The 56,028-nt window shown below is 72.4% G+C and carries 54 protein-coding genes (1 of these 54 only partly in view); 34 read left to right on the top strand and 20 right to left on the bottom strand.

All coding sequences use genetic code 11. The annotated features are described in order from the left end of the window. The 5 genes from ABZU46_RS11070 to ABZU46_RS11050 form a co-directional block, all read left to right on the top strand. A protein-coding gene (locus tag ABZU46_RS11070) for a BTAD domain-containing putative transcriptional regulator (RefSeq protein WP_354856331.1) crosses the window boundary here: on the top strand, window positions 1–1,903 show its 3' portion. The gene continues 878 nt to the left of window position 1, outside the view; only the last 1,903 of its 2,781 coding nucleotides appear in the window; the start codon falls outside the window, past its left edge; its stop codon occupies window positions 1,901–1,903. 92 nt (window positions 1,904–1,995) lie between these two features. Further along, complete coding sequence (locus ABZU46_RS11065) at window positions 1,996–2,718, top strand: hypothetical protein (protein WP_354856307.1); 723 nt, start codon at window positions 1,996–1,998, stop codon at window positions 2,716–2,718. Window positions 2,719–2,761: 43 nt separating this feature from the next. Then, the gene (locus tag ABZU46_RS11060) at window positions 2,762–3,643 is read left to right on the top strand and encodes a hypothetical protein (protein ID WP_354856305.1); all 882 of its coding nucleotides are present in this window, start codon (window positions 2,762–2,764) and stop codon (window positions 3,641–3,643) included. Window positions 3,644–3,857: 214 nt separating this feature from the next. Continuing rightward, window positions 3,858–4,382 carry an orotate phosphoribosyltransferase gene (gene pyrE / locus ABZU46_RS11055; RefSeq protein WP_354856304.1) on the top strand — a complete coding sequence of 175 codons (525 nt, stop codon included), beginning with the start codon at window positions 3,858–3,860 and terminating at the stop codon, window positions 4,380–4,382. A gap of 125 nt (window positions 4,383–4,507) precedes the next feature. After that, window positions 4,508–5,698, top strand: a complete 1,191-nt coding sequence (locus ABZU46_RS11050; RefSeq protein WP_354856302.1) for a serine hydrolase domain-containing protein — start codon at window positions 4,508–4,510, stop codon at window positions 5,696–5,698. A 186-nt stretch (window positions 5,699–5,884) separates the two neighbouring features. Here ABZU46_RS11050 and ABZU46_RS11045 read toward each other — a convergent pair whose 3' ends face one another. The 4 genes from ABZU46_RS11045 to ABZU46_RS11030 form a co-directional block, all read right to left on the bottom strand. Further along, window positions 5,885–6,361 (bottom strand): hypothetical protein, encoded by a 477-nt coding sequence (locus ABZU46_RS11045; protein WP_354856301.1) that lies wholly within the window; start codon window positions 6,359–6,361, stop codon window positions 5,885–5,887. Window positions 6,362–6,463: 102 nt separating this feature from the next. After that, window positions 6,464–7,651, bottom strand: coding sequence for an FAD-dependent oxidoreductase (locus ABZU46_RS11040; protein ID WP_354856300.1), 1,188 nt, complete (start codon window positions 7,649–7,651; stop codon window positions 6,464–6,466). Between the two features lie 82 nt (window positions 7,652–7,733). After that, entirely contained in the window at window positions 7,734–8,678 is a 945-nt protein-coding gene (locus ABZU46_RS11035) for an RNA polymerase sigma-70 factor (RefSeq protein ID WP_354856298.1), read from the bottom strand. Between the two features lie 47 nt (window positions 8,679–8,725). Continuing rightward, the gene (locus tag ABZU46_RS11030) at window positions 8,726–9,394 is read right to left on the bottom strand and encodes a hypothetical protein (RefSeq protein WP_354856297.1); all 669 of its coding nucleotides are present in this window, start codon (window positions 9,392–9,394) and stop codon (window positions 8,726–8,728) included. Between the two features lie 74 nt (window positions 9,395–9,468). Between ABZU46_RS11030 and ABZU46_RS11025 the strand changes: the two genes are divergently transcribed. From ABZU46_RS11025 to ABZU46_RS11015, 3 genes are all read left to right on the top strand, one after another. Beyond that, window positions 9,469–10,260, top strand: coding sequence for a methyltransferase domain-containing protein (locus ABZU46_RS11025; protein WP_354856295.1), 792 nt, complete (start codon window positions 9,469–9,471; stop codon window positions 10,258–10,260). Window positions 10,261–10,795: 535 nt separating this feature from the next. Then, entirely contained in the window at window positions 10,796–11,065 is a 270-nt protein-coding gene (locus ABZU46_RS11020; protein ID WP_354856293.1) for a hypothetical protein, read from the top strand. Then, window positions 11,065–12,102 carry a hypothetical protein gene (locus tag ABZU46_RS11015; RefSeq protein ID WP_354856291.1) on the top strand — a complete coding sequence of 346 codons (1,038 nt, stop codon included), beginning with the start codon at window positions 11,065–11,067 and terminating at the stop codon, window positions 12,100–12,102. Before ABZU46_RS11020 ends, ABZU46_RS11015 begins: the two co-directional genes overlap by 1 nt. Before the next feature lie 13 nt (window positions 12,103–12,115). On the opposite strand, the gene ABZU46_RS11010 is transcribed toward ABZU46_RS11015, so the two are convergent. After that, a complete protein-coding gene (locus ABZU46_RS11010; protein ID WP_354856290.1) occupies window positions 12,116–12,646 on the bottom strand; it encodes an SRPBCC family protein in 531 nt (176 codons plus the stop codon). Continuing rightward, window positions 12,647–12,958, bottom strand: coding sequence for a metalloregulator ArsR/SmtB family transcription factor (locus ABZU46_RS11005; RefSeq protein WP_354856288.1), 312 nt, complete (start codon window positions 12,956–12,958; stop codon window positions 12,647–12,649). Window positions 12,959–13,045: 87 nt separating this feature from the next. Here ABZU46_RS11005 and ABZU46_RS11000 point away from each other — a divergent pair, with 87 nt between their 5' ends. After that, on the top strand, window positions 13,046–13,975 hold the full coding sequence (locus ABZU46_RS11000) for an LLM class F420-dependent oxidoreductase (protein ID WP_354856287.1): 930 nt from the start codon (window positions 13,046–13,048) through the stop codon (window positions 13,973–13,975). A gap of 13 nt (window positions 13,976–13,988) precedes the next feature. On the opposite strand, the gene ABZU46_RS10995 is transcribed toward ABZU46_RS11000, so the two are convergent. Further along, window positions 13,989–14,414, bottom strand: a complete 426-nt coding sequence (locus tag ABZU46_RS10995) for a hypothetical protein (RefSeq protein ID WP_354856285.1) — start codon at window positions 14,412–14,414, stop codon at window positions 13,989–13,991. Window positions 14,415–14,515: 101 nt separating this feature from the next. Between ABZU46_RS10995 and ABZU46_RS10990 the strand changes: the two genes are divergently transcribed. Continuing rightward, window positions 14,516–15,286 carry a hypothetical protein gene (locus ABZU46_RS10990; protein ID WP_354856283.1) on the top strand — a complete coding sequence of 257 codons (771 nt, stop codon included), beginning with the start codon at window positions 14,516–14,518 and terminating at the stop codon, window positions 15,284–15,286. Then, window positions 15,283–16,560: an FAD-binding protein gene (locus ABZU46_RS10985; RefSeq protein ID WP_354856281.1), complete on the top strand. Its 1,278-nt coding sequence runs from the start codon at window positions 15,283–15,285 to the stop codon at window positions 16,558–16,560. Before ABZU46_RS10990 ends, ABZU46_RS10985 begins: the two co-directional genes overlap by 4 nt. Here ABZU46_RS10985 and ABZU46_RS10980 read toward each other — a convergent pair. Next, window positions 16,545–17,690: a site-2 protease family protein gene (locus ABZU46_RS10980; protein ID WP_354856279.1), complete on the bottom strand. Its 1,146-nt coding sequence runs from the start codon at window positions 17,688–17,690 to the stop codon at window positions 16,545–16,547. The two genes, ABZU46_RS10985 and ABZU46_RS10980, sit on opposite strands and share 16 nt — an antisense overlap. Before the next feature lie 252 nt (window positions 17,691–17,942). Here ABZU46_RS10980 and pglW point away from each other — a divergent pair, with 252 nt between their 5' ends. The 10 genes from pglW (at window position 17,943) to ABZU46_RS10930 (ending at window position 31,986) form a co-directional block, all read left to right on the top strand. Continuing rightward, a complete protein-coding gene (pglW, locus tag ABZU46_RS10975) occupies window positions 17,943–22,073 on the top strand; it encodes a BREX system serine/threonine kinase PglW (protein ID WP_354856277.1) in 4,131 nt (1,376 codons plus the stop codon). Between the two features lie 93 nt (window positions 22,074–22,166). Beyond that, a complete protein-coding gene (locus tag ABZU46_RS10970; RefSeq protein WP_354856276.1) occupies window positions 22,167–25,439 on the top strand; it encodes a DEAD/DEAH box helicase in 3,273 nt (1,090 codons plus the stop codon). 64 nt (window positions 25,440–25,503) lie between these two features. Next, window positions 25,504–25,785 carry a hypothetical protein gene (locus ABZU46_RS10965; protein WP_354856274.1) on the top strand — a complete coding sequence of 94 codons (282 nt, stop codon included), beginning with the start codon at window positions 25,504–25,506 and terminating at the stop codon, window positions 25,783–25,785. Continuing rightward, window positions 25,782–26,192 (top strand): hypothetical protein, encoded by a 411-nt coding sequence (locus tag ABZU46_RS10960; protein WP_354856273.1) that lies wholly within the window; start codon window positions 25,782–25,784, stop codon window positions 26,190–26,192. The genes ABZU46_RS10965 and ABZU46_RS10960 overlap by 4 nt, the downstream gene beginning before the upstream one ends. Before the next feature lie 116 nt (window positions 26,193–26,308). Beyond that, complete coding sequence (locus ABZU46_RS10955) at window positions 26,309–28,516, top strand: prolyl oligopeptidase family serine peptidase (protein WP_354856271.1); 2,208 nt, start codon at window positions 26,309–26,311, stop codon at window positions 28,514–28,516. Next, on the top strand, window positions 28,449–28,865 hold the full coding sequence (locus tag ABZU46_RS10950; protein WP_354856269.1) for a hypothetical protein: 417 nt from the start codon (window positions 28,449–28,451) through the stop codon (window positions 28,863–28,865). Before ABZU46_RS10955 ends, ABZU46_RS10950 begins: the two co-directional genes overlap by 68 nt. A gap of 120 nt (window positions 28,866–28,985) precedes the next feature. After that, complete coding sequence (locus ABZU46_RS10945; protein WP_354856267.1) at window positions 28,986–29,324, top strand: helix-turn-helix transcriptional regulator; 339 nt, start codon at window positions 28,986–28,988, stop codon at window positions 29,322–29,324. A 15-nt stretch (window positions 29,325–29,339) separates the two neighbouring features. Further along, complete coding sequence (locus ABZU46_RS10940; RefSeq protein WP_354856266.1) at window positions 29,340–30,206, top strand: ImmA/IrrE family metallo-endopeptidase; 867 nt, start codon at window positions 29,340–29,342, stop codon at window positions 30,204–30,206. Beyond that, window positions 30,203–30,817, top strand: a complete 615-nt coding sequence (locus tag ABZU46_RS10935) for a hypothetical protein (protein WP_354856265.1) — start codon at window positions 30,203–30,205, stop codon at window positions 30,815–30,817. The genes ABZU46_RS10940 and ABZU46_RS10935 overlap by 4 nt, the downstream gene beginning before the upstream one ends. A 335-nt stretch (window positions 30,818–31,152) precedes the next feature. Beyond that, a complete protein-coding gene (locus ABZU46_RS10930; protein WP_354856263.1) occupies window positions 31,153–31,986 on the top strand; it encodes an exonuclease domain-containing protein in 834 nt (277 codons plus the stop codon). Between the two features lie 43 nt (window positions 31,987–32,029). Here ABZU46_RS10930 and ABZU46_RS10925 read toward each other — a convergent pair whose 3' ends face one another. Further along, complete coding sequence (locus tag ABZU46_RS10925) at window positions 32,030–32,488, bottom strand: hypothetical protein (protein WP_354856262.1); 459 nt, start codon at window positions 32,486–32,488, stop codon at window positions 32,030–32,032. A 321-nt stretch (window positions 32,489–32,809) separates the two neighbouring features. On the opposite strand from ABZU46_RS10925, the gene ABZU46_RS10920 reads away from it, so the two are divergent. Then, a complete protein-coding gene (locus ABZU46_RS10920) occupies window positions 32,810–32,992 on the top strand; it encodes a hypothetical protein (RefSeq protein WP_354856261.1) in 183 nt (60 codons plus the stop codon). Between the two features lie 6 nt (window positions 32,993–32,998). On the opposite strand, the gene ABZU46_RS10915 is transcribed toward ABZU46_RS10920, so the two are convergent. Further along, window positions 32,999–33,205: a DUF397 domain-containing protein gene (locus ABZU46_RS10915; protein WP_354856260.1), complete on the bottom strand. Its 207-nt coding sequence runs from the start codon at window positions 33,203–33,205 to the stop codon at window positions 32,999–33,001. 13 nt (window positions 33,206–33,218) lie between these two features. Then, window positions 33,219–34,055 carry a helix-turn-helix transcriptional regulator gene (locus ABZU46_RS10910; protein WP_354856259.1) on the bottom strand — a complete coding sequence of 279 codons (837 nt, stop codon included), beginning with the start codon at window positions 34,053–34,055 and terminating at the stop codon, window positions 33,219–33,221. 275 nt (window positions 34,056–34,330) lie between these two features. Here ABZU46_RS10910 and ABZU46_RS10905 point away from each other — a divergent pair, with 275 nt between their 5' ends. Continuing rightward, on the top strand, window positions 34,331–34,645 hold the full coding sequence (locus ABZU46_RS10905) for a DivIVA domain-containing protein (protein ID WP_354856258.1): 315 nt from the start codon (window positions 34,331–34,333) through the stop codon (window positions 34,643–34,645). Continuing rightward, entirely contained in the window at window positions 34,642–34,896 is a 255-nt protein-coding gene (locus tag ABZU46_RS10900; RefSeq protein ID WP_354856257.1) for a hypothetical protein, read from the top strand. The genes ABZU46_RS10905 and ABZU46_RS10900 overlap by 4 nt, the downstream gene beginning before the upstream one ends. 277 nt (window positions 34,897–35,173) lie before the next feature. On the opposite strand, the gene ABZU46_RS10895 is transcribed toward ABZU46_RS10900, so the two are convergent. Next, window positions 35,174–36,118: an aldo/keto reductase gene (locus tag ABZU46_RS10895; protein ID WP_354856256.1), complete on the bottom strand. Its 945-nt coding sequence runs from the start codon at window positions 36,116–36,118 to the stop codon at window positions 35,174–35,176. 284 nt (window positions 36,119–36,402) lie between these two features. Between ABZU46_RS10895 and ABZU46_RS10890 the strand changes: the two genes are divergently transcribed. Next, window positions 36,403–36,873, top strand: coding sequence for a hypothetical protein (locus tag ABZU46_RS10890; protein ID WP_354856255.1), 471 nt, complete (start codon window positions 36,403–36,405; stop codon window positions 36,871–36,873). Window positions 36,874–36,916: 43 nt separating this feature from the next. On the opposite strand, the gene ABZU46_RS10885 is transcribed toward ABZU46_RS10890, so the two are convergent. After that, window positions 36,917–37,771, bottom strand: coding sequence for an alpha/beta fold hydrolase (locus tag ABZU46_RS10885; RefSeq protein ID WP_354856254.1), 855 nt, complete (start codon window positions 37,769–37,771; stop codon window positions 36,917–36,919). A gap of 319 nt (window positions 37,772–38,090) precedes the next feature. Between ABZU46_RS10885 and ABZU46_RS10880 the strand changes: the two genes are divergently transcribed. From ABZU46_RS10880 to ABZU46_RS10865, 4 genes are read left to right on the top strand one after another with little or no spacing between them, the layout of a single operon-like run. After that, window positions 38,091–38,990 (top strand): ABC transporter ATP-binding protein, encoded by a 900-nt coding sequence (locus tag ABZU46_RS10880; RefSeq protein WP_354856253.1) that lies wholly within the window; start codon window positions 38,091–38,093, stop codon window positions 38,988–38,990. A 1-nt stretch (window position 38,991) separates the two neighbouring features. Continuing rightward, on the top strand, window positions 38,992–39,816 hold the full coding sequence (locus tag ABZU46_RS10875; protein WP_354856252.1) for an ABC transporter permease: 825 nt from the start codon (window positions 38,992–38,994) through the stop codon (window positions 39,814–39,816). Window positions 39,817–39,842: 26 nt separating this feature from the next. After that, window positions 39,843–40,982 (top strand): histidine kinase, encoded by a 1,140-nt coding sequence (locus tag ABZU46_RS10870; protein ID WP_354856250.1) that lies wholly within the window; start codon window positions 39,843–39,845, stop codon window positions 40,980–40,982. Continuing rightward, complete coding sequence (locus ABZU46_RS10865) at window positions 40,979–41,611, top strand: response regulator transcription factor (protein ID WP_354856249.1); 633 nt, start codon at window positions 40,979–40,981, stop codon at window positions 41,609–41,611. Before ABZU46_RS10870 ends, ABZU46_RS10865 begins: the two co-directional genes overlap by 4 nt. 10 nt (window positions 41,612–41,621) lie before the next feature. Here the strand turns inward: ABZU46_RS10865 and ABZU46_RS10860 are convergent, their stop codons facing one another. Continuing rightward, window positions 41,622–42,533, bottom strand: coding sequence for a L,D-transpeptidase (locus tag ABZU46_RS10860; protein WP_354856247.1), 912 nt, complete (start codon window positions 42,531–42,533; stop codon window positions 41,622–41,624). 76 nt (window positions 42,534–42,609) lie between these two features. After that, entirely contained in the window at window positions 42,610–44,055 is a 1,446-nt protein-coding gene (locus tag ABZU46_RS10855) for an alpha-amylase family protein (protein WP_354856246.1), read from the bottom strand. Window positions 44,056–44,322: 267 nt separating this feature from the next. Here ABZU46_RS10855 and ABZU46_RS10850 point away from each other — a divergent pair, with 267 nt between their 5' ends. The 4 genes from ABZU46_RS10850 to ABZU46_RS10835 are packed head-to-tail and all read left to right on the top strand — an operon-like array spanning window position 44,323 to window position 48,999. Then, window positions 44,323–45,987, top strand: a complete 1,665-nt coding sequence (locus tag ABZU46_RS10850) for a hypothetical protein (RefSeq protein ID WP_354856245.1) — start codon at window positions 44,323–44,325, stop codon at window positions 45,985–45,987. After that, window positions 45,987–47,450: an NADH-ubiquinone oxidoreductase-F iron-sulfur binding region domain-containing protein gene (locus tag ABZU46_RS10845; protein ID WP_354856244.1), complete on the top strand. Its 1,464-nt coding sequence runs from the start codon at window positions 45,987–45,989 to the stop codon at window positions 47,448–47,450. Before ABZU46_RS10850 ends, ABZU46_RS10845 begins: the two co-directional genes overlap by 1 nt. Before the next feature lie 41 nt (window positions 47,451–47,491). Further along, entirely contained in the window at window positions 47,492–48,121 is a 630-nt protein-coding gene (locus ABZU46_RS10840; RefSeq protein ID WP_354856243.1) for a thioredoxin-like domain-containing protein, read from the top strand. Beyond that, window positions 48,118–48,999: a cytochrome c biogenesis CcdA family protein gene (locus ABZU46_RS10835; RefSeq protein ID WP_354856242.1), complete on the top strand. Its 882-nt coding sequence runs from the start codon at window positions 48,118–48,120 to the stop codon at window positions 48,997–48,999. The genes ABZU46_RS10840 and ABZU46_RS10835 overlap by 4 nt, the downstream gene beginning before the upstream one ends. A 28-nt stretch (window positions 49,000–49,027) precedes the next feature. Here ABZU46_RS10835 and serS read toward each other — a convergent pair whose 3' ends face one another. From serS to ABZU46_RS10810, 5 genes are all read right to left on the bottom strand, one after another. Further along, window positions 49,028–50,311: a serine--tRNA ligase gene (serS, locus tag ABZU46_RS10830; protein ID WP_354856241.1), complete on the bottom strand. Its 1,284-nt coding sequence runs from the start codon at window positions 50,309–50,311 to the stop codon at window positions 49,028–49,030. A gap of 95 nt (window positions 50,312–50,406) precedes the next feature. Beyond that, entirely contained in the window at window positions 50,407–51,516 is a 1,110-nt protein-coding gene (locus tag ABZU46_RS10825) for a MerR family transcriptional regulator (protein WP_354856240.1), read from the bottom strand. Between the two features lie 25 nt (window positions 51,517–51,541). Next, window positions 51,542–52,762, bottom strand: a complete 1,221-nt coding sequence (locus tag ABZU46_RS10820; protein ID WP_354856239.1) for a saccharopine dehydrogenase NADP-binding domain-containing protein — start codon at window positions 52,760–52,762, stop codon at window positions 51,542–51,544. Between the two features lie 49 nt (window positions 52,763–52,811). Then, complete coding sequence (locus ABZU46_RS10815; protein ID WP_354856238.1) at window positions 52,812–53,960, bottom strand: alcohol dehydrogenase catalytic domain-containing protein; 1,149 nt, start codon at window positions 53,958–53,960, stop codon at window positions 52,812–52,814. Continuing rightward, window positions 53,957–54,406 carry a hypothetical protein gene (locus ABZU46_RS10810; RefSeq protein WP_354856237.1) on the bottom strand — a complete coding sequence of 150 codons (450 nt, stop codon included), beginning with the start codon at window positions 54,404–54,406 and terminating at the stop codon, window positions 53,957–53,959. Before ABZU46_RS10810 ends, ABZU46_RS10815 begins: the two co-directional genes overlap by 4 nt. Window positions 54,407–54,607: 201 nt before the next feature. Between ABZU46_RS10810 and ABZU46_RS10805 the strand changes: the two genes are divergently transcribed. Continuing rightward, window positions 54,608–56,028, top strand: a 1,421-nt coding sequence (locus ABZU46_RS10805) for an AAA family ATPase (protein ID WP_354856330.1), incomplete at its 3' end; no start/stop codon positions are given.

Below are 56,028 nucleotides of genomic sequence, written 5' to 3'. Positions count from 1 at the left end.
CGCCGTGGTGGTGTCCGGCACCGCGGGCGTCGGCAAGACCGCGCTCGCCGTGCACTGGGCGCACCGCGCGGCCGGGCGCTTCCCCGACGGCCAGCTCTACGTCAACCTGCGTGGCTTCGACCCGGCGGCCGCTCCGACCGAACCGGCGCGAGCGCTGCACGGATTTCTGGAGGCGCTCGGCGTTGCGGCGGCGCGGATGCCCAGCGAATCGGACCTGATGGTGAGCTTGTACCGCACGGCGGTGGCCGGCAAGCGTCTGCTGGTGGTGTTGGACAACGCGCGCGACGCGGAACAGGTCCGACCGCTGCTGCCCGGCTCACCCGACTGCTTCGCGATCATCACCAGCCGGGACCAGCTCACCCCGCTGGTCGTCACCGAGAGCGCCCAACCGGTGATCCTCGACCTGCTGAGTCCTGACGAGGCCCGCCACCTGCTGGTCCGCCGGCTCGGGGCGCACCAGGTCGCCGCCGAACCCGCCGCGGCCGACGACATCGCCGACCGCTGCGCGCGGCTGCCCCTCGCGCTGGCCATCGTCGCGGCCCGAGCCGCCACCAACCGGCGGCTCTCACTGGCCGCGGTCGCCGGTGAGCTGGGCGACCTGAACGCCTTCCACGGAGGCGACGAGGCCACCGACGTCCGGACGGTGTTCTCCTGGTCGTGCCGAACGCTCAGCCCGCCCGCGGTCTGGCTGTTCCGGCTGCTGAGCCTGCATCCCGGCCCGGACGTGTCCGCCCCGGCCGTGGCCAGCCTCGCCGGCGTCACCCCGGCGGCGACCGGTCCGCTGCTCACCGAGCTGACCCGGGCGAACCTCCTCACCGAGCACACCCACGGGCGGTACGCGTTCCACGACCTGCTGCGCGCGTACGCCGCCAGCCTCGCCGACGACGCGGAGTCACCGGCCGACCGACAGGACGCCGTGCACCGGTTGCTGGACCACTGCCTGCGCGCGGCACACGCCGCGGACCTCGCACTGCACCCGCACTTCAGCGAGATCAGCCTTCCGCCGCCCCGGCCCGGCGTGACGGCGGAGTACCCCAGGAACAAGTCGGCCGCCACGGCGTGGTTCACCGCCGAGATCCCCGTTCTGCTCGCCGCCGTACCGCTCGCCGCGCGGTCCGGGTTCGAGGGACACGCCTGGCGGCTCGCCTGGGCCATGGCCGGCTTCCTGCACCGGCAGGGGCACTGGCAGGACTGGCTCGGCACGCAGCGGATCGCTCTCGCCGCCGCGTCCCGCATCGGCGACCAGGCCGGGCAGGCCCATGCCCACCGCAGCCTCGGTCTCGCCTGCTCCCGGCTCCGGCGGTACGACGAGGCGGACGACCACCTGCGGCGCGCGCTCGACCTGTTCACCGAGGTCGGCGACGACGCCGGGCGGGCACACACCTGCCTCAACCTCGGTCAGCTGGCCGAGCGGCAGGGGCAGCACCACCAGGCGCTCAGCCACTCCCGGCGGGCGCTGACGCTGTTCCGGCGGGCTGGGAACCGGGCCGGGCAGGGGTACACCCTCAACGCGGTCGGTTGGCAGGAAGGGCTGCTCGGCAACTACCACAGTGCCCTCACGTCGTGCGGCGAGGCGCTGCGGATGTTGCAGGAGGTGGACGACGTGCAGGGACAGGCCGACACGTGGGACAGCCTCGGCCACGCCCATCACCAGCTTGGGGACGACCGACGGGCGGTCGCCTGCTACGAGCACGCCCTCGAACTCTTCGCGCAGGTCCACGACCGGTACGCGGTGGCGAGCACGTACGTCAATCTGGGCGGCAGCCACCGGGCGCTCGCCGACCTGGGTGCCGCCCGTGCCGCGTGGCGCCGCGCCCTGAGCATCCTCGACGACCTCGGCGACGCCGACGCCGACTCGCTGCGCGCCGACCTCGAACAGCTCGACGTCACCCGGCTGTCCTGACGCCCCGCGCTTTCAGCGCCGTTTCCGGGCCGTTTCAGCCCGGCCCGGCACTCTTCGGGCACCAGTTTCCCTCGCCAGGAATGGAGCATTCGATGAGTCGCTTGGCACGCAACCTCGCGGTGGTGGGGGTGGTCGGCGCGATGGTGCTGGCCACGTCCTCCGCAGCCGTGGCCCAGACCGATAAGCCGCCGACCAGAGGCACCGACTGTGTGGTCCAGTACCTCGACGACCGCGGTGGGATCGCCCGCACCGAGACCGAACCGGAGGGTCGGGAGCACGGTCAGTTCCGCTGCGTCGCCGCGCAGTGGACATTCGCCTGGGACCCGTTCGGGGCGGACGACATGATCATGGCCGACGAGATCTGGATCGATCCGTCCGGCGCTGTCACGGCCCGGCGGTTCACCGGTCCCGCGCTCGGCAACGACCTCGCACTGGGCGAGATCGCCGCCATCACCCAGGCCGTCACCGGCAGCGGGAAGGTGCTGATCGACCGCGCGATCGTGGCGGTCGACGACGGCAAGGAGCGGACCCCGGAGCAGGTCCAGGCGCTACTCGCCGGCAAGGACACCACCGGCGTACGGGTGCTGGGCACCATCGACAAGCCGGATCCCGCCAAGTCGACGAAGGACATCATCGACGAGGCCGGCGGCACGCCCGAGTCCACCGTCGTCTACTTCAGCATCTTGGGCGCGATCAAGTCCGCGCTCGCGTGGGTCGCGGACACGATCCACGACATCGGTGAGTGGATGGAAGAGCACTGCACCTGGGGGCCCTCTCCCACCGGCCTGGGTGTGGTGATCACGTGTGGCTGGTAGCCCGTACGACTCCGCCGACAGCGGTCACCGAGATGAGGACGCCATGAGAGCTCTGCGGGACATCGCCAAGCGTGCCACCGTCGTCACCGCGGCACTCGTCGTCGGGCTGGTGGCCTCGTACGCGCCGTCGCACGCCGCCGAGGACACGGCCAGGACGACGGTCACCGACCAGCCCGGTGCTCCGGGGATGATGCTGCGGCAGTTCGAGGACCTGACCGGTCAGCCCGTCGGTGATCTGGACACGGTGCTGGCCGTCGACGCCGGAGGCCGGGATCTCACCGCCGACCTGCTCGCGGCGCTCGTCGCCGGCGAGAAGGTCGACGGCGTCACGGTCGTGGGCGCGATGCCGGGCGGCCGGGAGATCCTCGGCACGACGATGGCCGACCTGGCCGACGGCGTGTACGACGGCAGGGGTGACAGCGGGACAGCGACAGCCCTGCTGTTCGCCTCGTCGGTGCCGGGGGGCCGGGAGTGGTGCCTGACCATGTGCATGGCCTCGGGCAAGTCCTACTGGGAGTGCATCCAGTCGCGCCGGGGCGACCAGACCTTCACCCTCGACCTCGGCGGCGACACCACGGTGGGCGGGATGAAGGCTGCCTTCGAGAAGGCCAACGGCGTCGCCGCCGACGGCCCGTACGCCGTGGACACGTTGACCGGCGACCGCGAGCCCTCGGCGCAGGAGATCGAGACGCTGCTCGACGGCAAGGACGTCGACTCGCTGCGCCGGTTGGCGAGCGTGCAGGGGCCGGACGCCGGGTGGGCGCTGGGCGACATCGCCGAGAAGTCGGGCGTGCCGTACCTGAAGACGAGGATCCACATCTTCACCCTTGGGCTGCCCATTCTCGGGAAGGTCGTCGTGGTCTGCGTCTCGCACAACGACGGAAAGACCTGGAAGTGCTCGGCCCGCCCGTGGAGTGGGTTCTAGCGGTCGATGAAGCCGCTCCGCGTCGACCGGGTCGGTCGACGCGGAGCGGGACCGGTCCGAGGTACGGCCGGGGCTGCGACTCAGCCTTCGCTTAGCGCGCCCGCCACGGCCTGCCGAAGGGCCGTCGGTGGACGGCCGCCCGAGCCCGCGTCGCCCTTCCTCGTCGACGGGGTCAGGTACTGATCGCGTCAGCTCGGATGCGAGGCTGAGGGGCGTGCCGTCCTCCCTCGCGCGTCGTGTGTACGAAGCCTGTCACCTGACCGGGTCGTTCCGGCTGCGATCCGGTCAGGTGAGCCCCGAGTACTTCGACAAGTATCTGTTCGAGGGGCAGCCCGATCTGTTGCGCGACGTGGCCGAGGCGATGGTCGCCCTGCTGCCGGAGTGCGACGTGCTGGCCGGGATGGAGATGGGCGGCATACCGATCGCCACCGTCATGTCACAGCTGACCGGGCTGCCGACGGTCTTCGTTCGCAAGCAGGCCAAGGAGTACGGCACCGGCAAGGCGGCGGAGGGCGGCCCGGTGGACGGCCGGCGCGTCGTGGTGATCGAGGACGTGGTCACGACGGGCGGGGCGCTACTGGCGTCGTGCCGGCAACTGCGCGCCAGCGGCGCGGTGATCGAAACCGTGGTGTGCGCGATCGACCGTGAGCAGGGCGGGCGGGAGAACCTCGCCGCCGAGGGGCTGGGGTTGCGCGCCGCCCTCAGCCGACGCGATCTGGCGCCCTCCGCGTCGGTCTGACCGCCTCCCGCTGCGCAACGGGTAGCGCAGGCGGTACCGCAGGAGGGCAGCAGGAGGGATCGTCCCGGCATCGGAATCCTTGAACCATTGATGGCGTCAAGCGAGTTCGATACCGAGGAGCCGTCATGCCCCTGCAAGAGCGCACGTCCACCCGCCGCCGCCGGACCCTGCGGGCAGCCGCCGGGACGCTGGCCGCCGTCGCCGTCCTGACCGGACCCCCGGCGTTCGCCGCCGAATCCGGTCGGCCCGCCGGCCCACGCGACGCCGTGCAGCGGCAACTGGACCGCCTGGTCAGCGAGGAGGGCTTTCCCGGCGTGCTCGCCTCGGTGCGGGGGACCGGCGGACGCGTCCGCGACTACACCGCCGGCGTCAGTGACCTCCGGTCGCACGGCCCGGTGCCCCGCGACGGACAGGTCCGCATCGGCAGCAACACCAAGACCTTCACCGCCGTGGTCGTCCTGCAGTTGGTGGGGGAGGGCCGCATCGACCTGGACGCCACGGTCGAGCACTACCTGCCCGGCGTCGTGCGGGGCAACGGCAACGACGGCGGCGCGATCACCGTACGCCAGCTGCTCCAGCAGACGAGCGGCCTGCCCGACTACGACGACGTGCTGTTCACCCAGCCGCAGGACCTCGTCGACAAGAGTCACTCGTACTACCAGCCGCGCCGGCTGGTGGACGCCGCCCTCACGAACGCCCCGCACTTCGCGCCCGGGGCGAAGTGGGAGTACAGCAACACCAACTACGTGCTCGCCGGGCTCATCGTCGAGCAGGTCACCGAACGCCCCATCGGAGAGGAGGTCACCAACCGCGTCATCAGGCCGCTCGGTCTGCGGGACACGTACTGGCCGGGCGTTGGGGAGCAGCGCCTTCGGGGGACACACCCACACGGCTACGTCGCGGTGGCCCCGGGCGCTGAGTGGGTGGACGTCACCGACCTGGACCCGTCCCTGGGCTGGGCCGCCGGCCAACTGGTCTCGACCCCGGACGAGCTGCGGACCTTCTTCGAGGCGCTCGTCGGTGGCAGGCTGCTCAAGCCCGCACAGCAGGCGGCCATGATGACGACCGTGCCCGCGCCCGGCTTCGAGCCGACCGGCGAGTACGAGTACGGGCTGGGCATCGCCCGGCACGAGCTGCCCTGCGGCGGCGACGGCTGGGGTCACGGCGGCGACATCCAGGGCTTCGAGACCCGCAACCTCGTCACCGAGGATGGCCGCAGCGCCGTCGTCGCGGTGACCGGTCTGCCGACCGGTGAGCAGATGCTCGCTGAGGTGAACGAGAGCGTCGACACGGCGCTGTGTGCCACCGTCCACTGAGGCATCGTCAGCGCGGTGACACCACGGCGCGGACCGCTGACGGCTTCGGCCGTCGCGGTCCCGTCGGCGCGGGTACCGGCTGCCAACCCTGGCATCGGAGGAGCCTCCGGTCGACGATTGTCCGGCCCCGGCGGGTCCGCGCGCCGTGATCCGAGCTGCGCGATCGGCCCGCCGGTGACCGGGTCCTCAACTGGGTGACGAGCCGATGCCCGAGGAGGGAGGCGGTTCCCAGCGGACGCCGGCGAGCCCGGCCGCCTGTCCGTGGGCCCGGTTCACAATCGCCTCCGCCTCCCGCCGCGCGGCGGTCACGATGCCCTCCGCTTCAAGCCGCGCGACGGCGCGGTGGTCGTCGGCCTGCTTCTCGGCGAGGTCGAGGATCTGCTCCACCCGGGTACCCAGGCCGCTGAGGGTCGGCGTCTGTCGCTTCCGCCGTCGTTGCGCGGCGACCGCCGCGCCGCCGGCCGCCGCCTCACTGCCAGGGTCGCGGTCGACCAGGCCGTCCTCGACGAGACTCGACTCCGTGGTGCCGACCAGGGAGAGCGCCACGCCGAGGGCGGCGATCGCGACACCGGACCAGACGGCGGCCGGCCCGAGGGACGGGCCGGCCGCGGCGCCGACGCCGAGCCCGACGAGGACGGCTGCGGTCCTGACTGGCTTGCGCACGAGCTCTCCTCGGGTGGCGCGGGACGTGTGCTCACGTTCCAGCATGACGACCGGGTCAAGCATGGACCGCAGGGTTCACCGCGAGCGGCCCGGGCTGGCCCGTCACGACACCGTCGCGGCGGCCTCCGTCCGGGTGGTGGTGACGCGGCGGCGGCGCACCGGGTACGGGATCGGGTGGGAGATGCTCCAGGCGGCGCCCCTGCACACGACCTCCTTGTAGCGGGCCGCCAACCGTCCGGTAAGCAGGGACGGCTTGGCCCGGTCGTCGGCGGTCACGTACTGGATGATGCCGTCGCGGCGGCCGAGGCTGATGCACTGGTTGAAGTAGCGCAGTGGGGCCTTGGGGATCTTCACCCGACCGGTCAGCCGGGCGGCGATGGCGTCGGCCGCCTGCCAGGCCATCGGGGTTCCCGAGGCGCAGGACATCCGCAGCGGCTTGCCGCCCGGCCCGTCGGCGAGCCCGGCGTCGCCGACGGCGTACACCTCGGGGTGCGAAACGGAGCGCATGGTGTCGTCGACGACGATCTGCCCGGTGGCCGCGACCGTCAGGGTCGTGGCGGCGGCGATGGGGTGGACGGCGAAGCCGGCCGTCCACACGGTCACCTGCGCCGGGATCGTCCGACCGTCGCCGGTGACGACGCCGGTCGCCTCCACCCGGGCGACGTCGGTGTGCTCGTGGACGGTGATGCCGAGCCGGGCCGCGACGCCCCGCAGGTGCTGTCGCGCCTTCCCGGTGAGCCAGTCGCCGAGGCCGCCGCGGGTGGCGAGTGCGACGTCGAGGTCGGGCCGGGCCTCGGCGATCTCGGTGGCCGCTTCGAGGCCGGTGAGGCCTCCGCCGACGACGAGCACGGTCGCACCGGCCGCGAGGTGGGCGAGGCGGTCACGCAGCCGCAGCGCCGACGGCCGGCCGGCGATGTCGTACGCGTGCTCGGCGACACCGGGCACGCCGTGGTCGGCGGCGGCGCTGCCGAGGGCGTAGACGAGCGTGTCGTACGCGATCTCGTCGGCGCCGCGCTCGTCGGTCAGCGCGACGGTCCTGCGGTCGACGTCGACGGCGGTGACCCGGGCCCGTCGCACCCGCACGCCGGTGCCCGCGTACACCTGGCTCAGCTCGTGGCGCTTGAGGTCCTGGCCGGTGGCCAGCTGGTGCATGCGGACCCGCTCGACGAAGTCGGCCTCGGCGTTGACGACGGTGATCTCGATGTCGTCGGGGTGCAACCGGCGGGCGAGGCGGCCGGCGGCGATCGCTCCGGCGTAGCCGGCTCCGAGGACGACGATGCGGTGCTTCATGGTGGCACTCCTGTCTCGGCGATTGTCGCTACCTGAACCGAGCAGCGACACGATTGCTGACAGGAGGCGGCTATGACCTGGGTCACCAGACGTGCAGGAGCGGCTCGGAGTGTGCGGAGACGGACCACTGGCGGGTGACGCGTTCGAGCTTGTCGGGGTTGACCTGGACGCGGATCGCCGCGACTCCCTCGGGCGTCACCTCCAGGGACATGACGCCGACGACCTGCTCGCCGGTCACGACCACCACTGCGGGGCCGCCGTTGACGACCTCGGCGTAGAGGGCGGGGCTGCCGCCCACGAGGTTCCGCTTCACGTCGCTGGGCCGGAAGAGACCGCGCAGGAACTTCGCCACCGCCAGCGCGCCGACGACCGGCGTCGTACGGGCCGGGATCTTGCCGCCGCCGTCGCCGATGCTGGTGACGTCCCCGGTCAGCAACTCCACCAGCCGCTGGATCTGGCCGCTGTTTGCCGCCGTGAGGAACTCGGTGACGATCGTGCGCGCGGCGGCGGCGTCGACCTCCGTGCGGGCCCGGTCGGCGGTGACGTGCTGCCTGGCACGCCGGTAGATCTGCTGGCAGTTCGACTCGGTGAGGTCGAGGATCTCGGCGATCTCGCTGTGCGGGTAGCCGAACGCCTCGCGCAGCACGTACACCGCGCGCTCGTTGGGCGACAGCCGCTCCATGAGGGTGAGCACCGCCATCGACACCGATTCGCGCTGCTCGACGGTGTCGACCGGCCCGAGCATCCGGTCCCCGGCGAGGACCGGCTCGGGAAGCCACGTGCCCACGTAGGTCTCCCGCCGGGCGCGCGCCGAGGTGAGCTGGTTGAGGCACAGGTTGGTGAGCACCCTCGTCAGCCACGCCTCAGGCGTCTCGACGCGCTCCCGGTCGGCGGCCTGCCAGCGCAGGAACGTGTCCTGCACCGCGTCCTCGGCGTCGCTTGCCGAGCCCAGCAGCCGGTAGGCGATCGCCTCCAGGCGGCCCCTGGAGCGCTCGAACACCTCGACCTCATCCGGACGCAGCGGCATGGCTCGACAGTAACCACGTCCGTCGCGTGGCCACGCGTGGTCCCGGGTCAGCAGGCGGAGCGCAGGTGGTTGTTCCGGTACCACGAGCAGATCCTCGTCACGCCGGGCGCCTCCGCCAGTCGGCGGCGCAACCGGTCCTGCCCGTCGGCCGACAGTCCGGGCTCGAACTCGACGAAGCTGGTCGGGCCCTCGTCGCCGTCGGTGTACCGGGTCTGCAGGCCGCGCACGCTCGAGTCTCCCGGCTCGACGAAATTGGTGAACCCGGAACCCGCATCGGTGTGGACGACGAAGCCCACCGGCGGGGACGTCAGCGAGTCGTGCACCGCTCCGGCTGACGCCACGACCGGGACGACCACCAGCGCCGCGCCGACGAGCACCGACAGCCGGGCCCGCCACGGCGACCAGCGCGGATCCGCTGTGGTCGCCAGCAGGACCAGCAGCGCCGGCAGGATCCCGTCCGGCACGGGCCCGCAGGCCAGGACGAGCAACGGGACACCCACCGCCAGGCAGGCGTACGTGAACTGCCGCCGCCGCGCGACGAACAACGGGACCACGGTCAGCGCGACCGCGACCCACCCGATCCGGAAATGCAAGGTGTCGCCCCCGGTCTGGTACGTCCAGCCGAGACTGACCACGGAGGCCACCAGCGCGGTCACCACCAGGATGCGCTGCCACGCGTGGACCCTGTGCACCGTCGACGTCCGGATCATCGTCACGGCGGCAGTGTGCCAACCCGGCGCAACGAGGCGCTTCAGACCTGCTCCACGGGCGGCTGTCGTATCGTGCGGACATGACACACCCGGTGTGGGCGGACGCCGATGCGTACGAGGCGTACGTGGGTCGGTGGAGCTGCCTGGTCGCGGGCGATTTCGTACGCGGACTGGCCGTGGCACCCGGGCGGCACTGGCTGGACGTGGGCTGCGGCACCGGCGCGTTGACCTCGACGGTCCTCGGCGAGGCCGATCCCGCCCGGATCACCGGCATCGACCCCTCGGCGGGCTTCATCGCTCAGGCGCGTGCCCGCGTCCAGGATGCGCGCGCGAGCTTCCACGTCGGTGACGCCCGCGCTCTGCCGGTGGCCGACCGTGCCGTCGACGTGGTGGTCAGCGGGCTGACGCTCAACTTCGTGCCCGAGCCGGCGCGGGCGGTGGCCGAGTTCGCCCGGGTCGTCCGGCCAGCGGGGGTGGTGTCCGCGTACGTGTGGGACTACACGGAGGGCATGGCGATGATGCGGCACTTCTGGGCCGCCGTCGCCCACCTCGACCCGGCCGCGGCGGGGCGGGACGAGGCGAGTCGCTTCAGCGTGTGCCGGCCCGGCCCCTTGCGGGAGCTGTGGGTGGACGCCGGCCTGCGGGACGTGTCGGTCCGGCCGGTGGACGTACCGACGGTGTTCGCCGACTTCGACGACTACTGGCGGCCGTTCCTCGGCGGGCAGGGCAGCGCTCCGTCGTACGTCACCTCGCTTGGCGAGCCGCAACGGGCGGCGTTGCGGGACCTGTTGGCCGCCCAGTTGCCGATCGAGCCGGACGGCTCGATCCGGCTCACCGCGCGGGCCTGGGCCGTGGCGGGCACGGCGCCGTGACGGGGACGGGTCAGGCCGGCTGCATGAGGCCGGCGCGACAGGCGAAGGACACCACCTGTCGTCGGCTCGCGGCACGCCGGTAGTCCAGCACAGCGCGCTGTCGGCGAGCTTCCGATCGGCTGTCCCGCGCCCGGCGCGGCCCGACACCAGGGCGTATGTCGCTAACCGGACAAGACGGTAAAGCCCCTGGTAGAGCACGCTTAGGGCAGGCGAGAAGGCGGACGGATGTCGGGCCACATCCCAGTCCTCCGGCCCACCGCGGACAGCATCGTCCGCGTCGGTGCCGCCCTCACCCAGCCCGGCCCCGCCCCGGCGGGCACGGCACAGCCGCCGGCCCGACCACCCGTACGGCTCGGCCCCCCACACCGCTGCGGGCGCCAGTGGCGGTGGCCATCGCCCACCGCCGGCGACGCCGCCCACCGGCCGCGCCACCGCTTCGTGCCCCACCAGCCTTCACGCATCGTGGATTCCGCCTGGTCCGGCGTCGCTCACCCGCGCGTCCGCCCCGGCGACCTCATCAGAGAGAGGCCCTGACATGGCGGCTCCTACCGCGACCGCAGCCCTGAACGCGTCCGTCTTCGCGCCGGGTGACCAGATGCTGCTGACCGTCACGTACTCCGACGCCGACACCAAACCGCTGACCGTCACCATCGTGGTCACCGACGCGCAGGGCAACAGCAGCGCGCCGGTCAAGGTCACCGCGGTCATCGATCCGCTGGCCGTGACCGTGACCGACAACTCCGGGCGTACCTGGTCCCGGGTCTCCGACAACGGCTCAGTTGCCGTGTACCGGGCGGTGGCGTGATGCCCCGGGTCACCGTCCAGGTTCGCGACGCGGCCGGCAACACCGCGACGGCCGGCGTCGACTACAGCCTGCGCCAGCCGGTCCTCGGGGGCTACTACCTGTCCGGCGGCGCCGACCCGACGGCCGACATGGCCGGTGGCAACTTCCGCTCGCTGACCCAGTACCGCAGCTTCGCCGACGGGTACATCTTTCCCGGCTACAACCGGCCGTGGCTCATCAACCTGGGCAAGGCCGGGGTGCAGATGAACATGGTCCTGGAGCTGAAGCACTACGGCGCTCCGAACGCCGGGCCGCAGACCTTCACGGTGGACGGCGTCACCTACACCGTGCCGGCGCCGTCGATGACCATCCAGCAGCGTCCCGGCACCACCTGGCCGAAGGCGTACGGGTACACCCAGGTGCTCAACGGCCAGTGCGACGGGTTGTTCGCGCGTGCCCTGTCCCAGTACCGGGCGCTCGGTTTCGGGGTGAACATCCAGCTCGCGTCCGAGTTGGACACGGACCACGAGTTCGGCACGACCGAGGCTGGCAAGGCGTACACCTGGGCCGAGTCGGACCGGCGGGCGGTGCAGGCCATGAACTACATCGTCACCTGGTTCAAGGCCCGGACGCTGCCCGCCGGGACGACCTTCTCGGTCGGGGTGGGCGGGTTTGACCGGGCGTGCTTCCAGCGCACCCACCCGGAGTCGCTGATGTCGCGGCTGGACTACCTGCAGTGGAACGCCTACGCGACAGCCGTCGGCCAGACCGCGCTGGCCCGCTTCCGCCGGACGAAGGACTGGGCGGTGGCGGACCTCGGCCCGGTGGCGCTGTCCCGGCCCGTGATCATCGCGGAGTACGGGGTGCGGGCGGCCCAGATCCCGGACCAGGCGGCCTGGATCCGCACCGTTCCGGCGGCGATCGCCCAGCTCAACGCCGAGCGTGGCCCGCGGATCGCGCGGACCAACTACTTCAACTCCGGGTGGGGCACGCTGTCGCCGAAGGCGGCCGGGTTGGCCGCGCTGCGCACCGCGTACGCCACCCGGCCGTACGTCTGAGGAGGGGCGGCGGTCACTCGGCGTCGAGCTGCTCGGCGTACGTGTCGCGCAGCGCGGGCCAGCCGAAGTCCTTGGCCTCGGCGCCCCGGATCGGGCCGACCGGGTCGCCGTCGAGCAGCCGGTCGGCCACGTCGAGGCAGAGGTGCCAGCCGGCGGCGACCATCGGCAGCATGCCCCGCTCGGCGATGGTGTGCCGCAGGGTGAGCCGGGTGCCGGCGCCCAGCGGGGTCAGCTCCCAGCACAGCAGGTCGTCGCCCCAGGTGTACTCCAGTAGGTGAGGCGGCTCGGCCCGGCGTACCGTCGCCGGTTGCTCCTGGGTGGTCTCGCCGTCGACGAGGGTGAGCACGGCGGCGCCGGGGTCACCGAGGTTCCGGTCGGCGAGGAACGGGGCCCACTGGGCGAGTTGGGTCGGGTCGGTCAGCGCCGCCCACACGGTGGCCGGCGGCTGCCGCAGGTCACGGACGAAAACCAGGATGGCGCCGCCGTCGGTGGGCTCGGCGCGCACCTCGGCGGGTGGGCTCGGGCGGAATGCGTCGCGGTTCATTCACTGCTCCTGACTGTCGAGGTGCCGTTGCAGGGCGTCCAGGTGCCGGGTCCAGAGCCGGCGGTACGGGGCGAGCCAGCCGTCCACCGCTCGCAGCGGGCCCGGCTCGAGGCGGTAGATCCGCTGCCGCGCCGCGGTCCGGCAGGAGACGAAGCCGGCCTCGCGCAGCACCCGCAGGTGTTTGGAGACGGCCGGCTGGCTGACCCCCAGCCCGTCGACCAATTCGCCCACACTGCGGTCGGCGTCGCGGAGCGCGTCGAGGATCCGGCGTCGGGTGGGCTCGGCGAGGACGGTGAAGGCGTCGGTGGACACCTACCTAATATTCCTTCTCCGTTATATGTCTGCCAAGGTATATGACGAGGACGGGCGGTGGCCGGTGCGGCTACCTATGCTCGGACCATGGAACTGCGGATCTTCACCGAGCCCCAGCAGGGCGCCACCTACGACCAGGTGCTCGCGGTGGCCCGCCGCGCCGAGGATGACGGCTTCGGCGCGTTCTTCCGGTCCGACCACTATCTCAGGATGGGCGCGGGGAGCGGCGACCCCGGCCCCACCGACGCGTGGACCACGCTCGCCGGCCTGGCCCGCGACACCAGCCGCATCCGGCTCGGCACCCTGATGACCGCCGCCACCTTCCGGCTGCCCGGCCCGCTGGCCATCACCGTGGCGCAGGTCGACCAGATGAGCGGCGGTCGGGTGGAGCTGGGCATCGGCACCGGCTGGTACGCCGAGGAGCACACCGCGTACGGCATTCCGTTCCCGGCTCTGGGCGAGCGGTTCGACCGGCTGGAGGAGCAGCTCGCGGTCATCACCGGGCTGTGGTCCACCCCGACCGGGCAGCGGTTCAGCCACGCTGGCCGGTACTACCCGGTCAGCGACTCCCCGGCCCTGCCCAAGCCGGTGCAGCAGCCCCGCCCGCCGATCCTGCTCGGCGGGATGGGCCCGAAGCGCACGCCCCGGCTGGCCGCCCGCTACGCCGACGAGTTCAACCTGCCGTTCGCCTCGCCGGCGGACTCGGCGGCGCAGTTCGAGCGGGTCCGCGCGGCGTGCGCCGAGATCGGTCGGGACCCAGGCGACCTGGTCTGGTCCAACGCCCTGGTGCTCTGCTGCGGGCGCAACGACGCCGAGGTGGCCCGCCGGGCCGCCGCCATCGGCCGCGAGCCGGACGAGCTGCGGGCCAACGGTCTCGCCGGCACGCCCGACGAGGTCCTGGACACCATCGGCCGGTACGCGAAGATCGGCAGCCAGCGGCTCTACCTCCAGGTGCTCGACCTGACCGACCTGGACCACCTCGACCTGGTCGCGACCGAGGTGCTGGCGAACCTGTGAGCCGACCGGCCGGTCAGGCGCCCCGGTGGGCGCCGACCGCGCCCGGGTCGCGCAGCACGGTGTCCAGCCGGCCGTCGCGGTCGCTGTCCACATAGGTGATGTCCGGTACGCCGTCGCCGTCCACATCGATCTGGACGACGTCGGCGACGCCGTCCCCGTCGAGGTCGGTGACCACCTCGACCGAGCCGTCCAGGTGGCGCGTCACGATCGACTGCGGCCCGGCGGCGGGTTCGCGCGGCGGCGGACCGGGCGACGGTACGGGCGTCGGCGCGGGCGCGGGGGCGGGTGTCGGACGGGGGCCGGGCGTGGGCGACTGGTGGCTCGACAACCGGGCGCCCGGCGGGGCGCTGGCCGGCTCGACAGCGCTGCCGGTCGGGTCCAGCTCCTCCTCCGACGGATACACGTCGCCCCGCAGGGCCGGATCACGGTAGCTGCTCATGGGCGTAGGGTTCCCCGACGATGGCGAGAACAACCGTGCCCGATCGTCCGGTGTCCGTGGCGCCCGGTCTGTCAGAGGATGCGGGGACCGACGCCACGGTCATGAACGGGGGTCCGAGCGTGGAGCTGCGCCGGAGCCGGGGGGCCCGGGTGCTCGCCCTGGTGTGCGTACTCGGTGGGGTGCTCCTGTTGGTCTACCCCAGCGACGGCGCCCTGCTACGGACGATCGTCGCCGTGGGTGCGATCGCGCTCGGCGCGGTGGCGCTGGTCAGCGCGATGCGGCCGTTCCGCTTCGGGATCACCCCGGAAGGGCTCAGCATCCGGCGGCCCGGCCTGCGCCGGGAGATCCGGTGGGCCGAGGTCGACGCGCTGGTCCTCGACGAGCCGCCCCGCCGCGACGGCTACTCGACACCGCCGCGCCTGCTGCTGGTGCCCGCCCCGGGTGTGACGTTCGAGCCGGTCACCGCCCGCCACCCGATCGACGGCCGGCCCGCCATCGAGCTGCTCGTCTTCGACCAGGTCCGGGAGCAACCCGAGCAGGTGGCCGAGGCGCTGGCGAGCTGCGCCGGGGACCGCTTCGTCGACCTGGTCGCTCTGCGCCGCGCCGCCTTCGCGGCCCCGGACCTCCCGGTCGGCCTGCGCGGCTACCAGATGGATCGGGTCGACCGGTTGATCCGACGCGGCCAGGACGCCCTGATGTCCGGGGACGCGGCGACCCGGCAGGCGGCCCGGGGCGAGATCGAACGCGCCACGGCCGCCGGTCTGCCGATCGCCCAACGCGGTTACCACACGTTCCAGACGGATACGGTTCTGGACGCCCTCATCGCCGCGTTAGCCGACCACCAGTCCACCGATCGGGAGACCGCCCCATGACCGCGCAGGGACAGCACCTGACGTCGAGCAGCGACGTGCCACGCCGCAACTGGGCCGGCAACGTGCGCTACGCCGCGCGGGAGTTCCACAGCCCCACCACCGTCGACGAGGTGCGCCGGCTGGTCGCCGGCAGCTCCCGGATCCGCGCGGTGGGCACCGGACACTCCTTCAACCGCCTCGGCGACACCGAGGGCGACCTGGTCAGTCTCGCCGGCCTGCCCCCGACCGTGGAGGTGGACCGCGAGCGCGGGCAGGTCACCGTGAGCGGGGCGATGCGCTACGGCGACCTCGCCGGACACCTGCACACCCAGGGGTACGCGCTGGCCAACCTCGCCTCGCTGCCGCACATCTCGGTCGCCGGCGCGGTGGCCACCGCCACCCACGGCTCCGGCCCCACCCACGGCAACCTGGCCACCTCGGTCGCCGCCCTGGAGCTGGTCACCGCCGACGGGGACCTGACGCACGTGGACCGCGACACCGACGGCGACACGTTCGCCGGCATGGTGGTCGGGCTCGGCGCGCTCGGCCTGGTCACCCGGGTCACCCTGGACCTGGTGCCGGCGTTCGAGCTGCGCCAGTACGTGCGCCTCGACCTGCCCGTCGAGGCGCTGGACGAGGCGCTCGACTCGGCGTACAGCGTGAGCGTGTTCACCGACTGGCGTACCCCGCGCCTGCGGGAGGTGTGGCGCAAACAGCTCGCGAAGCAGCCGCCGCCGGAGGCGGACTGGCTCGGCACCACGGCCGCCGACCAGCCGCGACACCCGGTGCTCGGCATGCCGGCGGAGAACTGCACCCCACAGCTCGGCGTGCCGGGCCCGTGGCACGAGCGGTTACCGCACTTCAAGCTCGGCTTCACCCCGAGCAGCGGTGACGAACTCCAGTCCGAGTACCACCTGCCGCGTACGGCGGCGGCCGGGGCGCTCGCCGCGCTGGCCGAGGTGGCGCACCTGATCGCGCCTGTGTTGCACGTGTGTGAGCTGCGGACGGTGGCGGCCGACGAGCTGTGGCTCAGCCCGAACCACAGGCGGGACAGCTTCGTGGTCCACTTCACCTGGGTCGACGACGCCGACGCGGTGCTGCCGGTGCTGGCCGAGGTGGAGGACCGCCTGGCGCCGTTCGCGCCCCGCCCGCACTGGGGCAAGGTCTTCGTCACCGCCCCGACCGAGCTGGCCGCCCGCTACCCCCGCCACGCCGACTTCGCCGCCCTGCTGACCCGCCTGGACCCGACCGGCACGTTCCGCACCGACGGGCTGGACCGCTACTTCCCCCGCTGACCGGCCGGGGTGCGCAGGCTGCCGCGCTGGACGGCACGGCTGATGTCGCTGGGGGAGACGATGCCGGTGAGCCTGCCATCGTCGCTCACCACCAGGGCGCGACCGTCGGCGCACTCGTTGAGCCGGGGGAGCAGGTCGTTGAGCTGTTCCCCCGGCCGGGCGAGCACCAGATCGTCGGCCCGGCAGGCCACCTCGGCCAGCGTGGTCGACGTCCGCCGGTCGGCCGGTACGCCCCGCACCCGGTCCACGGTGACCAGGCCGGTCGGTCGGCCATCCTCGGTCAGCGGCAGCGCCGAGTGCCGGTACGCGAAGAGGTAGTGGTCCACGAAGTCGGCGACCGTCATGTCCGCCGAGGCGGTCTGCGGCTGCGGCGTCATCACGTCGGCGACCCGGATTCCGCGCAGCGCGCTTCCGGCGCGGGCCTGCCGCTCCTCCACCCCGGCGGCGCCTATCAGGAACCAGCCGATCAGCACCAACCAGAGCCCGCCGAAGCCGACACCGGACAGGAACCGCCACAGCCCGAGGCCGATGAGCAGCGCGCCGAGCACCCAGCCGGCCCGGGCGGCCACCACCGAGGCCCGGCTCCGATCGCCGGTGGCCTTCCACACCGCGGCGCGCAGCAGCCGGCCACCGTCCAGCGGTGCGGCCGGCAGCACGTTGAAGACCGCCAGGAGCACGTTGATGCCGGCCAGCCACGCGATCGCGCCGAAGAGCAGCCCACCCTGCCCGACCAGCGCGAACAGCAAAGCGATGACACCGAAGAACGCCCCGAGCAGCAGACTGACCAGCGGGCCGACGCCGGCGATCCGCAGCTCCGCGCCGGGGTCGCGCGGCTCGCCCCGCAACTCGGCCACCCCGCCGAACAGCCAGAGCGTGATGCTCTCGACGGTCAGCCCGTTGCGCTTGGCCACCACGGCGTGCGACACCTCGTGGGCGAGCAGGCCGACGAAGAAGACCACCGCCGCGGCCAGACCGGCGAGGGTGTACGCCACGGGCGAGCGGTCCGGGTACGAGCGGGGAAACTGGTTCGCGGCCAGCGCCCACGCGATCAGCGCGAAGATGACCAGAACGCTCCAGTTGACCCCGACCGGCACCCCCGCGATCCGTCCGAGCCGGAAACTTGCCCTCATCCCGGGCTGATACCCCTACTTAGCCTGCCCATGCCAGTCGACGAGGTGGCGTCTCGGTTGGTGTGATCCGTCGACCGTGCCGAGCGAACATCTGTACAAATTCCGTCCGGCCGCGCTCCACCACCCTTAGTCAAGGGTGGTTGACCAGATGCACTGTGTGCGCGAGCGGTGGTCTCCGCTGATCAAGCGCCGAAACGGTAAAGTGCCCAGACTGAGCCGGAACATCGACGGCCAGGGCGGAAGGGTCGGCGCATGCGGGAGGATTCACCGCGCTGGGAGCAGATCAACTCCAGCTCGTACATCTGGGAGCAGGACGGGCTGCGCGAATTGGCCGGCTACCTGCCCGACTCCGACCCGTACCACGTCTGGACGAACGTCGAGTTCGTCGGCGCCGACGGCTCGATCAACGAGGTCGACGCCCTGGTGTTGACCCCGAGCGGGCTCTACGTGCTGGAGCTGAAGCACTGGCAGGGGGAGATCCGCGGTGACGGCACCCAGTGGCTGCGCCGGGCGCCGAATTCTCGACTGATCCCCGAAGACAACCCGTACATTCTGGCTAACCGAAAGGCGAAGCGGCTGGCCAGCCTGATCCGCTACTACGCCAAGCAACACGGACGGCAGCGCGAGACGCCTTATGTCGGGGCGGCGGTCTTCCTCCACGCAAAGGCGATGCGGGCCGACCTCGATGCAATCGGCAGCCAGCACATCTACGGGCTGGAGGGGCATGACTCCGGCCTGCCCGGCCTGAAGAAGCTGCTGCTCGCCCTGCCGCGAAATCCGGACCATCTGGTGGATGAGGCGCGCGGCCGAGACATCGTCGAGCTGGTGCGCGGCGCAAAGATCCGGCCGTCGGTGGCGGACCGCAAGGTCGGTCAACTGCTGCTGCACCCGAAGCCGTTCGCCGAGGGTCTCGGCTGGCAGGACTTCCTCGCCGGGCACGCGCTGGACACGTCGCTGGTGCGTCGGGTGCGGTTCTACCTGACCAGCCGGGCCGCCGAGCATGAGGTTCCGGCGATCCGCAAGGCCGCAGAGCGGGAGTTCCGCCTGCTGCAGGGCATCCATCATCCGGGCGTGGCCCGGGCGCACGATCTGGTCGAGCATTCCTGGGGCCCCGCGGTCGTCTTCGACCACCAACCGGACTGGGTACGCCTCGACCAGTGGCTGCTGCGCCGCGGTGACGCGTTGACCCTGGCCCAGCGACTGCAACTGGTGCAGGATCTCGCCGAGATCATCGACTACGCGCACTCCCGCCGGCTGGCCCACCGGGCGCTCTCGCCCCGGGCGATCTACGTCGGTAACCCGGACGGGCCGCGCCCCACGCTGGTGGTCACCGACTGGCAGACCGGCGGCCGGTTGGCCGGCACGACCCAGCTCACCCGACTGGGCCCGTCGAGCGACCCGGCCAGCCTGGAGCTGTTCTTCGACGACGAGGTCCGTCGCTACCAGGCGCCGGAGGCTGAGAACGCCACCCGGCTGCCGGGCCACCAGCTCGACGTGTTCTCTCTCGGCGCGCTGGCGTACCGGATCTTCGCCGGTGCGGTGCCGGCCGCCACGCCGGAGGAACTCGTCAACGCGGTACGCGACAGTGGCCTGCACCTCGATGCCGCGGTCGACGGCATGCCGCACACGCTGGTCACCCTGGTCTATGACGCGACCCGGGGCGATCCGGCGCAACGGCTGCCCAGCGTCTCCCGGTTCCACAAGGACCTGGAGAAGGTCTGGGAGGAGCTGACCGCGCCGGAGCCCGAGCCGGTTGCCGACCCGCTCTCCGCCCACCGGGGTGACGTGCTCGACGGCGGCCTGGAGGTGAAGGACCGGCTCGGCTCCGGTGCCACGGCCGTCGCCTTCCTGGTCACTCGCGACGGGGAGTCGCGTGACCTGGTGCTGAAGGTCGCCCGCGACGAGCAGCACGAGGAACGGCTGACGGCGGAGGCGCGTACCCTCGCGGGGTTGAAGCACCCCCAGGTGGCCGCGCTGGTCGACGGCCCGGTGCGGGTCGGCGGCCGGACCGCGCTGCTGATGGAGAGTGCCGGGCAGCGGACCCTCGCCGAGGAGCTGCGCGGCGGCCGGCTGGCGCTGGACCTGCTGGAGCGGTACGGCCGGGACCTGCTCGACATCGTCAACTACCTGGACGGCCAGGGTGTCTGGCACCGGGATCTGAAGCCGGCGAACCTGGCGGCCCGACCGCGGCCGAAGGACAAGCAGCCGCACCTGTGCGTCTTTGACTTCTCGCTCTCGTCCGCCCCCGCCGACCAGCTCGGCGCGGGCACTGTCGGCTACCTCGATCCGTTTCTCGGTCCGCCGCGCCGGCTGCGTTACGACGCGGCGGCCGAGCGGTTCGCGGCGGCCGTCGTGCTCTACGAGATGGCGACGGGCGTGCTGCCCCGCTGGGGTGACAACGCCAACCCGGCCGTGGTCAGCGACGAGGTGGCCCTCGACCCGGCGGTGTTCGACCCGGCGGTTGCGGACCGGTTGGTGGAGTTCTTCGGCCGGGCGTTGGCGAGGGACGCGGCGGCCCGGTTCGACACGGTCGACGAGATGACCGACGCCTGGCGGGCCATCTTCCAGCAGGTCCCGCAGCCGGCGGTGACTCCGGTCGGCCCGCTGCCAGCGGCCGTGGGATTGACTCGCGAGTCACCGCTGGAGGTCACCGAGCTGACCGCTCGGGCCCGCTCGGCGCTGCAACGACTCGGCCTGCACACTGTCGGCGAGCTACTGGACGTCAAGCTGTCGGCGCTGACCCGGGCCAAGGGAGTGCCGGACGCGACCCGCAAAGAGATCATCGCCCAGGCGCGGGCGCTGCGCGCCGTGCTGCCCGGCGGCAGCGAGTCGCCCGCCGTCGACGAGCAGCCCCTGGCGCAGGGCGTGGAGGCACTCTGCGCGACCCTGCTTCCCGCCTCGACCTCCCGCAACCACCGGACGCTGGCCGTGCTGCTCGGGCAGATGCCCACCGACGACGGTGAGTTCCTGTGCTGGCCGGCACAGAGTGAGGCGGCCCGGGCCATCGGCCGGAGTCAGCCCCAGATCTCCAAGCTGCTCGCTGCCCAGGCCAGGCACTGGCTGGGCGAGCCGGCACTGGAGGCGGTTCGCAACGAGATCGTGGCGCTGCTCGACGCGCGCGGCGCGGTGATGTCCGCCGACGAACTGGCCCAGGCGCTGATCGCCGCCCGCGGCTCGTACACCCCCGCGCCGAAGCGGCTGCCGCAGGCGGTCGGGCTGGTCCGCGCCGCCGTCGAGGCCGAACTGAGCACCGGCGGGGACGCCCGGGTGGCCATCCATCGGTTCCGCATCTCCGGCACCGTCCTGGTCGGCCGGGAACCGGACGATCCGGCGTCCGACGTCACCGCCGCCGACTTCCTGGGGTACGTGGTGGAGCTGGGCAGCCGTGCCGCCGAGTTGGCTGTCGCCGACCCGCTGCCGACCCGGCAGCGCGCTGTCGAGGAGCTACGCCGACTGTCCTTGCCGGCCGGCATGCCGGCGGTGGCCGACCTGCGGCTGCTGCAACTTGCCGCAGTCGGGAGCAACGATCGGGTCGATGTCAACGCGCAGGGGCAGCTCTATCCGGTGGGCATGTCGGCCGAGCGCGCGCTGCGGTTGTCGGTCGGTGGCCTGATCGGCCAGCGGCTGGGGCCGCAGCAGATCCGTGACCGGGTGCACAGCCGATTCCCTCGCGCGGAGCGCGTGCCGGATCGGCCCGCCCTGACCGACCTGCTCGCGGCGGCCGAGGTGCCGCTGACCTGGCACCCACAGGACCGGTTGTACGGGCCGGCGAGCACGCCTGCGTCGGTGACCGGCACCCGCCTGGCCACCACCCACGCGCCGCTGCTCGGGCTGACCGCCGCCGACGAGGTGGGCGAGAAGCTCGCCGCGGCCATCGACCGGCGAGCCTTCCTGGCGGTGCTGGCACCCCTGCGCAGGCTGGTTTCGGCCCGTCGGGCGCTGCTGGCCCGGCTGCCGCTGACCGAAGTGGACGTCACCGCGATCCTGCTGGACCGGCTGCGCGCGCTGGGCTTCCCCTGGGAGGCGATCGTGGCGGCCGACAACAGCTCACCCCTGGACGCCGACTTCCGCAGCCTGGTGGACCTGGTCCGGCATCAGGTGGTGCCGGCGGTCAACGAAGCGATCGCCGCCGCCGACCGACCGGTGTTGATCACCGAGGCGGCGCCGCTGGCCCGCTACGGGCAGCTCGGGCTGCTCCAGGAGATGGCCGACCCGACCCGACCTCGACCGGCCGCCCGGCTGCTGCTGGTGCCGGCTCGTCGACCTGACCCGGCGGTGCTGGACGGGGTGCAGTTGCCGCTCACCTCCCCGGCCAGCCAGTCGCTGTGGCTCGCCGACGACTGGATCGAGTCGTCGGGCCGGGCGGCATCGCCGACGAGTTGAGAGGGAGACGCTCGGCGCGGTGACGCTTCGTCTGTCGCGTGGCGGCTATCGTTGCTGGGCGCCGGGACCGGTGAGCCAGCGAAGGGATCGAACGTGGCAAAACTCGCCCTGAGCCCGGCCGAGGCCGCGCTCTACGAGCTTGTCGGCTCCCGGACCTTCGTGCGCGCGCGCCAGCTGCTTGAGCGTGGGGAACTGCTGGACGTGCAGTGGGATCCGGAGACCGGTCAGGGGCGCGGTCGGCTCGACGGCAGCGTGGCGGGCCAGGTGGCGGCGACGGTGCGGTCGGACGCCGACGGCATGGTCGAGGCGTTGGATGGTTCGTGTACGTGCGGGCAGACCGGCTGTGCCCACCCTGCCGCGCTGGTGCTTGCGACGTTCGCCACGGCCGAACCCCGGAGACCCCGTCCGGCGCGGTCTGCGCCGAGTTGGGAGCGGGCGGTCTCCGCGTTGGTCCGGGACGTCGCCCCGCCGCCGGTTGTGCCGGAGTCGGAGCCGCCGGGTCTCGGCCTGCAGTTCGACGTCGTTTCCCAGGGCTCGGACGCTGCGGCGGGTTTCCAGGTCGAGCTGCGGCCGGTGGTGCCGGGCCGCACCGGCTGGGTGCGGTCCGGGATCAGCTGGTCGACGTTGAGCTACGCCTATTTCGGCCGATCGGCGCAGACCGAACGGCACCGCCGACTGCTCGTCGAGATCTCCCGACTGGCGAGCACAGACACCGACTCCTACCACTACTACGACGGCCATCGGCGGGCGCTCGCGCTACACGAGTTCGCCAGTCGGCGGATCTGGGACCTGCTGGCTGAGGCGGACGAGGCCGGGCTGCCGCTGGTGCAGGCCGGCAAGCGAGCCGGGCCGGTCGTGCTGGGCCGTCCGGCCCGGCTCTCGGTGCAGGTCGGCCGGTCCGATGGGGAGCTGGTGCTGGCGCCGACATTGTCGGCCGGCGGTGCACCGATCCCTGTGTCGCGCGTACTCCTCATCGGCGAACCGGCGCACGGCGTCGCCGGGGTGGGGGAGCTGAGCGGGCCCGACGCCCGATCCGGCGGACCGGCACTCTGGTTGGCGCCGCTGGCCGGGACATTGCTGCCGGGGATGGTGCGGGCGCTCGCCGGGCCGGCGATCCGGATTCCGGCCGCCGAGGAGCAGCAGTTCTTCGACCGCTTCTACCCGGAGCTGCTCCGCCAGGTGGAGGTGTTCGCCGCGGATCCGGCCGTTCAGCTTCCGATGGTAGGGCCGGCCACACTGACCGCGACGGTGAGACCCGAGCCCGATCACCGTCTCCGGGTGGGCTGGGAGTGGCATCGGGTCGTCGGTGGCCGGCGCCATCCCGAGCCGCTGCGGGACGGGGTGGCCGTCGCCGCGGACGAGCGCCGTGCGGAGCTGTTGCGGCGGGTCGTCGACCTGGTCGCCAAGCCGGCGCCCGAGCTCCTGGAGCCGTCCTCGACCGGGCCCCGGCTGGCCGCCTCGGTGAGCCTCGCCGGTGACGCCCTGGTCCGGTTCGTCAGTGACGTCGTGCCGCGACTGGCCGAGCTCGACGGTGTGGAGCTGGCCACTCCCTCGGATGGGACGCTCGACGACTACCAGGAGACACACGCTGCGCCCGCCATCACCTTCGCCGATGGCGGTGATCCCGGCGAGCATGACTGGTTCGACCTGTCGGTGCGGGTCTCCGTCGGTGGGGAGCAGGTCGACTTCGCCGCGCTCTTCGCGGCGTTGGCGCAGGAACAGCAATACCTCATCCTGCCCAGCGGCACCTACTTCGCGCTCGAACGACCGGAGTTCCAGCAGCTGCGGGACCTGATCGCCGAGTCCCGGGCACTCGCGGATGCCCCGCCCGGGGTGTTGCGGGTGGGCCGGTTCCAGGCGGGGCTCTGGGACGAGCTGGCTGAGTTGGGTGAGGTCACCGGCCAGGCCGCGGCCTGGCAGCGGTCGGTACGCGCGCTCAGCGAGGCGGAACCCGCCGCCGAGCAACAGATCCCAGCCGGGGTACGGGCGCAGCTGCGCCCGTACCAGCAGGATGGTTTCCGTTGGTTGGCCACCCTGCACGACCACGGCCTCGGCGGCGTCCTCGCCGACGACATGGGGCTCGGCAAGACCCTGCAGACGCTGGCGCTGATCTGCCACGCGCGCGCCGAGGCGCCGTTCCTGGTGGTCGCTCCGGCCAGCGTCGTCGCCAACTGGGCGAGCGAGGCGGGCCGCTTCACTCCGGAGCTGGACGTCCGGGCGGTCACCCAGACCGTGGCACGGCGCGGCGTGCTCCTGGCCGGGGCGGTGGCCGGCGCGGACGTCGTGGTCACCTCGTACACGCTGTTTCGGCTGGAGTACGACGACTACCGTGCCCTCGACTGGGCCGGGCTGATCCTCGACGAGGCGCAGTTCGTCAAGAATTCGCAGTCCCAGGCGCACCGCTGCGCGAAGCTGTTGCCGGCGCCGTTCAAGCTGGCGATCACCGGCACGCCGATGGAGAACCACCTCGGCGAGCTCTGGGCGCTCTGCTCGATCACCGCACCCGGGCTGCTGCCCCGCGCCGACCGGTTCACCGAGTACTACCGCAACCCGATCGAGAAGGAGCGGGACGCGGAGCGGCTCGCCCAGCTGCGCCGCCGGATCCGGCCGCTGATGCTGCGCCGTCGCAAGGCGGACGTGGCCACGGACCTGCCGGCCAAGCAGGAGCAGGTCATCGAGGTGGAGCTGGACCGCCGGCACCGCCGGGTGTATCAGGCGTACCTGCAGCGGGAGCGGCAGAAGGTCCTCGGTCTCCTAGGCGACCTGGAGAAGAACCGGTTCGAGATCTTTCGGTCGTTGACCCTGCTGCGGCAGGCGAGCCTCGACGTGGCGCTGGTCGACCCGGCGCAGCAGAAGGTGCCAGCGACGAAGCTGGACGTGCTCACCGATCGGATCTCCAGTCTGGTCGCCGAGGGGCACCGCAGCCTGGTGTTCAGCCAGTTCACCCGCTTCCTCGACGCGGCCCGGCAGCGGCTGGAAGCGGACGGGATCGAGTGCAGCTATCTGGATGGGAACACCCGCGACCGGGCCGCGGTGATCGACGAGTTTAAAAGCGGCGGCAACCCGGTCTTCTTGATCAGCCTCAAGGCGGGCGGTTTCGGCCTCAACCTCACCGAGGCCGACTACTGCCTGCTGTTGGACCCGTGGTGGAACCCGGCCGCCGAGAACCAGGCAATCGACCGGACGCACCGCATCGGCCAGACCCGCAACGTCATGGTCTACCGCCTGGTCGCCAAGGACACCATCGAGGAGAAGGTGATGGCGTTGCAGGCCCGTAAGGCGGAGCTCTTCAGCAGCGTCCTGGACGGCGGCGAGTTCGCCTCCGCGCAGCTCACCGCGGGCGATATCAGGAGCCTGCTCGAGTGAACGCGGCCGCGTGGCGTGAGCGGCCGGGGGCGCTTAGTCAGTATGCAGCAGGTATGCTCGGAGTATGACGCGCCGCATCACGATCAGCTTGCCCGACGACGTGGCCGCGTACGTCGAGCGCACGCAGGGCAACACGTCCGGTTTCATCGCCGGAGTCCTTCGCCGGAAGATGCGGGCCGACAATCTCCGTGCGCGGTGGGCGCAGCTCGGCTATATCGTCACCGATGAAGACGTGGAGCGGACAAGGGCTCGCCTGGCAGCCCTCCCACCGATCAGTGACGAGCAGCATGCCCGCAATCTCGAGTGGCTTCGCCAGTTCGACGATGAGGGGACTGCGGCCGCGTGAACGGCCTGGTCCTCGACACCTCTGCTCTTCTCGCCTACGCCTCGGGGACCAGCGTCGAACCTGGTGCGATGCTGACCCTCGCGCAGGAGGACCCGGAGCAACAGGTGTGGGTTCCCGCCCTTTGCCTGGGGCAGGCGCAGCTCGAACTGGCGGGCACTGCAGTCGCCACCATGCTTGACCTGTTGTTCACGGAGGACCGCGACATCCAGGTAGCGGTCTACGACGCGGCCACGAGCCGACGGGTTGCCCGTATCGCCGCGCGTTCACACGTGTCGTTGGATGTCGCGCACGCCGTCGCGACCGCCGCGCTCTACCGCTGCTATCTGGTCACCCGAGACCCGAAGACCGTGTCGCCGGCGATGCCCCCTGGGCTGGAGATCCTCGATATCAGCCTGACCTGGGACTAACACTCCGCTGGGACCTCTGTCTCGGCCGTTCGACGGGGCCGGTCAGGTCGGGCAGGGCTCAGTCGCCATGCCGACAATGCGTGGATGGTGGTCACTCGTCGGGGATAGTGGCGAACGTGGCGAGGCTGACCGACGAGGGCGATGACCCGTACCTCTGGCTGGAAGATCTTGATGGCGCGGACGCCGCCGGGTGGGTGCGGGACCGCAACGCGGAGACCACCGCCGCATTGACCGGAGGCGAGGCGTTCGCCGGGTTGCGGGCCGAGATCCGGCAGGTGCTCGATGCCGAGGACCGTATTCCCTATCCGGGGTGGCGCGGGGATCACCTCTACTACGACTTCTGGACGGACGCGTCGCGCCCGCGTGGGGTCTGGCGGCGGACGACGCTCGATGAGTACCGCCGGCCTGCGCCGGAGTGGGACGTGCTGCTCGACGTCGACGCGTTGGCGGCGGAGGAGGGCGAGAACTGGGTCTGGAGCGGGGTGACGGTGCTGCGGCCCGGTTATCAGCGCTGCCTGATCAGCCTGTCCCGGGGCGGCGCCGACGCGGTCGTGGTGCGCGAGTTCGACCTGCTCCGCCGGGCTTTCGTCGAGGACGGCTTCACGCTGCTGGAGGCGAAGAGCCGTGTCTGCTGGATCGACGCGGACCACATCTACGTCGGCACCGACTTCGGGCCGGGGTCGCTGACCTCCTCCGGGTACCCACGCGTCGCGAAACGCTGGCGGCGAGGCACGCCGCTGTCGGCGGCCGATACGGTGCATGAGGGGCGGCCGGAGGACGTAGCGGTGTTCGCCTCGCACGATCCAACCCCTGGATTCGAGCGCGACTTCGTCGTTCGCAGCCTGGACTTCTACCGCACCCAGAGCTACCTGCTGACCGGGGCGGGCGAACTGACCCGGATCGAGGTGCCGGAGGACGCCTGGTGGGAGGTGCACCGGAAGTGGCTTTTAATCCGGCTGCGCTCGCCGTGGCTGGTCGGTGGGGTGACCCATCCCTCTGGTGTTTTGCTGGCGACCCGATTCGAGGCGTTCCTCGCTGGTCAGCGGGAGTTGACGGTGCTCTTCCGGCCCGACGCTCGCACGGCGCTGAGCGGCTACTTCTGGACCCGCAACCACCTGATCCTGGCCACGCTGGCCGACGTGCGGAGTCGGCTGGAGGTGCTGACGCCCGGCGAGACGGGTTGGCGGCGGGAGCCGCTCGCGGGGGTGCAGGAGTTCGACCACAGCCGGATCCTGGAGACCGACCCGCACCACGATGACGCCTACCTGCTCGCCTCCGAAGGGTTTCTGCAACCGGCGACGCTGCGGCTCGGCCAGGTCGGCGGCGCGGTCGAGACGCTCAAGCGGGGGCCGGCGTTCTTCGACGCGGACGGCCTGGCGGTACGCCAGTTCTTCGCCACCTCGGCCGACGGAACCCGGGTGCCGTACTTCGTGGTGGGGGAGCCGGGCGCGGCCGGCGGGCCGACGCTGCTCACCGGGTACGGCGGCTACGAGGTCTCCCTGACCCCGCACTACAGCGGGACCATCGGGCGCGGCTGGCTGGCCCGGGGCGGCAGCTACGTGGTGGCGAACATCCGGGGCGGCGGAGAGTACGGCCCCGAGTGGCACCGCGCCGCGCTGCGGGAGAACCGGCCCCGGGCGTACGAGGACTTCGCGGCGGTGGCGGTCGACCTGGTGACGCGCGGGATCACCACGCCGGAGCGGCTCGGCGTCGAGGGCGGCAGCAACGGCGGGCTGCTGATGGGGGTGATGCTGACCCGCTACCCCGCGCTCTTCGGGGCTGTCGTCGCCAGCGTGCCGATGCTGGACATGCGGCGCTACCACCGGCTGCTGGCCGGAGCCTCGTGGATGGCCGAGTACGGCGACCCGGACCGGGAGGCCGACTGGGCCTACCTGCGGGAGTACTCGCCGTACCACAACGTCCGCGGCGGCCGGCTGTACCCGTCGGTCCTGTTCATCACCTCGACGCGGGACGACCGGGTGCATCCGGGGCACGCCCGGAAGATGGCTGCCCGGCTGCGCGAGCACGGCCACGACGTGTCCTACTACGAGAACGTCGAGGGCGGGCACGGGGCGGCGGCCAACAACGAGCAGCGGGCCTTCGTGTGGGCGCTGACGCTGGAGTTCCTGTGGCGAAAGCTGACCGGACAACCCGACAGCCTGCCGCGCCAGGTCTCGCCGGACGACGCGGTTGAGGCGGGAGCGGACCTGGGCGTTGCAGCGCCGGGAGGACGCGGGGGAGAAGGTCGACATCGAGGTGCCGCCGAAGTACAGCTCGGCGGACTTCGCCCGGCCGTCGTACTGGAAGGCGCGCGGCAAGCTTGACGTGCCGAAGGAGCGGTTCATCTCGTACCCGCAGGCGGGGCGGGACAGTGACGGCAGCGAACTGCTCGGCTGGGCCGGGTGGGACCACTTGGCGCAGGCGCAGGCGCTCGCCACCATCTACCTTGACCGGAAGACGCAGGAGGCGTGGCCTGCGGAGCGGCTGCTGCCGCTGCTCGCCGGGCTGGTGGAGATCGAGCCGTGGCTGCACCAGTGGCACTCGGGCGAGCAACCCGGCTTCCCCGGATCGCCCGCCGAGTTCTTCACCGACTTCATCAACGCCGAGCTGTCCCAGCTCAGCTCCGACCGCTCGGCGCTGGCGCTACTGCGCGGCGTGCCGGAGCTTCCGTGACTTTGGCGAGCGCCAGCGTGAATACCCAAGTCAATCCCTGTCAAAGTTGGCGGGCGCATGCGGGCGGTGTGTAGACTGAATCAAACGACATGATCATGATTCACTGCTTGGGGGTAGGTCATGGCCAGGGTCGATGCAGGTGTGTCGATTGAGCGTGCCAGGGTGGCTGCCGGCCTCAGCCAGCGAGCCCTTGCGGACCGGACGGGCATTTCCCAGGCCACCCTGTCACGGATAATCTCCGGCGACCGGGCGGCGAAGATCCCCGAGATTGTGGCGATTGCGTGGGCGACGGGGCAGACGGTGGCCCAGCTCACCGGGGCGCAGACGGTTGCCGACCGCGCCCAGTACGCGGCTCGGGCCACCAACGGTTCGGGGATGGAAGAAATGCGTCAGGCGCTTCTGCACTTCCTGGAGCTGGACGACTACCTCGATGAGCAGGCCATTCCGGCCACGATCTGACCTTGGTGGAAGACCGTGAACGCTGAAGCCGAAGGGTGTGCTGCTGCCACCCTTTTCCGCAGAGAGCACCGCTTGGGCGTGCAGCCTCTGGGTGATCTCATTGCGATCATCGAGCAGGCGACTGGGATTGATGTGGCCGTGCTCGATGCCGGACCGGACGAGCACGGCCTGACGATGCGAGACCCGAAGCGCAACACGATGTTCATCGGGGTTGCCCGCTCCCGGAGACCGATTCGGCAGCGCAGCATGCTGGCTCATGAGCTCGGCCACGTGCAGTTCGGAGACTGGGCGGACGCCGACGCGGGCGACCTGAGCGCTCGGTCCCCTGCCGAGATCCGGGCCGATGCCTTCGCCAGGCACCTGCTTCTCCCCTCGGACGGCCTCCGGGATTTCCTCGGCGACCGAGAGCAGGCTGCGACGCGGTCCACCCTCTCCGTGGTCGTCCAGCGATTCCTGGTCTCACCCGCCGTCGCAGCCATCGCGCTGCACCAGGGCGGGTACATCAACGCCACCACCAAGACGGAGTGGATGGCCCTCTCCACACCCCAGCTTGCGGTGCGCTTCGGGTGGATCGACCAATACCACGCACTGCAGGCCGACTCCGACAAGCGGCGGGCTCCGCAACGTCTGCTCGCCCGCGCGACCAAGGGCTACGTGGAGGGCGTGCTCCCCGTGCAGGCCATCGCCAACCTGCGTGGCATCGCCGCAGAGGCCGCCGAAGCGGAGCTGCGGGAAGCGGGCGTGGTGCCTGTCGACCGTCCGATCGCCTGGGCCGATCCCGCTGAGCTGCCGGAGGTTCCGATCGACCTGGCGGCGCTGGACGAGGACCTGAGCGCGCCAGACGACCCGCCGGACCGGACGATCGAGACAGACGCACGATGAGTCAACGGCCGATCATTGACGCTGGGCCCAGCCTGAACTTCCTCTCGATAAACCGAGAGCGGCTCCTGATCGGCATTCTCGGCCCGCTCAGCGCCCCGGAGACGGTCCAGTCGGAGGTCATGCGCAAGTCTCGGGACGACCCGCGCTTCCGTCCCGCCGCGACAGTGTGGCGAAAGCTGGCACCGCGCTGGCTACAGATTCTCTCCGACGACGAGACACCCGAACTCGCCGCAGTGGTCCACCGGATCACCCGGCAACCCATGCACGAGCGGCTGAAGCAGTCGAGAGACCTGGGCGAGGTAATGGTAGTGGCGCACGCTGTGGTCGCTGCCGAAGCTGGCGAGTCGATGACCGTGCTCATTGACGATGGGGCAGGAGCGCGCCTAGCCACCTCGGAAGTAGGCCGACTGCAACGGCTTCGAGCTCAAGGCCGTGCGGTGGGATCGATCAGGCTGGTGAACACGCTGACAGTCCTCGAACGCGCGGCAGGCAGCGAGCACATCCCGGACAAGACTGCGATGCGCGACGTCTACGATCGGCTACGCGGTCTCGATGACGGCCTGCCGCCGGTTGATACGACGAACCTCATGTCGACCGCCTGCTGGCGGTAAGCGGCCGCAGTCGAGCCAGCGGGCCGTAGCCACACGACGGCGTTCCCGGCAGCCTTCTCGTGTGGGGCTATCTCGGGTTGATGTATATGCCTCATCCGGTGCGCGCGCTATCGACCACACGCGGGTCGTGACGCCCGAGTTGGCGGGGCCCGCTGTCTCAGCGTTCGCAGTGTCCGTCTACAAAGGTCGACGATCTCGCCCAATCGTCGGGGCCTGCGGGGTCACGTACGCAAGATCGGTGAGTCAAGATCTTTAGCTGTACCGATCAACGCGTAGCTTCCTCGCCTGCTCCATGCGGGAGGCAGCGCGACGAGACTGCCGGGAGACCCCTCAACGTGATCAACAAGTTCGCCGGACGCTGTGGTAAGTGTGGACAGTGGGTGGCAGCCGGAGCCGGGCAGGCTCTCAGGCTCGGCGGCCGCTGGAATTCGTTCCACCACGATTGCGCGCCGATCCAGGCCGCGCCGCCGGTGGGGAATCACCGAGGGTGGCACGACATGCCTGTCGTCGGTTTCGACATCGAGGGCACTGACGGCGAGCCACAGGACACGCGGATCGTGTCCGCAGCCTTGGTCTACGCCGACGGCACGGCCAAGACCTGGCTGATCAATCCGGGGGTGCCGATTCCGGCGGACGCCATCGCCATCCACGGCATCACCGACGAGCTGGTGCGCGACGCCGGGGCGGCACCCCGTGAGGCGTTGGCCGAGCTCAGCACCGAGATCGCCAAGCTGATCGTGAACGGCACACCGCTCGTCGCCTTCTGCGCTCACTACGACGTCACGGCGCTCCACACCGAGTTGGCCCGGCACGGTCTGCCGGCGGTGGAATGGGAGCGGGCCAGCATCATAGATCCGTCGATCCTGCACCGGGAGGTTGAGCCCGACTGGTCCGGAGGGTGGCGGCTGGGCGACCTCTCTAGGTACTACGAGGTCGAGTTGACGAACGCCCATGATGCCGCGAGCGACGCGCGGGCGGCTGCCGAATTGGCGGTATCAATCGCGACCCGCCATGAGCGGATCGCCCGGATGCGACCCGATGATCTCCACCAGGCGCAGGTCACCTGGTTCGCCGAGCAGAAGCGCGAGCTGCAGGCCTTCTTTGACAGGCAGGGGCGAGACGAGAAGGTGAGCCTGGAGTGGCCGTTGGAGACCAGGCGGCGCCGGTAGGCGCTGCGACACCTCCGAGAACAGCGGCCGTCGGTGATGTCGCTCAGCGCCCGATCGCGACTGCCGTGAAGTGGTAGTTGCCGGGGCCGACTGACTTGTCGAGGGCGCGGATGATCCGGTCGGGGTTGTCGTACGGGCCTTGCTGGAAGTAGGGCTTGCCGCCCAGACCGAACGTGATCAGGCTCGGCGGGTCCCACGTTCCGAGGTGGGGTGCGCTGCTGTAGAAGTCGCGATGCGGGTCGAAGCCGAGGCCGTGGGCGTAGTCGACGGCCCCGAAGACCAGGTGTCGGGCGAGGTCGATGGGTGCCTTGACCGCCCCGGATTCGTAAGCCTGGAAGAAGTCGCCGAGGAAGTACGGCAGCTCGTCCAGGTCGGTCGTCGTAGGCGGCACGGCGTTCTTGACACCGAGGCAGTAAGTGTCGACCAGGAACCCGCAGGTGGTCACGGCGTCGCCGTCGGCGCGGGCGACCGCGACGCTGACCAGGCCTGCTCCCATCGCCATCGGTGGAAGTGCTTCATCGTCGATCCAGTCGGCGGGCCGCTCCGTGATAGTCAGGCCGTTGCTCCACTGACGGCTGATCCAACAGCCCACGAGCGGGAGTTCCGAGGGGTGAACGCGGCCTGGTCGCGTAACGGCCACACCACGGACGAGTTTGGTGGCCACGGCACGGGTGACGCCGAGCTCCCGGGCGATCTGTTTGGGCGTCCTGCCGGCTGCCCGGAGCGCCTGTGCCTGTGCCTTCAGCTCGTTCGATTCCACCGGGCCATCTTGATGCGCCCCCGCCGGGCGTCAACGCCGGCACGCGGTTGCGGGGTGTCGCCGATGCTCGCGGTCAACCCAGAACTTGATGTACTGCCGGACTGCTCGGCCGCTGCCTTGCAGGGTGATGGCGGCCTCCACCAGCCGCTGTTTGCCCTGCTCGGCTCGGTTGATGGCTCGGCAGCCGGGATCGGGAGACGACAAAGGGATGCCGCTTCGGCAACCGGACGGCATCCCTTCGAGTAGGAGGTGTCAGCGGCCGAGCGTCTCCTGCTTGACGCTGGCGACGAAGGTCGACCAGGCGGTCGGGCCGAACGTCAGCACCGGGCCGGTCGGGTCCTTGCTGTCACGCAGCCCGACCTTGCCCGCCAGGTTGTCGGCGACCTCGACGCAGTCGCCGGAGCCGTTGCTGCGGGTGCTCTTGCGCCAGGTCACCGGGGCCTGGTTGACCTCTTCCACCCGCGCCGCCCTCTCATAGCTCGTCGATCGCCCCCTGGATCAGGTCGCGCGACTTGCGAGCGCTGGTCGCCGTGGCGACCAGGTGCTCGAAGACGCGGCTGTACTCCCTGACCTGTTGGCCCTCGAGATAGAGGCTACCCGCGCGGGTTTCGACGTAGACGACCCCCGGATCGGCCGGCTCCGGGAAGGTCAGCACGCTGAAAGCGCTGCCCATCGACCCGTACTCGCCTGCGCCGAAGGTCAGGATCTGGATGGTGCGGCCCGGCCGGTCCGCCTCCTCGACCAGCCGCCCCAACTGCGCCTTGAACGCCTCGGTGCCACCGACCGGTCGCCGCAGGATCGCCTCGTCCAGCACTACCCAGAGCTTCGGGGGCGTGTCGGTGTTCTGTCGGCGCATTCGCAGCTCCACCCGCCGATCCACCTCGCCGCCCGGGGCGTCCGGATGCTCGGCACGGATGACCGCGCGGGCGTAGTCGGCTGTCTGAAGCAGGCCCGGGATCAGTTGCGGCTGGAAGGCGCGGATCTCCGACGCCTCCGCCTCCAGTCCGACGTAGACCTCGAACCAGTCGGGCAGCACGTCGTCGTACGCCTGCCACCAGCCGCGCTTGCGGGCGTCGCGGGCGACCTGGACCAGCGCGTCCACCTCTTCGCCCTCGACGCCGTACAGCTCAAGGAGGCCACGGGCGACCGGCGGCATGACGGAGACCTGGGCGTTCTCGATGCGGCTGATCGCCGACTTTGAGATGCCCACCTCCTTGGCGGCCTGGTCGGCGGTCATGCCGGTCTGCTCGCGGAGGCGACGAAGCGCGGCAGCCAGGCGTCGACGTCGGACGGTCGGACTTCCAGTCATGCCCGTCAGTGTGACGGAACGAGACAGGCTCCGCAACGAACCACTCCCAGATCGGGAGTTGCATAAAGGGTGCGGTTCGCTGCACGATGAGTGAGGCCACGAATCGCCTGAGTCACGAACAGTGCTCGCCTTTCGGGCTACTCGACTGGCCCTGCTTCCGTACTGCTGATTGAAGGCTGCGGTGGCAGGTGCCGGGGTGGGTCCGTCGGTGCGCGGCGGGCCGATGGGCCCGCCCTTCCACAGGTCAATCTCGACGGTGAGAGGCAGGTCCTGTCATGCGCGTCTTCTTCCGGCGTGCCCGGCGTCGTCAGCGGTCGGTCAGCGGGCCGACCTGCTACCGCTCGGCGGCCTACCATCCGCTGCGCCCCTGGCAGGTGCGCGAGCGAGGCTTCCGGCCGACCCCGTTCGGGCGGCGTGGGCTCGACCCGCAGGAGGTGCGGGAGTTCCTCGACCGGATCGCCGGTGACCTGGCCGTCGTCTACGACGCGCTCGCGCAGAGCCGCCGGGAGACCGACCGGGTCAAGGACGCGCTGCGCCGCTGGCAGTCCGAGCAGGCCCGGGCCCGCAACGAGCGGGGGTACGACCGGTGACCGAGCGCTGGGTCATCCACCTGCCGGTGGTCGCGAACGACCTGCTCTCCGCCCAGCGCCTCGCCCGGGTGGTGGCGCACTGGACCCACGTCCTGCCGCAGACCGACCCGGGCGGCACCACCGTCTCGGCGGAGGACGACCAGGACGTACGCCACTGGGTCTTCTGCGACCGGATCATGCCCGGCGGCCCGCGGTGCCTGCTCCGGTCCGACCACGACGGCGCGTGTTCCCGGCGGTTCCGCTGGCGGTGACCGGCCGGGCCGGTCACCGCCGCGGCGCTCGCGGTGTACGAGGCCAGCATCAGCGGTCCGAAGGACGGTAGCTTCGCCTACGGGTACTACGTAGAAAAGAGCACTTCTCGTAGTCGGGCGCGAGGCCTGTTGATCTGTCTGAAACGAGCCATGCCCGCGCTGCCATACGCGGCCGGTACGGTTGCGAACCGCTTGTGCCCGGTATGCCGCGCCCCTCCGGGCACGACACCCGGGCATGAACGTCCGCGCCGGCGGTACGGCTCCCTACCAGGCTCGGTTACGCGGAGGCGGCGGTCAGCGCCGAGACCTCCGCCTCCGTCAGCGCGAGGTCAGCGACCGCGAGCAGTGCCGGCAGTTGCTCGACGGTCCGCGCGCTCGCGATCGGCGCTACGACGGTCGGCTGAGCGAGGAGCCAGGCGAGCGCCACGGTGGCCATCTCGGCACCCCGCGCGGTGGCGATCTCGTCGAGTGCTGCGAGGACCTTTTGCCCCCGTTCCGACTTCAGGTACTCCGAGGCGCCCTGCGCCCGTACGCTGTTCACCGTCGCGCCCGGCCGGTACTTGCCGGTCAGGAAGCCGGAGGCGAGCGAGTAGTAGGGAACGACTCCGAGGCCGTGCCGCGCGGCCGTCGTCTCCAGGTCCCCCTCGTACGTATCGCGCGAGACCAGGTTGTAGTGCGGCTGCAGAGCCACGTAGCGGGCGAGGTTCTGGCTGTCGGAGAAGGCGAGGGAGGCCTCGAGTCGCTCGGGGCTGATGTTGGAGGCGGCGATTGCTCGGACCTTTCCCTCCTTCACCAGTTGGTCGAGCGTGGTGATGATCTCCTCGACCGGCAGGGTGGGGTCGTCGTAGTGGGTGTAGTACAGGTCGATGTAGTCAGTGCGCAGGCGGCGCAACGACTCCTCGACCCCGCCCTTGATGGTCGTGGCGGCCAGCCCCTTGTACGTCGGGTGGGCGCCGACCTTTGTGGCGATGATCATGGAATCGCGGTTGCCGCGTGCCGAGAGCCAGTTCCCAATGATGGCCTCGGACTCGCCGCCCTGGTTGCCGGGCACCCAGGCCGAGTACATGTCAGCGGTGTCGATGAAGTTGCCGCCCGCGGCGGCGTACGCGTCGAGCACGGCAACTGACTGCGCCTCGTCGGCCGACCAGCCGAAGACGTTGCCGCCGAGCGCGAGCGGGAAGACCTCGAGGTCTGACGAGCCGAGCTTACGAAGATCAACCATGTCTGGCACCAACATGCGTCACACGCCGTCCATTCCTACCTGGGAAAACATGTGAAAGACCTCATGTCGTGGTGGTGGCGAGGTCCACGCCGACGCCGCAGGCTGGTCGCCGCCGCTCTACTCGAAGCCGAAGAACTGGCCGAGTGCGACGCCGCGCAGTTGCGGCAGCCCTCGCAATAGGCGCTGATCATTACCACGCCAGCCCGGGACTGGGGACCTGCGGCGACGACGCCTTAGGGTCGCCGGTGACGCCAGCGTCACGGGGAGCGGTTGCGAGGCGTGAGATGACCCTGCTGCGGGACGTGATCGAGATCCCGACCTCGGTCGGGGACGGGGACTTCGTCGTCCGCGCCGCCGAGGGCGCCGACCTGCGCCGGTACGTCGTCACCGACCAGCTCCGGGACAACTTCGCCGAGGCGCTGCGCCGGATCGGCCACGCCGTCACCACCGGCCGCTCCCGGGCGAATGCCACGTTGACCGCCACGCTGGGCGAAGTCGTCGATCCGGTGGAGCGTTTCGACGGCAACAGCATCCGACTACGGGAAGATGTCACACCTGCGACCTGGCGGGCACTCACCGCGGACGCGGCCACCCGACTGTGCCTGCCTGAGGTCAATGACAAGGCCCTGGACGGTCTCAAGTTCGGCGCGGCCCTGCCGAAACGGTCGGCCGCAGCGACGCTCGCGGCGCGCCTGGCCGACCTGGACGGCGCTGCCGTGGTGCTGGACGAACCTGTGCGGTTCGTCGTCCTTTAGTAGTGAATGCGCTAGTTCCTTCGTGAGGATCGGCGATGGCCGCTCAGCGGCGGGGGGCCTCGCTGGCGATCGTCGCCTCGCGGGGCAGTGCCGCCGCGCGCAGCGCCCAGTCCAGGGCGTAGTCGGCGACCGCCTCCCAGCCGGGCGCCCCGACGGTGAAGTGCGACCGGTCGGGGAACTCCTCGTACGCGGTGAGCGCCCGGGACTTCTGATAGAGGCCGGCGTTGGTACGGACCACCGACGCCGGCACCACGTGGTCCTCCCCGCCCGCCATCAACAGCAGCGGCGCGCGGTCGTCGCGTCCCGTGTCGACGCGGGCGGGTGAGCGCGGGTCGAGGTTGGCGAACGCGCCTTCGAAGAACACCCGACCGGCGCCGGGGACCGCATAGCGCTGCCAGGCCCGGTCGGAGTCCTCGCGGCTGAGCGTGTTGCCGAACGTGTAGGCGAAGTCGTCCGGGGTGAACGGGACGGCCCTGTTCCGGTTGGCGGGGCTGCGCAGGATTGGGAAGCCGGAGCGCAGCTGGCTCAGCGGCACCTTGAGCACCCCCTTGATCGCTGCCGGATGCACCCCCACCACCGCCGCGCCGAGGCCCCGGTCGGCGAGGACCTGGGCGAACAGGCCTCCGAACGAGTGCCCCATGATGATCGGCGGTTGGGGGAGCGCCCGGATGATCCGGTCGTAGTGGGCGATGATCGTGGCCATGCTCTGCTGCGCGATCGGGGTGGGGTCGTCGCGCAACTGCTCCACGGACCGGTCCATCCCGGGCCAGGCGGGGGCGATGACGTGCATGCCGCGCTCGGTGAACCGCTCGACCCACCCCTGCCAGCTGCGCGGGGTCATCCAGAGTCCGTGGATCAGCACGACCGTGTCGACCCGGCCCTGCGGCGTGGCACCCATCGCGTCCTCCCGGTGTCGCTGTCCGGCCCGGCGGTTACCCGCTGCCGCGCTGGCAATGCCTGCCGGTGGGCTCGGACCGGGCGGAGCGCAAGAGCCAGGGGCGGTGGCGGACCTGTCGGAAGGCGATATGACGCAGAGGTATATCTATGACTCTGAGTCATATCGCTCTGGGCCGTATCTCCTGCCATGGCCGTCACACTCCGTGTCCAGCCAGGCGTGCCACATCGACCCGCCGGCGGGCCGTCCCTGACAAATGTCACGGCCGGAACGTGACGGCCGCTCCGGGAGCCGACGTCCGCGACGCCGGAGCATCTATTGCATGACCAGTACGCATCCGGCCGTCGAGCTGAACGGCCTCACCAAGACCTTCGGTACGGTCACCGCGGTCGACGGGCTGAGCCTGCGGGTGCAGCCCGGCGAGGTGGTGGCGTTCCTCGGCCCCAACGGGGCGGGCAAGACCACCACCATCGACATGCTGCTCGGCCTGGCCCGCCCGGACGCGGGCACGGTCCGCGTCCTGGGCGGCACCGCCGACGACGCGGTGGCCCGGGGTCGGGTCGCCGCCGTACTCCAGACCGGCGGGCTGCTCAAGGACCTCACCGTGGGCGAGACCGTGCGGATGACCGCCCACTTCTACCGGCACACCCGCCCCGCCGCCGAGGTGCTGGAGCGCGCCGGCATCGCCGACATCGCCGACCGGATCGTGAGCCGGTGCTCGGGCGGTCAGCAGCAGCGGCTGCGTTTCGCGCTGGCCCTGCTGCCGGACCCGGACCTGATGGTGCTCGACGAGCCGACCACGGGGATGGACGTCGAGGGCCGCCGGGACTTCTGGCAGGCCCTGCGCCGCGACGCCCGCGACGGCAGGACGGTCATCTTCGCCACCCACTACCTGGACGAGGCGGACGCGTACGCCGACCGGATCGTGCTGGTCCGGCAGGGACGGATCGTCGCCGACGGCACCACCGCGGAGATCAAGAACCTGGCCGCCGGCCGTACGGTCCGGGCCACCCTGCCCGGCGCGGACCAGGCGGCGCTCGCCGCGCTGCCCGGTGTGGACGCCGTGGAGGTACGCGGCGACAGCGTGCTGGTGCGTACCGGGGACTCGGACGCGATCGCCCGTCACCTGCTCACCCGGACCGCCGCCCGGGACGTGGAGATCACCTCCCGCAACCTCGAGGACGCCTTCCTCGCCCTGACCACCGAGCGCATCGGAGCCTGAGATGTCCACCCTGCCGGCCACCCCCGCCGCCACCCGCACCGACCGACCCGACCGACCCACCCAGCCCGACCGCCGGCTGCCCGCAATGGGTGGCTTCGCCCCGGCCGTCCTCGGCATCGAACTGCGGCGGGTGCTGCGCAATCGCCGCACCCTCGCCTTCACGCTGATCATGCCGGCTGTCTTCTTCCTCATCTTCGGCCTGCCGCAGCGGGGGCAGACCCTGGACAACGGCCGACCCGTGACGGCGTACGTCATGATCAGCCTCGCCGTGTACGCGGCGATGGTGGCGACCACAAGCGCGGGCGGCGCGGTGGCCACCGAGCGGGCGTTGGGCTGGAGCCGGCAGCTGCGGCTCACCCCGTTGCGCCCGACCGCCTACGTGGCGACGAAGGTGGCCACGGCGATGACCCTCGGCCTGATGGCTGTCGTCATCGAGTTCGTGGTGGGCGCCGCGGCCGGCGTCCGCCTCCCGCTGGACGTCTGGCTGCTGTCCGGGCTCGCCGCGTGGCTCGGCTCGCTGGTCTTCGCCGCGTTCGGTCTGTTCATCGGCTACCTGGTGCCGGCCGAGAACGTCATGCAGTTCATCGGGCCGATCCTGGCCGTGCTGGCCATGTTCGGCGGGCTGTTCGTGCCGGTCGAGGTGCTGCCGCACGTGCTCCAGCAGGCCGCGAAGTTCACCCCGGTGTACGGCATGGGTGAGCTGGCCCGCGCCCCGCTGACCGGCGACGGGGTGAGCATGGCCGGGGTGGCCAACATGGTCTTCTGGACCGTGGCCTTCGGCGTCGGCGCGGCCCGGCTGTTCCGCCGGGACACCGCTCGGGTCTGACCGCCGCGACCGCTAGCGTGGAGCCGATGGACCTCCCGACGGGGCAGCCCCAGCCGATGAACCGCCAGTGGCGGTACATCGGCTGGCTGCTGGCCGCCGTGTGGCTGTTCTTCCTCAACATTCCGATCTCCACCGCGTTGCAGCAGCCGGAGCCGTGGCGGCGGGTCGTCGGGGTGACCGCCCTGGTCGTCTTCGGTCTGGGCTACGTGCTGCTGTTCCAGTGGGCCCGCCGGCTGCGCCAGCTGCTGCTGCCGATCCCGGCGGGGCGCGCGCGGCTGGGCCTGCTGGCGCTGCTCGCGGTGGGCCTGGTCAGCATCCCGGGCACCGGCGGCGACTGGCTGGCGACCCTGGTCTACGTGGCCGCGGCCGGGGTGTTCCTGCTGCCGCCGTGGGAGGCGTTGGTCACCGTGGCGCTCTGCGCCGTGACTCCCGCGTTGGCGTCCTGGCTGGTGCCGGGCTGGGAGGCGGAGCACGGCATCGTCTTCGCGGTGCTGCTCGCCTCGTTCGCCATGTTCGGCGTGTCCCGGTTGGCCCAGCGCAACAGCGAGTTGCAGGCCGCGCAGCAGGAGATCGGCCGGCTCGCGGTCGCCGAGGAGCGGGCCCGCGCCGCGCGCGACCTGCACGACATCCTCGGGCACTCGCTGACCGTGGTGGCGATCAAGGCCGAGCTGGCCGGGCGGCTGATCGAGGTCGACACCGTCCGGGCGGCCGCCGAGATCGCCGAGGTGGAGAGGCTGGCGCGGGCGGCGCTGGCCGACGTGCGGCAGACCGTCGGGGCGTACCGGGAGGTCACCCTCGCCGGGGAGCTGGCCGGCGCGCGGTCCGCCCTCGCCGCGGCGGGCATCGCGGCGGAGTTGCCGGCCGAGGTGCCGGAGCTGCCGAGGGAGTGGGACCGGCTGTTCGGGTGGACGGTACGCGAAGGGGTGACCAATGTGGTCCGGCACAGCGGCGCGCGGTGTTGCACGATCCGGGTGCGCCCGGACGGGGTCGAGGTGAGCGACGACGGCCGGGGGCCGTCCACGCCGGACGCCGGCGCCGCCGGGTACGGGCTGGTCGGTCTGCGGGAACGGGCCCGCCGGCTGGACGCCGTGGTGACAGTGGGCCGCGGGCGGGACGACGGCACCGGCTTCCTGCTGCGGGTGCACGCCCCGGTGGCGGCCCGGTGAGCGCGGCGGGTACGCCGATCCGGCTGCTGCTCGCCGACGACCAGGCGCTCGTCCGTGGTGCGTTGGCCGCGCTGCTGTCGCTGGAACCGGACCTGACTGTCGTGGCCGAGGTGGGCCGGGGCGACGAGGTGGTGCCCGAGGCCCTCCGGCACACGCCCGACGTGGCCCTGCTGGACGTGGAGATGCCCGGCCTGGACGGGATCGCCGCCACCGCCGCGCTGCGGGCGGCGCTGCCGGCCTGCCGGGTGCTGGTGGTGACCACGTTCGGTCGGCCCGGCTACCTGCGTCGCGCCATGGAGGCCGGCGCGAACGGCTTCGTGGTCAAGGACACCCCGGCCCGGCAGCTCGCCGACGCGGTCCGCCGGGTGCACGCCGGCCTGCGGGTGGTGGACCCGACGCTGGCCGCGGAGACCCTGGCCACCGGGGCGAGCCCGCTGACCGAGCGGGAGACCGAGGTGCTGCGGGCGGCGCGCGCCGGTGGCGCGGTCGCCGAGCTGGCGAAGGCGCTGCACCTGTCCGAGGGGACGGTGCGCAACCACCTCTCCGCGGCGATCGGCAAGACCGGCGCCCGCAACCGGGCCGCGGCCGTGCGCATCGCCGAGCAGAACGGCTGGCTCCTCGGCGACTGAGCGGCCCCGCTCAGGCGGTCGGCGGCGGGGTGGCGAGCCGGTCGACCACCACCAGGCTGCTGCCGGGTCGGACCTCGGCGAGCAGTTCCCGCTGGCCGCTGCGGTTGACCCGGATGCAGCCGTTGGTGGTGTTCTCGCCCAGTTCGTCGTCGTTGTACCAGGTGTGCAGGCCGATGTGCGCGCCGCGCAGCCCGGTGGGCACCGCCTCCGGGTCGTCGGGCACCGAGCCGAGGGCGTAGATGTCCACCCCGCCGTAGACCTCCCCGGGCGGTGGGGTGCGGCCCAGGACGAAGGTCCGCCCGAGCGGCGTCTCCTGCCCGGACTGGCCGAGACTCGTCTCCCAGGAGCGCACCGCCTTGCCGGACCGGTACCAGGTGAGCCGGTGCGCCTTGCGCTCGACCACGATCTGGTCGCGCAGCGCCACGGTGTCGAACCCGCCGGGCGCCAGCCAGGCGAGACGCCGGTTGGCCGAGGGCAGCAGGACGGCCGTCCAGCCGACCCGACGCTCGGCGATCGGCACGGTCAGCTCGACCCCGGCGAGCGTCGGTTCGAGGAAGGCCCGCGGCCGTCCGCCGGGCGCGTCGTACGCGGCGATCCGCCGGGTCGGGTGCACGCCCTCGGTCAGGGGCGTGACGTCCATCGTGGCCGGGTCGGCGGGAAAACCCTTGGGCGCGGGGTCGTAGTCGAGCACCGGCAGACTGGCCGGGGCGGGCGCGGCCGGCGGGACCGACTCCTCCGGGCTCTGCTCGATGCTGCTCGGCGTCGGGTCGGCTGCGGCCACGTTCTGCCTGTCGGGGGCCGTCGAGCGTGGGGTGAGAGCCTGGCCGACCAGCAGCGCGGCGGCAAGCAGCACGGGTACGGCGATGCCGGCGGCGATCCAGCCGGCACGGCGGCGGTACGGGGACATTCGGTCAAACGACACCAAACCACTTTATGGCGGTGGACGGTCCGGGGCCCCCGGTTCGGCGATACGCGCCGGCCGGAGGCCCCGGGGTCGGTCAGACCCGCGCGCCGATGTGGATGGCCACCGCGTCGTGCGCCGGCACGTTCGCGGCGAACCAGCCGTTACCGTCCACGGTGATCACCGGTCCGCTGCACGTGCCGCCCGCGTACGTGCCGTGGATGACGTCGCAGTACCGGCCGGCGGGCAGCCCGGTGTAGTACGAGCGACCGTTCACGGCGGAGTCCTCGTCGTTGAGCGTGACGAAGCCCTTGCCGCTGCGGCTGAACGCGATGTGGTTGTTGCCGTTGTCGTACCAGTTGGCCACGCCCGCGCCCTCGGTGGCGTTGCGGAAGCCGACCATGTTGGCGATCACCGGCCAGCGGTGCTCGCACTCCCAGCCGGAGTAGCAGGCGGTGTTCAGCGTCTTGTTGTTGCCGTCCGAGGGCGGGCCGGCGTCGCGGTTGCTGAAGGTGTAGCTGGACATGACGGTCGGCGAGCCGTACGGCCAGGCCAGCATGAAGGCGTTCGCGAGGGCGTAGATCCCCCGGTCGCGGTAGGTCAGCACCCCGCTGTTGTCCCGCTGGGTGTCGTGGTTGTCCACGAACACCGCGGCCGACCCGGTGGGCAGGTGACCCCAGCCCTCGCCGAAGTTGCTCAGGTACGCCAGCTTCTCCGAGCGGAAGACCCGGGCCAGGTCCTTGCCGTAGCGGAACTCGTGCACGTCACCGTTGCCGGTGTACTCGGTCGGCTGGACCGGCTCGCCCGCGCCGTAGATGACCTCCTGCACGATGTACGCCGAGCGGGACAGCTTGCTCTTGATCGCGGCGATGTCGGCGGCCGGCATGTGCTTGCTGGCGTCCAGCCGGAAGCCGTCGACGCCGAGGGAGAGCAGGTCGTTGAGGTACGACGCGATCTTCGTCCGGACGTAGTCCGACTCGGTCTTCAGGTCCGACAGGTTGACCAGCTCGCAGTTCTGCACCTCGTACCGGTCGTTGTAGTTGGCGATGTCGTCGCCGCCGTTGCGCCCGCAGTGGTGGAAGTCCTGGGTCTGGTAGATGCCCGGATAGTCGTAGTGCGAGTACGACGAGCCGGCCCAGCCGGTGCCGCCGTTGTCCTGGCCGGACATGTGGTTGATCACCGCGTCGACGAGCACCTTGACGCCGGCCGCGTGGCAGGTGTTCACCATCGACTGGAACTGGGCGCGGGTGCCCTTGCGGGACTCGATCCGGTAGCTGACCGGCTGGTACGCCATGTACCACTGGTTGCCCCGCACGTGCTCCTGCGGGGGCGAGACCTGGACGTAGCCGTAGCCCTTCGGGCCGAGCGTGCTCTGGCACTCGCTGGCCACCGACGGCCAGTTCCACTCGAAGAGCTGGACGATGACCTTCTTGGCGCCGGACGGGCTGGCGGCGGCCGGGGGCGCCGCCGCGGTGAGGGGGACGAGCAGGCTGGCGACCAGGCCGAGGGCGAGGATCGCCGAGCCGCGTCGACGTCGGTGCATCGGGACTCCTGACGGGAGCGGGGGTGGGGGTGGTGGTGCGGCGGGGGATCGCATCGGCTGCTCGAATCTTGCAACCCATGCTGAAATTTGCCGAAAGGTTACAAGCGTGTTGCAACGACTGTCAATGTATGGATGTCGATCACTGTCCACGGTGGCCGTTACACGCGTCCCGGCGTCGGTCGGTTCGATCCGGCCCAGAAATTTCCGTCCCCGGGTGATCCGCTCGCCCCGCCGGTCCGTACTGGATGGGGGAGCAGGGGTCGGCCGGTGGTGCGCCGCCGCGAGACGATCGAGGAGCAGATGGCCCGGGCAAAGCAGAACCAGAAGGCCACCGAGGTCCGGACCAGCACCAGCAGTCGGGGGGTGCGGACCAGGTCGCGCTCGGCGACGACGTTGCTGATCGCGTCCGCGCTGGCCGCGCTCTGGGCGGCGACCATGCTGACCGGCGCCGGCCAGACGGCGTACGCGTACGGCTTCTTCTTCACCGAGTTCTTCGCCGGGGTGATCGCCCTGGTGTCGTTGAGTCTCACCGTGATGCTGGGCCTGCTCGCCACCGACCGGCTGGTGCTGGGCATCTCGCACCGGGTGCTGATGCAGTCGGCGCACCGCGCCACCGGCGTCCTGGGCGTCGCCGGGCTGTTCTTCCACGTCCTCACCAAGATCGCTACCGGTCGCGCGGCGGCGACCGACTCGCTGGTGCCGTTCGTCGGCGGCCGGGGCCTCTACGTCGGCCTCGGCACGGTGGCGGCCCTGCTCATGGTCAGCGTGATCTGGACCGGCATCATCCGGGCCCGTTTCGCCGGCGTCGGTCCGAAGTGGCTGTGGCGCGCCCTGCACTCCGCCGCCTACCTCGCCTGGCCCTTCGCGATCGTGCACGGCCTCAACGCCGGTCGGGCCGCGAAGTCCTGGGTGGTGCTCAGCTACCTCGCCTGCATCCTGTTCGTCGTGCTGGCGCTGCTGGTTCGGCTCTCGGTCACCATCGGCCGGCGCAGCCGGGAGCAGCACCAGGCCGCCGTGCGCAACGCGGTGCTGGCCGGGCGGGCCACCGAGGAGGGCCGCGGGCGGTCGCTGCTGGCCGGCCTGAGCCGTCGCCGCGACGCCAGCGAGGACAAGCGCCCCGCCTGGGCGGAGGCGACCACCGCCACCTGGACGGCGCCGCCCGGCCCACGGCGGCGCGACCCCGAGCGGTTCACCGTTCCGGTGGTGCCCGAGCCCGGCTCGCTCGCCGAGCCGGCCCGGCCCAGTCGACGGCGGCGGGACGAGGCACCGGCGGCTCGGCAGGACGCCGACCGGCCGACGCGTGGACGGCGCGACGAGGCGGAGACCACGACCCGCCGGTCGAGCCGGCGCAGCGTCGAGGAGACCGGCACCCGCCTTCGCGACGAGGAGGAGTTGGAGCCGGTGACCGGGCGGCGCGCGTCGCGTACCCGTGACGAGGAGACCGCCCCGACCCGGCGCCGTCGCGCCGAGGAGCCGGCCGCCGAGCAGAGCAGCCGCCGGTCCCGCTCCGAGGACGAGGGCACCCGTTACTCGGCGCCGCCCCGACGGGCCGTCGAGGAGCCGGAGGAGCCGTGGGACAGCCCGCGCCGCTGGCAGGCCGGCGAGCCGATCTCCGCCGGCCCGGTCTCCGCCGAGCCGATCTCGGCCGGCCCGATCTCGGGTGGTCCGATCTCGGCGGCGCCGCGCAGCGGCAGCGGCCGGCACAGCGTCGAGGACGATCTGCCGGAGGAGCCGGACTACTGGCGCCCGCCGGCGCGGTACGTGCCCGAGGAGGTGCCGCCGCCCGTCGACGACACCCCGACCCTTGTCGACCTGGCGTCGCGGCGAGCCCGGCGGGCCGCCGGCGAGGGCCGGTCCGCCAAGCGCCGCAAGGCCAGCGCGGACGCCGTGGACGGGGCGTACTGGGCCGGGCTGCGGGGTGAGGCGAAGTGATGCGCACGACCGTGCCGCCGGTGGCCTGCGTCGGTGAGCCTCGGCTGACCGCCGGCTTCGCCGAGTTCGGCCGGCTCGACCTGGCCGCGCACGAGGAGGTGCACGGGCCGATCGGCCCGATGGAGCCGGCGCAGTTGCTCCGGCTCGTCGAGGGCATGCAGCTCAAGGGCAAGGGCGGGGCGGGCTTCCCGTTCGCCCGCAAGCTGCGCGCGGTGCTGGAGTCCTGCGAGCGGCAGGACCTCGCCGCGGTGGTGGTCGTCAACGCCAGCGAGGGGGAGCCGGCCAGCTGGAAGGACAAGGTGCTGCTCACCCGCGCCCCGCACCTGATCCTCGACGGCGCGGCGCTGGCCGCGTACGCGCTCGACGCCGAGGAGATCGTTCTCGGCGTGGCCGACGACGGTGTCGGCCGGGACTCGCTGATGGAGGCTCTCGCGGAGCGCCGGATGCCGGTGCGGACCACCATCGTCACCGTGCCGCATCGGTTCATCTCCGGCGAGGGCGGCGCGCTGGTCAACGGCATCAACGGGCTGCCGCACATCCCGCCGGGCACCAAGAAGCGCTCCAGCGACTCCGGCGTCGGCGGCCTGCCCACCCTGCTGTCCAACGCCGAGACGTACGCCCAGCTCGCCGTCGGCGCACGACTCGGCCCGTACGAGTACGCGGCGCTCGGCACCGACGACGAGCCGGGCACCGTGCTGCTCACCGTGACCGGCGCGGCGGCCCGTCCGGCGGTGGTGGAGTGCACGGCCGGCATGCCGCTGCGCGACGTTCTCGACCTGTGCGAGGTCCCGGACGTCCAGGGCATCCTGATGGGCGGCTACCACGGCAAGTGGATCACCCCGGAGGCGGCGGAGAAGGCCGAGGTCTCCCGCAAGGGCCTGGCCGCGGTCGGCGGCACCCTCGGCGCCGGCATCATCATCCCGATCGGCGTCGACACCTGCCCGCTCGGCGAGGCCGCCCAGGTGGTGCGCTACCTGGCCGGCGAGTCCGCCGGCCAGTGCGGCCCGTGCAAGATGGGCCTGCCGGACCTGGCCCGCGCGGTCGACCTGGCCGTGGCCGGCAGCCAACCGGCCGACGTGGTGCGGGCCGCCGCCGGCGACGTCAAGGGCCGCGGCGCGTGCAGCCACCCGGACGGCACGGCCCGGTTCGCCCTCTCCGCGATCGAGGTCTTCGCCGAGGACCTGCGGCTGCACAGCACCGGCGACGGCTGCGGCCGGCGGGTCAAGGGCGTCATGGGGCTGCCCGGCGCGCCCGACCCCAATCCGCAGATGCTCACCCTGGACTGGTCCCGCTGCGACGGGCACGGCCTCTGCGCGCACGTGGTGCCGGACTTCATCCGGCTGGACGGCAACGGCTATCCGGCGTTCCCGACCACTCCCGTGCCGACCTGGCTGCGCGAGGGCGCCCTGAAGGCCGTCAAGGTCTGCCCGGAACTCGCCCTGCGCCTCGCCAAGGCCGAGTAGGGAAAGGCACTGACCACCACACCTGTCGAACGGAGCTGCGGATGCGCAAGCCGATCGGGCGGACAGCGGCGGCGTACCCGCGCCGCGCCGCCATCGTGGGGGCGCTCGTCGCCACCCTGCTCGCCACGGCGTCCTGCACCGGCACGGTGCCGCCCGACGCTGCCGCCGCCGGGACCGCGCCGGCCCCGGCCAGCTCCCCGGCCACCCCGGCTGCCTCCGCGACCGGCTCGCCGTCGGCCGCGCCGGCCCCGGTCCAGGTCCAGGTCCCGGACGTCCTGCGCTTCAGCGGGACCACCCTCACCGGCAGCGCGTTCGACGCGACGCGACTGGCCGGCCGGCCGGTGGTGCTCTGGTTCTGGGCGCCGTGGTGCGCCACCTGCGCCAGCCAGGCGTGGACGGTGGCCGAGATCGCGCCGAAGTACCGGGACACCGTGCCGATCGTCGGCGTCGCCGGGCTCGGCGAGCAGCGGGACATGAAGAACTTCGTCAGCGAGTTCGACCTCGGCGACACGCCGCAGATCGACGACCGCAAGGGCGTGCTCTGGAAGCGGTTCAAGGTGACCGAGCAGAGCATCTTTGTGATCATCGACCGGGACGGCAAGGTCGTCCACCAGGGTTTCCTGGACGGTGAGGCGCTCAGCGCCCGGGTCGCCGCCCTGGCCGGGGCGTGACCGCCCCGCTGCTGCTCGCGCTGACCGCCGGCATGCTCGGCGCGGTCAACCCGTGCGGCTTCGCGTTGCTGCCCGCGTACCTCTCGCTGTTGGTCGCCGGAGCGTCGGACACCCGCGGCGCGGTCGGCCGCGCGCTCACCGCGGCGGCCGGGCTCACCCTGGGGTACGTGGTGGTCTTCGGCGCCTTCGGCCTGGCGCTCGCGCCGCTGGCCGGCTGGCTGCGTCCCCGGCTGCCGTGGCTGACCGTGGCGCTCGGACTGCTACTGGTGGTGGCCGGCTGCTGGCTGCTCGCCGGTCGACGGCTGCCCGCGCCCGGGTGGACCGCGCGGGCGCCCCGGCTGACCAGGTCCTGGCCGTCGATGGCGCTGTTCGGCGCGGTGTACGCGCTGGCGTCGCTCGGCTGCGCCATCGCACCGTTTCTCGCCATCGTGGTGACCAGCCTCCAGGCCGGCTCGACCGGCCGCGGGCTGGCCCTGTTCGGCGCGTACGCCCTCGGGATGGGTCTGGTGGTCGCGGTCGCCGCGCTCGGTGTGGCGCTGCTGCGCGACGGGCTGGTGGCCCGGCTGCGCGTCGCCGGCGCGCTGGTGCCCCGGCTCAGTGGCCTGGTGCTGCTGCTCGCGGGCGGGTACGTCGCCTGGTACGGCTGGTACGAGCTGCGGCTGGCCGCCGGCCGCCGCGACGCCCTGCGCGACCCGATCATCCGAGCGGCAACACAGTTCCAGCAAACCCTGTCGAACACCGTCGACACGCTAGGCCCGACACCACTCCTGGCCGCCCTGGCAGCCCTCCTCCTGGCGGTACCCCTGCTCAGGCGCCGCCGCCCTCCCAGCGTCGATCATGAAGTTGTTGCCGCGACACGCCGAGGCGGCGGGCAATAACTTCATGATCGACAGCGGGAGGCGGGGTTTAGCGCGGGGACAGGCGGTCTGTGCCCAGGCGGTCCTGGAGCACCTCGGGGACCAGGACTGAGCCGTCGGCCTGCTGGTACTGCTCCAGGATGGCCGGGAAGAGCCGGCTGGTGGCCAGCGCGGAGCCGTTGAGGGTGTGCACGAAGCGGGTCTGCTTGGCACCCGGCTCGCGGTAGCGGATGGCCGCCCGGCGGGCCTGGTAGTCGCCGGCCCAGGAGACCGACGACACCTCCTTGTACTTGCCGGTGCTCGGCATCCACACCTCGATGTCGAGGGTCTTCTTCATCGAGGCGCTCGCGTCACCCGCCGAGAGCAGCGTCCGCTGGTAGTGCAGACCCAGCCCCTCGACCAGGCTCTCGGCGTGGGCGAGCATCTCCTCCAGTGCCGCGTCCGCCTGCTCGGGCAGGGTGAACTGGAAGATCTCCACCTTGTTGAACTGGTGCCCGCGCACCGTGCCGCGCTCGTCCGAGTGCGACCCGGCCGACTCCCGCCGGTAGCAGGGCGTGTACGCGAACGCCTTCAGCGGCAGCTTCGTGGTCTCCAGGATCTCGTCCTGGTACGCGCCCAGGATCGCCGTCTCCGACGTGGGCAGCAGGAACTGCCCGCGCGGCGCGGAGTCGGCGTCCAGGTGGTAGACGTCGTCGTAGAACTTGGGGAACTGACCGGCGGCGAAACCGGCCGAGTCGAGCAGCAGGTGCGGCGGGAGCAAAAACTCGTAGCCGGCCCTGATGTGCTGGTCGACGAAGTAGTTGAGCAGCGCCCACTCCAGCCGCGCGCCGACCCCCGTGTAGATCCAGAAGCCGGAGCCGCCGAGCTTGACGCCGCGCTCATAGTCGACCAGACCCAGCGCGCGGGACAGCTCCACGTGGTCGCGGACCTTCTCGATCACCGGCGGCTCGCCGAAGGTCTTGACGACCCGGTTCGCCTCCTTGCCGCCGGGCAGGACGTCGTCGCTGGGCAGGTTCGGCAGCTCGCTCATCGCGTCGCGCAGCCGGGCCTGCACCTCGTCCAACTGGGACTCCAGCTCGGCGAGCTGCTTGCGCTCCGCCTCGGGCGCGGTGACCTGCGGCTCGGTGCCGGCGCGCTTCGCCTGCGCGTACGCACGGGCCTCCGCCTTGCGGCGCTGCCGCTCGGCGTCGATCTCCGTGATCAGGGCGCGCCGTTCCTGGTCGAGCCGCTGGATCTCGTCCAGGGCCCGATCGACCTCGGCGGGATCCAGACGCTTCGCCAGCGCGGTCGCCACCGCCTCGCGATCCTTCCGGATCAACTCCATGTCGAGCATGCTGCTCCGTACGCCTCCGTCCGGGGTTCACTGGTGAACCACCAGATGCTACCGTCGCGCACCTTCGCACCCGGGTACGGGGAGCGCGACAGGTTTTACAGCCGGATCGGCATCAGCACGGAGAAGGTGTCCTCGTCGTTCGGGCGGCGCACGGCCAGCGGGGCGATCGGCCCGTCCAGCTCCAGCACCAGCTGCGGGCCGCCGGCCGCGTCCAGCGCGTCGAGCAGGTACTCGCCGTTGACCCCGAACCGCAGCCCGCTCACCGGATCGGGCGCCGGGTCGGCCGCGGCCAGCTCGGTGGGGTGCAGCAGGCGCAGGCCGCCGGAGTCGTCGAGGCCGAGAACGGAGACCGCCAGCGGCGTGCCGGCGTACTCGCGGGCCAGCGTGGGAGCGGCCGGGTCGCGCAGTGCCGCGCGCAGCGCCACCACGTCCACCGGGATGCGGTACGCGGCCGGCCGCTCGCCGACCGCCTCGCGCAGCAGCCGACGGTAGTCCGGGAAGTCGTACGGCAGGGCGGTGCCCGTGAGCGTCCGACCGGCCACCGCCACCCGCAGGTCGACGCCGGCCACGGTCAGCCGCACCTCCCGGGCGTCGGCGGTGTCGAGCAGCCGGCGCAGCCGGTCGACGAGGTCCACCGGCACGAGCACCCGCGCGGGCGGTCCGTCGACGGCCGCACCGGCCCGGGCCAGCGCGAGCCGGTGCCGGTCGGTGGCGACCAGGCGCACACCGTCCGGCTCCACGTCGAGCAGCACCCCGGACAGCGCCGGCAGCTCCGGGTTGGCGCCGACGGCGAAGCGCACCGCGTCGAGGGCGGCGGCCAGCTCGGCGGGGGAGAGCAGCAGCGTGGTCACCGTCGTGGGCGCCGGGTCGACCAGGGCCCGGAGCCGGACGATCTCGCGGCGGGCGTCGGCCAGCCCGTCGGCCAGCCGGCGCAGGTGCGCGTCGAGCAGCCGGTGCACCTCGGCCGGCTCGGCGCGGACGGCGGCGGCGATCTCGGGCACCGGCATGCCGACCCGGCGCAGCCCCGCGACCAGCCGGGCCGGGCCGATCTGCTCGTCGGTGTACCAGCGGTAACCCGTCACCGGGTCGACCAGGGCCGGCGTCAGCACGCCCGCCGAGTCGTAGAAGCGCAGCGCGCTGACGGTCAGGCCGCTGGCCCGGGCCAACTCGCCGATGCTGTGCAGGTCGCTCACCACGTCGGGCATCCTGCCCCCTCGACCTGGTCGAGGGTCAAGCCGCCGGCTCCGCGTCCCGCTGCGCCGTCGGCGTGGCATCGTCCCGCTTGAGCACCCGGAAGGTGAGCCCGGCCCGGACCAGCCGGTCCAGCAGCGCGTCACCCATCGCCGCGACCGGGGTGAGCTGGCCGGCGGTCGGCGGCAGGTCGTCGAACGCCAGGCACAGCGCCGACTCGGCGAGCATCTTCGCCGTCTCGTCGTAGCCCGGGTCGCCCCCCGCGACCTCGGTGACCACGCGCTTCCCGCCGCCGGTGCCGACGAACCGGACCCGGAACCAGGACGCCGCCCGCTGCTGCGGGGTCGGGCCCTGCCCGGAGGCGAGCCGCCCGAGCAGCCAACGTCGGGTGGGCGGCACCTTCACCAGGCCGACCAGCGCGCCGAGCCCCACCGCGCTGACCAGCACGGTCGGCAGCCGCTTCACGGCGGCGAAGTGCCGGTAGCGAAAGTCCGGGCCGTACTCCGGGCGGCTGGCAGCCGTTCGGCGGATCACCTGCGGGTCGATGGTGGGCAGCGGCACGGTCCAGATGCCCAGCTCCGCCGAGCGGGCCAGCCGGCCGGGCACCGCCCGGACGCGGCGGTCGGTGGGGCGCGGCTCGACCGCCCGGCGGGCCCGGGCGGCCCGGCTGGCCTCCCCGGTCCGGGCGAACGCGGTGAGCGCGGAATGGTACGTCCCGGCGGAGAACCGGCCACCGGCGCGTACGTAGCCGTCCACGGTGATCGGAACGCCGGCGGGCAGCTGCTTGACGGTGAACCAGACGCCCAGATCGTGGGGGATGGAGTCGAACCCGCAGGCGTGCACCAGCCGGGCGCCGCTGGCGGTCGCCTCGGCGTGGTGGCGGACGTACATCAGGTCGACGAACTCCGACTCCCCGGTGATGTCCAGGTAGTCGGTGCCGGCTCGGGCGCAGGCCGCGACCAGTGGCTGCCCGTGGTGGACGTACGGGCCGACGGTGCTGGCGACCACCCGGGCGCTCTCCGCCACGGCGCGCAGCGACCCGGCGTCGGTCACGTCGGCGGTGAGCAGCGGCAGGTCGGCCAGCGTGGGGTCGATCGCGGCGAGCCGGCCGCGCACGGCGGCGAGGCGATCGGGGTTGCGCCCGGCCAGCGCCCACCGCAACCCGGGCGGCGCGTGCCGGGCCAGGTACTCGGCCGTCAGCCCCCCGGTGAAGCCGGTCGCCCCGAACAGCACCACGTCGTACGCCCGCTCCCCAGCCATCCCCCGAGTCTGCCACCCGCCATCGCCCAGCGCCGATCGGAGGGCGCGGTCACGGCGTGAACACGGCCCGGACGCAGCCGTCGGCGCGGTCGGCGAACAGCGCGTACCCGCGGAGGCCGTCCTCCAGCGGCAGCCGGTGGGTGGCCAGGTGCTCGGTACGCAGCTCGTCGCGGGCCATCCGGTGCAGCAGCATCGGCACGTCGCGCAGGTCCGGCCGGCGTGCCCCCCGCACCGTGAGCCGCTTGTCGGTCACCGCGCCCAGCGCGAACGCGTCCACGTGCCCCTGGGCCCCGCCGAGCACCACCACCACGCCGTCCTTGCGGCAGGCGTGCACCGCCTCGCGCACCGCGTCCGGGCGGTCGACGTCCCGGCCGGCCAACCGATCGACGACCGACCGCGTCGGGGGTACGCCCACCGCGACCACGCACACGTCCGGGCCGCGTCCACCGCTGCGCTCCCGCAGCTCCGCCGCGACGTCGGTACGGCGGTAGTCCAGCGGCTCCGCCCCGGCGTGCCGCTCGGCCATCCGCAGCCGCTCCTCGTGCCGGTCGACGACGAGCACCCGGGCGGCGCCGCGCAGCGTCGCGGCGCGAGCGGTCAACTGACCCACCGCCCCGGCGCCCCACACCGCCACCACATCGCCGGGTCGCACCTCGCCCAGCTCGGCCGCCAGCCAGCCGGTCGGCGCCGCGTCGGCGGCGAACAGCGCCCGGTCGTCGCCGACCGCGTCCGGCACCCGGAACGCGCCCACGTCGGCGTACGGCACCCGGACGTACTCGGCATGGCCGCCCGCGAAGCCACCCGCCGCCCGGGGCCGGCCGAAGCAGCCGGCGTCCGAACGCCCCCGGTCCGGATCGACGCTCGCCACGTCGGTGCCGCCGTTGTCGCAGCAGGAGTGCCGGCCCCGGCGGCAGTACCAGCAGCCGCCGCACGCGACACTCGCGCCGACCACCACCCGGTCGCCGATCCGGTGTCGCCGGACCGCCGGGCCGGCCTCGACCACCTCGCCCAGGAACTCCGTCCCCAGCACGTCACCGGCACGCAGCAGCGGGTCCCGACCGGCCAGCAGCGGCAGGTCGGCGCCGCTGGTGGCGCTGCGGCGGACGCGGACGATGACGTCCCGCTCGTTGCGCAGCTCCGGGTCGGGCACCTCGCGTACCGCCAGCTCGTCGGCGGCCACCCAGCACAGCGCCCTCACCCGCGGGCCGTCCGGCGGTCCAGCGCCGAGCGGTCCGCGCGCAGCACCTCGCCGGCCTCCACGCGCTGCTTGACCTGGCGCAGTGTCCGGCGGACCAGCAGCTGCGGGTCGTCGCCGACCAGATGCGCGGCCAGGCCGGGCGCCGCGGCGGCGCCGGCCACCGGGCGGGCGGCCAACTCGGTGCCCCGGTCACCCGGCGCCGGCCGCACCCGCACCTCGACCGTGCCGTCCAGGTCGCGCAACGGCTCCGGCCACCGGCCGCCGGGAAGGACCTGGTCCGCGGGTCGGTCGACGGTCACGACCTCCCACCCGGCCGCCGTGGTCCGGTGGCGGTCCGCGCCGAGCCGGCCGCGCCGCCGGGGTACGCGCAGCAGCCGCGCCGCCCCGGCCCGCGCACCAGTGCCGACTGCGGATCTCGCCCGCGCCAGCCGTCTGATCGGTCCCATCCGTCCTCCCGGTCCACGTCTCCCGATCGTCGGTCGCGCCGGGGTGAAGCGGGCTCGCCCGGAAGGGGTGAACAGGTTCGGGCCGGGTAACCGCTCGCCGACCGGGGGTGGAACGCGTCGTGGGGGTGGGGCCGGGTGCCGGAACAGCAGGATCACGCGCGAGTCGGCACGGCACCGCGACGCCGGGGGGAGCAGCCGGCGCTGCTGGCGTCGCGGCTGACCCCGACCGTGCCGCCCGAGCCGGTGGTGGCCCGGCCCCGCCTGCTGCGCCGGCTCGACGAGGGCAGCGCCGGGCCGGTCACCCTGGTGGCCGCGCCCGCCGGCTGGGGCAAGACCACCCTGCTCGCCTCCTGGGTCCGGCTGACCGAGCCCGGGTCGATGTCCGGGCCGGCGTGGGTCTCGGTGGAGGCCGGCGACGACGGCGACCGGCTCTGGGCGTACCTGGCGGCGGCGCTGCGCACGGCCACCGGGGCGGCGGACGACGACCTGGTGACGCCGCTGCCCACCGGCCCGCCGCGCCCGGACCAACTGGAACTGCTGGCGGCCGGGCTCGCCGCCGCGGAGCAGCCCGTGCTGCTGGTCCTGGACGACCTGCACCGGATCACCGACCCGGCGGCGCTGACCGGGCTGGAGTTCCTGCTGCGGCACTCCGAGCAGCGGCTGCGCCTGGTGGTCGGTGCGCGGGCCGGGCTGCCGCTGGCCCTGCACCGGCTGCGCCTCGCCGGCGAGCTCACCGAGATCGGCCCGGACGAGTTGGCCTTCACCGACGACGAGGTGGCCGACCTGCTGACCGCGCACGCCGCACCACTGCCGGCGGCCGCGGTGCGCCGGCTGCGCGAGCGCACCGGGGGTTGGCCGGCCGCGCTGCGGATCGCCGCGCTGGCGTTGCGGGGGCAGCCCGACCCCGAGCGCTGGGTGGGGCAGTTCGGCGGCGACCAACCGGAGGTCGCCGGCTATCTGCACGAGGAGGTGCTGGCCGCCATCGACCCGGCCGACCGGGACCTGCTGCGCCGTACGGCCCTCGCCGAGACCGTCTGCGCCGATTTGGCCGAGGCGTTGACCGGCCGCGTGGACGCCGAGCAGGCGCTGGCCGACCTGGCCGGGGCCGGCGGCCTGTTGCACCGGGAGGAGACCCGCCCGCCCTGGTACCGCTGCGACCCGCTGCTCGCCGACCTGCTCCGCGCCGAGCTGGCCCGGATGCCCGCTGACGAGGTGCGGGAGCTGCACGCGCGAGCGGCCGACTGGTACGCCGGCGCCGGCCGCCCGGCCGACGGGCTGCGGCACGCCCTCGCCGGCGGCCGGTGGGGCCTGGCCGGCGACCTGTTCGTCGCGCACTGGCCGGAGCTGACCCGCTACGACCGCGACCCGGTCAGTGGGCCGCCGCCGTCCCCGCCGCCGGAGGTGGTGCACGCCGACCCGGAGGTGGCTCTGGCCTGTGCCGCCGAGCGCGCCTACGCCGGTGATCTGCCCGCCGCCGCCGGCCATCTGCGCACGGCCGCCGGGCACGCCAGCGCGCTGCCCGTGCCGCGGCGGGACCGGTTCCTGCGGTTGACCACCGCGCTGGAGCTGACCCTGGCCCGGCTCGCCGGTGACCCGCCGCAGGCGCGTGCCGCCGCCGCCCG

The sequence above is a fragment of the Micromonospora sp. NPDC005197 genome (assembly GCF_040608295.1).
Taxonomy (GTDB): Bacteria; Actinomycetota; Actinomycetes; order Mycobacteriales; family Micromonosporaceae; genus Micromonospora.
The sequence above is the reverse complement of the archived record's forward strand: the minus strand, read 5'-3'. Positions and strand labels throughout refer to the sequence as shown.

Excerpts from the sequence above, each read along its gene's own strand:
- ABZU46_RS11065 (WP_354856307.1), top strand. The coding sequence starts at position 1,996 with ATGAGTCGCTTGGCACGCAACCTCGCGGTGGTGGGGGTGGTCGGCGCG.
- ABZU46_RS11060 (WP_354856305.1), top strand. The coding sequence starts at position 2,762 with ATGAGAGCTCTGCGGGACATCGCCAAGCGTGCCACCGTCGTCACCGCG.
- ABZU46_RS11050 (WP_354856302.1), top strand. The coding sequence starts at position 4,508 with ATGCCCCTGCAAGAGCGCACGTCCACCCGCCGCCGCCGGACCCTGCGG.
- ABZU46_RS11040 (WP_354856300.1), bottom strand. The coding sequence starts at position 7,651 with ATGAAGCACCGCATCGTCGTCCTCGGAGCCGGCTACGCCGGAGCGATC.
- ABZU46_RS11035 (WP_354856298.1), bottom strand. The coding sequence starts at position 8,678 with ATGCCGCTGCGTCCGGATGAGGTCGAGGTGTTCGAGCGCTCCAGGGGC.
- ABZU46_RS11025 (WP_354856295.1), top strand. The coding sequence starts at position 9,469 with ATGACACACCCGGTGTGGGCGGACGCCGATGCGTACGAGGCGTACGTG.
- ABZU46_RS11020 (WP_354856293.1), top strand. The coding sequence starts at position 10,796 with ATGGCGGCTCCTACCGCGACCGCAGCCCTGAACGCGTCCGTCTTCGCG.
- ABZU46_RS11015 (WP_354856291.1), top strand. The coding sequence starts at position 11,065 with ATGCCCCGGGTCACCGTCCAGGTTCGCGACGCGGCCGGCAACACCGCG.
- ABZU46_RS11010 (WP_354856290.1), bottom strand. The coding sequence starts at position 12,646 with ATGAACCGCGACGCATTCCGCCCGAGCCCACCCGCCGAGGTGCGCGCC.
- ABZU46_RS11000 (WP_354856287.1), top strand. The coding sequence starts at position 13,046 with ATGGAACTGCGGATCTTCACCGAGCCCCAGCAGGGCGCCACCTACGAC.
- ABZU46_RS10995 (WP_354856285.1), bottom strand. The coding sequence starts at position 14,414 with ATGAGCAGCTACCGTGATCCGGCCCTGCGGGGCGACGTGTATCCGTCG.
- ABZU46_RS10990 (WP_354856283.1), top strand. The coding sequence starts at position 14,516 with ATGAACGGGGGTCCGAGCGTGGAGCTGCGCCGGAGCCGGGGGGCCCGG.
- ABZU46_RS10985 (WP_354856281.1), top strand. The coding sequence starts at position 15,283 with ATGACCGCGCAGGGACAGCACCTGACGTCGAGCAGCGACGTGCCACGC.
- ABZU46_RS10980 (WP_354856279.1), bottom strand. The coding sequence starts at position 17,690 with ATGAGGGCAAGTTTCCGGCTCGGACGGATCGCGGGGGTGCCGGTCGGG.
- pglW (WP_354856277.1), top strand. The coding sequence starts at position 17,943 with ATGCGGGAGGATTCACCGCGCTGGGAGCAGATCAACTCCAGCTCGTAC.
- ABZU46_RS10965 (WP_354856274.1), top strand. The coding sequence starts at position 25,504 with ATGACGCGCCGCATCACGATCAGCTTGCCCGACGACGTGGCCGCGTAC.
- ABZU46_RS10945 (WP_354856267.1), top strand. The coding sequence starts at position 28,986 with ATGGCCAGGGTCGATGCAGGTGTGTCGATTGAGCGTGCCAGGGTGGCT.
- ABZU46_RS10935 (WP_354856265.1), top strand. The coding sequence starts at position 30,203 with ATGAGTCAACGGCCGATCATTGACGCTGGGCCCAGCCTGAACTTCCTC.
- ABZU46_RS10925 (WP_354856262.1), bottom strand. The coding sequence starts at position 32,488 with ATGGCGATGGGAGCAGGCCTGGTCAGCGTCGCGGTCGCCCGCGCCGAC.
- ABZU46_RS10920 (WP_354856261.1), top strand. The coding sequence starts at position 32,810 with ATGCTCGCGGTCAACCCAGAACTTGATGTACTGCCGGACTGCTCGGCC.
- ABZU46_RS10910 (WP_354856259.1), bottom strand. The coding sequence starts at position 34,055 with ATGACTGGAAGTCCGACCGTCCGACGTCGACGCCTGGCTGCCGCGCTT.
- ABZU46_RS10905 (WP_354856258.1), top strand. The coding sequence starts at position 34,331 with ATGCGCGTCTTCTTCCGGCGTGCCCGGCGTCGTCAGCGGTCGGTCAGC.
- ABZU46_RS10895 (WP_354856256.1), bottom strand. The coding sequence starts at position 36,118 with ATGGTTGATCTTCGTAAGCTCGGCTCGTCAGACCTCGAGGTCTTCCCG.
- ABZU46_RS10890 (WP_354856255.1), top strand. The coding sequence starts at position 36,403 with ATGACCCTGCTGCGGGACGTGATCGAGATCCCGACCTCGGTCGGGGAC.
- ABZU46_RS10885 (WP_354856254.1), bottom strand. The coding sequence starts at position 37,771 with ATGGGTGCCACGCCGCAGGGCCGGGTCGACACGGTCGTGCTGATCCAC.
- ABZU46_RS10880 (WP_354856253.1), top strand. The coding sequence starts at position 38,091 with ATGACCAGTACGCATCCGGCCGTCGAGCTGAACGGCCTCACCAAGACC.
- ABZU46_RS10875 (WP_354856252.1), top strand. The coding sequence starts at position 38,992 with ATGTCCACCCTGCCGGCCACCCCCGCCGCCACCCGCACCGACCGACCC.
- ABZU46_RS10870 (WP_354856250.1), top strand. The coding sequence starts at position 39,843 with ATGGACCTCCCGACGGGGCAGCCCCAGCCGATGAACCGCCAGTGGCGG.
- ABZU46_RS10855 (WP_354856246.1), bottom strand. The coding sequence starts at position 44,055 with ATGCACCGACGTCGACGCGGCTCGGCGATCCTCGCCCTCGGCCTGGTC.
- ABZU46_RS10845 (WP_354856244.1), top strand. The coding sequence starts at position 45,987 with ATGCGCACGACCGTGCCGCCGGTGGCCTGCGTCGGTGAGCCTCGGCTG.
- ABZU46_RS10840 (WP_354856243.1), top strand. The coding sequence starts at position 47,492 with ATGCGCAAGCCGATCGGGCGGACAGCGGCGGCGTACCCGCGCCGCGCC.
- serS (WP_354856241.1), bottom strand. The coding sequence starts at position 50,311 with ATGCTCGACATGGAGTTGATCCGGAAGGATCGCGAGGCGGTGGCGACC.
- ABZU46_RS10825 (WP_354856240.1), bottom strand. The coding sequence starts at position 51,516 with ATGCCCGACGTGGTGAGCGACCTGCACAGCATCGGCGAGTTGGCCCGG.
- ABZU46_RS10820 (WP_354856239.1), bottom strand. The coding sequence starts at position 52,762 with ATGGCTGGGGAGCGGGCGTACGACGTGGTGCTGTTCGGGGCGACCGGC.
- ABZU46_RS10810 (WP_354856237.1), bottom strand. The coding sequence starts at position 54,406 with ATGGGACCGATCAGACGGCTGGCGCGGGCGAGATCCGCAGTCGGCACT.